This is a genomic window from Spirillospora sp. CA-108201, from assembly GCF_050936235.1.
Lineage (GTDB): Bacteria > Actinomycetota > Actinomycetes > Streptosporangiales > Streptosporangiaceae > Spirillospora.
On sequence record NZ_JBNJNE010000001.1, the window covers coordinates 1,899,499 to 1,956,403 of the forward strand.

At 73.3% G+C, this 56,905-nt stretch carries 48 protein-coding genes and 1 pseudogene (2 of these 49 running past the window's edge); 25 read left to right on the plus strand and 24 right to left on the minus strand.

What is annotated here, in order from left to right; translation table 11 throughout:
- Together ACQEU6_RS09480 and ACQEU6_RS09485 are read left to right on the plus strand one after the other, a co-directional pair.
- Positions 1-1,969, plus strand: the 3' portion of a protein-coding gene (locus tag ACQEU6_RS09480) for a molybdopterin-containing oxidoreductase family protein (RefSeq protein ID WP_499330718.1). 143 nt of this gene lie to the left of the window's left edge; only the last 1,969 of its 2,112 coding nucleotides appear in the window; its start codon lies off the left edge, out of view; it ends in the stop codon at positions 1,967-1,969.
- 533 nt (positions 1,970-2,502) lie between these two features.
- On the plus strand, positions 2,503-3,021 hold the full coding sequence (locus tag ACQEU6_RS09485; protein ID WP_499330723.1) for a DinB family protein: 519 nt from the start codon (positions 2,503-2,505) through the stop codon (positions 3,019-3,021).
- A gap of 84 nt (positions 3,022-3,105) precedes the next feature.
- Here ACQEU6_RS09485 and ACQEU6_RS09490 read toward each other — a convergent pair whose 3' ends face one another.
- Positions 3,106-3,507, minus strand: coding sequence for an NUDIX hydrolase (locus tag ACQEU6_RS09490; protein ID WP_499330727.1), 402 nt, complete (start codon positions 3,505-3,507; stop codon positions 3,106-3,108).
- Positions 3,508-3,584: 77 nt separating this feature from the next.
- On the opposite strand from ACQEU6_RS09490, the gene ACQEU6_RS09495 reads away from it, so the two are divergent.
- The gene (locus ACQEU6_RS09495) at positions 3,585-4,838 is read left to right on the plus strand and encodes a DUF1266 domain-containing protein (RefSeq protein WP_499330730.1); all 1,254 of its coding nucleotides are present in this window, start codon (positions 3,585-3,587) and stop codon (positions 4,836-4,838) included.
- An 8-nt stretch (positions 4,839-4,846) separates the two neighbouring features.
- On the opposite strand, the gene add is transcribed toward ACQEU6_RS09495, so the two are convergent.
- Positions 4,847-5,872, minus strand: coding sequence for an adenosine deaminase (gene add, locus ACQEU6_RS09500; protein WP_499330731.1), 1,026 nt, complete (start codon positions 5,870-5,872; stop codon positions 4,847-4,849).
- A 99-nt stretch (positions 5,873-5,971) separates the two neighbouring features.
- Here add and ACQEU6_RS09505 point away from each other — a divergent pair, with 99 nt between their 5' ends.
- Positions 5,972-6,979, plus strand: a complete 1,008-nt coding sequence (locus tag ACQEU6_RS09505) for a helix-turn-helix transcriptional regulator (protein ID WP_499330733.1) — start codon at positions 5,972-5,974, stop codon at positions 6,977-6,979.
- Here the strand turns inward: ACQEU6_RS09505 and ACQEU6_RS09510 are convergent.
- From ACQEU6_RS09510 to ACQEU6_RS09520, 3 genes are all read right to left on the minus strand, one after another.
- Positions 6,963-7,877 carry an SDR family oxidoreductase gene (locus ACQEU6_RS09510; RefSeq protein WP_499330734.1) on the minus strand — a complete coding sequence of 305 codons (915 nt, stop codon included), beginning with the start codon at positions 7,875-7,877 and terminating at the stop codon, positions 6,963-6,965. The genes ACQEU6_RS09505 and ACQEU6_RS09510 overlap by 17 nt on opposite strands.
- Positions 7,878-7,946: 69 nt before the next feature.
- Positions 7,947-8,093, minus strand: a complete 147-nt coding sequence (locus ACQEU6_RS09515) for a GPGG-motif small membrane protein (RefSeq protein ID WP_165959128.1) — start codon at positions 8,091-8,093, stop codon at positions 7,947-7,949.
- A gap of 179 nt (positions 8,094-8,272) precedes the next feature.
- Entirely contained in the window at positions 8,273-10,435 is a 2,163-nt protein-coding gene (locus ACQEU6_RS09520) for an anthranilate synthase component I (RefSeq protein ID WP_499330736.1), read from the minus strand.
- A 336-nt stretch (positions 10,436-10,771) separates the two neighbouring features.
- Between ACQEU6_RS09520 and ACQEU6_RS09525 the strand changes: the two genes are divergently transcribed.
- The 12 genes and pseudogenes from ACQEU6_RS09525 to ACQEU6_RS09580 all read left to right on the plus strand — a co-directional run.
- The gene (locus ACQEU6_RS09525; RefSeq protein ID WP_499330737.1) at positions 10,772-11,023 is read left to right on the plus strand and encodes a DUF3311 domain-containing protein; all 252 of its coding nucleotides are present in this window, start codon (positions 10,772-10,774) and stop codon (positions 11,021-11,023) included.
- Between the two features lie 4 nt (positions 11,024-11,027).
- Entirely contained in the window at positions 11,028-12,638 is a 1,611-nt protein-coding gene (mctP, locus tag ACQEU6_RS09530; RefSeq protein ID WP_499330740.1) for a monocarboxylate uptake permease MctP, read from the plus strand.
- Positions 12,639-13,355: 717 nt separating this feature from the next.
- Positions 13,356-15,575 (plus strand): family 20 glycosylhydrolase, encoded by a 2,220-nt coding sequence (locus ACQEU6_RS09535; protein ID WP_499330741.1) that lies wholly within the window; start codon positions 13,356-13,358, stop codon positions 15,573-15,575.
- 167 nt (positions 15,576-15,742) lie between these two features.
- Positions 15,743-16,855: an exonuclease/endonuclease/phosphatase family protein gene (locus ACQEU6_RS09540; protein WP_499330743.1), complete on the plus strand. Its 1,113-nt coding sequence runs from the start codon at positions 15,743-15,745 to the stop codon at positions 16,853-16,855.
- Complete coding sequence (locus ACQEU6_RS09545) at positions 16,852-17,802, plus strand: DUF6772 family protein (RefSeq protein WP_499330745.1); 951 nt, start codon at positions 16,852-16,854, stop codon at positions 17,800-17,802. The genes ACQEU6_RS09540 and ACQEU6_RS09545 overlap by 4 nt, the downstream gene beginning before the upstream one ends.
- A 14-nt stretch (positions 17,803-17,816) precedes the next feature.
- Complete coding sequence (locus tag ACQEU6_RS09550; protein WP_499330746.1) at positions 17,817-18,155, plus strand: hypothetical protein; 339 nt, start codon at positions 17,817-17,819, stop codon at positions 18,153-18,155.
- 11 nt (positions 18,156-18,166) lie between these two features.
- A complete protein-coding gene (locus tag ACQEU6_RS09555; RefSeq protein ID WP_499330747.1) occupies positions 18,167-19,681 on the plus strand; it encodes an ABC transporter substrate-binding protein in 1,515 nt (504 codons plus the stop codon).
- Entirely contained in the window at positions 19,678-20,739 is a 1,062-nt protein-coding gene (locus ACQEU6_RS09560; protein ID WP_499330749.1) for a LacI family DNA-binding transcriptional regulator, read from the plus strand. Before ACQEU6_RS09555 ends, ACQEU6_RS09560 begins: the two co-directional genes overlap by 4 nt.
- Positions 20,739-21,665: an ABC transporter permease gene (locus ACQEU6_RS09565; RefSeq protein WP_499330751.1), complete on the plus strand. Its 927-nt coding sequence runs from the start codon at positions 20,739-20,741 to the stop codon at positions 21,663-21,665. Before ACQEU6_RS09560 ends, ACQEU6_RS09565 begins: the two co-directional genes overlap by 1 nt.
- Complete coding sequence (locus tag ACQEU6_RS09570) at positions 21,662-22,540, plus strand: ABC transporter permease (protein ID WP_499330752.1); 879 nt, start codon at positions 21,662-21,664, stop codon at positions 22,538-22,540. The genes ACQEU6_RS09565 and ACQEU6_RS09570 overlap by 4 nt, the downstream gene beginning before the upstream one ends.
- A gap of 25 nt (positions 22,541-22,565) precedes the next feature.
- Positions 22,566-23,600 (plus strand): ABC transporter ATP-binding protein, encoded by a 1,035-nt coding sequence (locus ACQEU6_RS09575; RefSeq protein WP_499330754.1) that lies wholly within the window; start codon positions 22,566-22,568, stop codon positions 23,598-23,600.
- A pseudogene (locus ACQEU6_RS09580) lies at positions 23,597-24,523 on the plus strand (ABC transporter ATP-binding protein); the annotation flags it as partial. The gene ACQEU6_RS09575 and the pseudogene ACQEU6_RS09580, both read left to right, overlap by 4 nt.
- A 205-nt stretch (positions 24,524-24,728) precedes the next feature.
- Here the strand turns inward: ACQEU6_RS09580 and ACQEU6_RS09585 are convergent.
- From ACQEU6_RS09585 to ACQEU6_RS09595, 3 genes are all read right to left on the minus strand, one after another.
- The gene (locus ACQEU6_RS09585; protein ID WP_499330755.1) at positions 24,729-25,385 is read right to left on the minus strand and encodes a TetR family transcriptional regulator; all 657 of its coding nucleotides are present in this window, start codon (positions 25,383-25,385) and stop codon (positions 24,729-24,731) included.
- Positions 25,386-25,480: 95 nt separating this feature from the next.
- Entirely contained in the window at positions 25,481-26,074 is a 594-nt protein-coding gene (locus tag ACQEU6_RS09590; RefSeq protein ID WP_499330757.1) for a lytic polysaccharide monooxygenase auxiliary activity family 9 protein, read from the minus strand.
- 229 nt (positions 26,075-26,303) lie between these two features.
- A complete protein-coding gene (locus ACQEU6_RS09595; RefSeq protein ID WP_499330759.1) occupies positions 26,304-29,171 on the minus strand; it encodes a M36 family metallopeptidase in 2,868 nt (955 codons plus the stop codon).
- Positions 29,172-29,615: 444 nt separating this feature from the next.
- On the opposite strand from ACQEU6_RS09595, the gene ACQEU6_RS09600 reads away from it, so the two are divergent.
- Positions 29,616-30,287: a hypothetical protein gene (locus ACQEU6_RS09600; protein WP_499330760.1), complete on the plus strand. Its 672-nt coding sequence runs from the start codon at positions 29,616-29,618 to the stop codon at positions 30,285-30,287.
- 31 nt (positions 30,288-30,318) lie between these two features.
- On the opposite strand, the gene ACQEU6_RS09605 is transcribed toward ACQEU6_RS09600, so the two are convergent.
- From ACQEU6_RS09605 to ACQEU6_RS09630, 6 genes are read right to left on the minus strand one after another with little or no spacing between them, the layout of a single operon-like run.
- Positions 30,319-31,191, minus strand: a complete 873-nt coding sequence (locus ACQEU6_RS09605; RefSeq protein WP_499330762.1) for a class I SAM-dependent methyltransferase — start codon at positions 31,189-31,191, stop codon at positions 30,319-30,321.
- On the minus strand, positions 31,188-32,186 hold the full coding sequence (gene rfbB / locus ACQEU6_RS09610; RefSeq protein WP_499330763.1) for a dTDP-glucose 4,6-dehydratase: 999 nt from the start codon (positions 32,184-32,186) through the stop codon (positions 31,188-31,190). Before rfbB ends, ACQEU6_RS09605 begins: the two co-directional genes overlap by 4 nt.
- A 37-nt stretch (positions 32,187-32,223) precedes the next feature.
- Positions 32,224-33,168 (minus strand): homocysteine S-methyltransferase family protein, encoded by a 945-nt coding sequence (locus tag ACQEU6_RS09615; RefSeq protein WP_499330764.1) that lies wholly within the window; start codon positions 33,166-33,168, stop codon positions 32,224-32,226.
- A 19-nt stretch (positions 33,169-33,187) separates the two neighbouring features.
- Positions 33,188-34,306, minus strand: coding sequence for a trans-sulfuration enzyme family protein (locus ACQEU6_RS09620; protein ID WP_499330766.1), 1,119 nt, complete (start codon positions 34,304-34,306; stop codon positions 33,188-33,190).
- A gap of 1 nt (position 34,307) precedes the next feature.
- Complete coding sequence (locus ACQEU6_RS09625; RefSeq protein WP_499330767.1) at positions 34,308-35,615, minus strand: aminotransferase class V-fold PLP-dependent enzyme; 1,308 nt, start codon at positions 35,613-35,615, stop codon at positions 34,308-34,310.
- A complete protein-coding gene (locus tag ACQEU6_RS09630; RefSeq protein ID WP_499330768.1) occupies positions 35,608-36,405 on the minus strand; it encodes a hypothetical protein in 798 nt (265 codons plus the stop codon). Before ACQEU6_RS09630 ends, ACQEU6_RS09625 begins: the two co-directional genes overlap by 8 nt.
- Before the next feature lie 276 nt (positions 36,406-36,681).
- Between ACQEU6_RS09630 and ACQEU6_RS09635 the strand changes: the two genes are divergently transcribed.
- From ACQEU6_RS09635 to ACQEU6_RS09645, 3 genes are all read left to right on the plus strand, one after another.
- The gene (locus ACQEU6_RS09635) at positions 36,682-38,034 is read left to right on the plus strand and encodes a nucleotide sugar dehydrogenase (protein WP_499330769.1); all 1,353 of its coding nucleotides are present in this window, start codon (positions 36,682-36,684) and stop codon (positions 38,032-38,034) included.
- Between the two features lie 81 nt (positions 38,035-38,115).
- Entirely contained in the window at positions 38,116-39,024 is a 909-nt protein-coding gene (locus tag ACQEU6_RS09640; protein ID WP_499330771.1) for a formylglycine-generating enzyme family protein, read from the plus strand.
- A gap of 9 nt (positions 39,025-39,033) precedes the next feature.
- The gene (locus tag ACQEU6_RS09645; RefSeq protein ID WP_499330772.1) at positions 39,034-39,309 is read left to right on the plus strand and encodes a MoaD/ThiS family protein; all 276 of its coding nucleotides are present in this window, start codon (positions 39,034-39,036) and stop codon (positions 39,307-39,309) included.
- A 39-nt stretch (positions 39,310-39,348) separates the two neighbouring features.
- Here the strand turns inward: ACQEU6_RS09645 and ACQEU6_RS09650 are convergent, their stop codons facing one another.
- The 3 genes from ACQEU6_RS09650 to ACQEU6_RS09660 all read right to left on the minus strand — a co-directional run bounded on the left by ACQEU6_RS09650 (position 39,349) and on the right by ACQEU6_RS09660 (position 42,562).
- A complete protein-coding gene (locus tag ACQEU6_RS09650; RefSeq protein ID WP_499330774.1) occupies positions 39,349-40,491 on the minus strand; it encodes a DegT/DnrJ/EryC1/StrS family aminotransferase in 1,143 nt (380 codons plus the stop codon).
- 80 nt (positions 40,492-40,571) lie between these two features.
- Entirely contained in the window at positions 40,572-41,771 is a 1,200-nt protein-coding gene (locus tag ACQEU6_RS09655; RefSeq protein ID WP_499330775.1) for a macrolide family glycosyltransferase, read from the minus strand.
- A 50-nt stretch (positions 41,772-41,821) separates the two neighbouring features.
- A complete protein-coding gene (locus tag ACQEU6_RS09660; protein WP_499330777.1) occupies positions 41,822-42,562 on the minus strand; it encodes a class I SAM-dependent methyltransferase in 741 nt (246 codons plus the stop codon).
- Between the two features lie 133 nt (positions 42,563-42,695).
- On the opposite strand from ACQEU6_RS09660, the gene ACQEU6_RS09665 reads away from it, so the two are divergent.
- Complete coding sequence (locus ACQEU6_RS09665; protein WP_499330779.1) at positions 42,696-43,700, plus strand: methyltransferase; 1,005 nt, start codon at positions 42,696-42,698, stop codon at positions 43,698-43,700.
- Positions 43,701-43,715: 15 nt separating this feature from the next.
- Here ACQEU6_RS09665 and ACQEU6_RS09670 read toward each other — a convergent pair whose 3' ends face one another.
- A complete protein-coding gene (locus ACQEU6_RS09670) occupies positions 43,716-45,410 on the minus strand; it encodes an ABC transporter substrate-binding protein (protein ID WP_499330780.1) in 1,695 nt (564 codons plus the stop codon).
- Between the two features lie 345 nt (positions 45,411-45,755).
- On the opposite strand from ACQEU6_RS09670, the gene ACQEU6_RS09675 reads away from it, so the two are divergent.
- The 3 genes from ACQEU6_RS09675 to ACQEU6_RS09685 all read left to right on the plus strand — a co-directional run bounded on the left by ACQEU6_RS09675 (position 45,756) and on the right by ACQEU6_RS09685 (position 50,172).
- A complete protein-coding gene (locus tag ACQEU6_RS09675) occupies positions 45,756-47,093 on the plus strand; it encodes an aminotransferase class V-fold PLP-dependent enzyme (protein WP_499330781.1) in 1,338 nt (445 codons plus the stop codon).
- Entirely contained in the window at positions 47,090-48,850 is a 1,761-nt protein-coding gene (locus ACQEU6_RS09680) for an ABC transporter substrate-binding protein (protein WP_499330783.1), read from the plus strand. The genes ACQEU6_RS09675 and ACQEU6_RS09680 overlap by 4 nt, the downstream gene beginning before the upstream one ends.
- Positions 48,851-48,933: 83 nt before the next feature.
- Positions 48,934-50,172 carry a hypothetical protein gene (locus ACQEU6_RS09685; protein WP_499330785.1) on the plus strand — a complete coding sequence of 413 codons (1,239 nt, stop codon included), beginning with the start codon at positions 48,934-48,936 and terminating at the stop codon, positions 50,170-50,172.
- Here the strand turns inward: ACQEU6_RS09685 and ACQEU6_RS09690 are convergent.
- The 3 genes from ACQEU6_RS09690 to ACQEU6_RS09700 all read right to left on the minus strand — a co-directional run bounded on the left by ACQEU6_RS09690 (position 50,153) and on the right by ACQEU6_RS09700 (position 53,460).
- A complete protein-coding gene (locus ACQEU6_RS09690) occupies positions 50,153-51,286 on the minus strand; it encodes a nucleotide disphospho-sugar-binding domain-containing protein (RefSeq protein ID WP_499330787.1) in 1,134 nt (377 codons plus the stop codon). The two genes, ACQEU6_RS09685 and ACQEU6_RS09690, sit on opposite strands and share 20 nt — an antisense overlap.
- 153 nt (positions 51,287-51,439) lie before the next feature.
- On the minus strand, positions 51,440-52,663 hold the full coding sequence (locus tag ACQEU6_RS09695; protein ID WP_499330789.1) for a cytochrome P450: 1,224 nt from the start codon (positions 52,661-52,663) through the stop codon (positions 51,440-51,442).
- A 95-nt stretch (positions 52,664-52,758) separates the two neighbouring features.
- Positions 52,759-53,460 (minus strand): DUF899 family protein, encoded by a 702-nt coding sequence (locus tag ACQEU6_RS09700; protein ID WP_499330790.1) that lies wholly within the window; start codon positions 53,458-53,460, stop codon positions 52,759-52,761.
- Between the two features lie 342 nt (positions 53,461-53,802).
- On the opposite strand from ACQEU6_RS09700, the gene ACQEU6_RS09705 reads away from it, so the two are divergent.
- The gene (locus ACQEU6_RS09705) at positions 53,803-54,474 is read left to right on the plus strand and encodes a DNA alkylation repair protein (RefSeq protein ID WP_499330792.1); all 672 of its coding nucleotides are present in this window, start codon (positions 53,803-53,805) and stop codon (positions 54,472-54,474) included.
- A 26-nt stretch (positions 54,475-54,500) separates the two neighbouring features.
- Here ACQEU6_RS09705 and ACQEU6_RS09710 read toward each other — a convergent pair whose 3' ends face one another.
- The 3 genes in view from ACQEU6_RS09710 to ACQEU6_RS09720 are tightly spaced (at most 55 nt apart) and all read right to left on the minus strand, a layout consistent with a single transcriptional unit that may run on beyond the window.
- Complete coding sequence (locus ACQEU6_RS09710; RefSeq protein ID WP_499330793.1) at positions 54,501-55,157, minus strand: NHL repeat-containing protein; 657 nt, start codon at positions 55,155-55,157, stop codon at positions 54,501-54,503.
- Positions 55,144-56,196, minus strand: coding sequence for an NAD-dependent epimerase/dehydratase family protein (locus tag ACQEU6_RS09715; RefSeq protein WP_499330794.1), 1,053 nt, complete (start codon positions 56,194-56,196; stop codon positions 55,144-55,146). Before ACQEU6_RS09715 ends, ACQEU6_RS09710 begins: the two co-directional genes overlap by 14 nt.
- Before the next feature lie 55 nt (positions 56,197-56,251).
- Positions 56,252-56,905, minus strand: partial view of a macrolide family glycosyltransferase gene (locus tag ACQEU6_RS09720; protein WP_499330795.1) — the 3' portion only. It continues 588 nt past the right edge of the window; only the last 654 of its 1,242 coding nucleotides appear in the window; its start codon lies beyond the right edge, outside the window; its stop codon occupies positions 56,252-56,254.

Genomic DNA, 56,905 nt, shown 5'->3' on the forward strand with positions numbered 1-56,905 from the left:
GAAGGTGAACCGGTGGCTGGAGCGCGCCGCCCAGCCGGACCGGATCCTGTACCCGCTGCGCCGGGTGGGGGCCAAGGGCGAGGGGCGGTTCGAGCGGATCGGGTGGGACGAGGCGCTCGGCGAGATCGCCGCGCGGCTGGAGGACGTCGTCGGGGAGCACGGCGGCGAGGCCGTCTGGCCCTACTGGGGGACGGGCACGCTCGGTTACCTGCAGGGCCTCGAAGGGTATTCCGGCCGGCGGTTCTTCAACGCGCTCGGAGCCTCGGCCCACGACGCGAACATCTGCTCGGCGGCGGGCAGCGCCGGGATGGCCGAGGCGGTCGGCTCGCCGGGCGGCATGGACCCCGAGGACCTCGCGCACGCCCGGCTCGTCCTGCTGTGGGGCACGAACCCCCTGACCAGCGGCCACCACGTGTGGAAGTTCGTCCAGGACGCGCGGAAGGCGGGCGCGCACCTGGTCGCGATCGACCCGGTGCGGACGCGGACGGCGCGGCAGGCCGACGAGCACCTGGCGCCCCTGCCCGGGACGGACGGGGCGCTCGCGCTCGGGCTGCTCCACGTCATCGCGGGCCTCGGTGCGCAGGACGCGGGCTTCCTGGCCCGCGCCACGCTCGGGTGGGAGGAGTTCCGGCACCGGATCGCCGAGTATCCACCGGAACGGGCCGCGCGGATCACCGGCGTCCCGGCGGACCGCATCGTCGCGCTCGGCGAGCGGATCGCCCGCACCCGCCCCACCGCGATCCGCGCGACGCAGGGGCTCCAGCGGCACTCCGGCGGCGGGGCCGCCCTCCGGTTGATCTCCGCCATCCCCGCCGTGACCGGCGACTGGGGGCGGCGCGGCGGCGGGCTCGCGTTCTCCACGTCCGGCCACGTGAAGCTCGACAAGGCCGCGCTCTGGCGGGACGACCTGCGCCCCCGCCCGGTGCGGACACTGTCGATGAGCCGCCTCGGCGAGGGCCTGCTGGACGTCCGGGATCCGCCCGTCAAGGCCCTCTTCGTCATCGCGGCGAACCCCGCGGGCAGCACGCCCCACCAGAACAAGGTGCGCCGGGGGCTGGCCCGCGACGACCTGTTCACCGTCGTCCTGGAGCAGTTCCCGACCGACACCGTGGACTACGCCGACATCGTGCTGCCCGCGACGGCGCAGCACGAGCACGCCGATCTCCACGAGGGCTACGGCCACCTGTACCTCACGTGGAACGAGCCCGCCGTGGCGCCGCCCGGCGAGTGCCTGCCGACGACGGAGACCTTCCGCCGCCTGGCGAGCCGGATGGGCCTGCGGGAGCCGGCGCTCTACGACTCCGACGAGCGCCTCGCCGAACAGCTGCTGGCGTCGGACCACCCGTGGATGGCCGGGGTCACCCTGGACCGGCTCCGCAAGGAGGGGTTCGTGCGCATGTCGGTCCCGGACCCGTTCCTGCCGTACGCCGACGGCTTCCCCACCCCGTCGGGACGGTTCGAGTTCCGCTCCCCCGGCGCCGGTCTCGCCGGGTACGTCCCGCCCGCGGAGGTCGCCGACGGGGAGCGGGCCGTGAGGTACCCGCTCGCCCTGGTATCGGCGGCGTCGCACGAGTTCCTCAACACCCAGTTCGCCAACAACCCCGAGCTGCGGCGCCGCTCCGGCGGACTCACCGTCCGCCTCCACGAGGACGACGCGACCGCGCGGGGCCTGAGCGACGGGCAGCGGGTCGCGGTCGGCAACGACCGGGGCTCCTTCGAGGCCGTCCTGAGGATCACCGACGAGGTGCGCCCCGGCGTCGCGGCGACCACCAAGGGCCACTGGGCCAAGCTCTCCGGCGGCTCCAACGCCAACGCCGTGGTCGACGAGCGCGACACCGACCTCGGCGGCGGCCCCGTCTTCCACGACACCCGCGTGGAGGTCACCGCCCTACCGGCGCCACCGCGCCTGGCCGGGCCCCTTGCAGGTGTAGACCCGGCCGTTGGCGGTGCCGACCGCCCCGGCGGGTGAGCAGAACGCGCCCGGGTGCACGGTGCGCGCCGGCGGGCGCGCGCCGGTCCGCGTCGGCCGGGGCGTCCTGGGCCGCGACGGCCTCGGCTTGACCTTGCGAACGGTGGGCCTGCCGGTCGGACCGTTCCCGCGCTTCGGGGCGACGGTGGACGGGGACGGCGCCGGAGCGGAAGGCGGCGGAGCGGACGACGCCGGCGAGGAAGGCGTCGCGCGACCGGACGCCGGCTTCCCCGTGGAGGCCACGGGAGTGGGCGGAGCGGTCGGCCCCGCGGCGCTGCCGATCCCCATGCCGACCGCGCAGCCGCCGAGCCCGCCGAAGAGCAGGCACGCTCCGGCGATGACCGCCACGACGGCGCCTGGTAAACCACCGCGCGGTGCGGGCGGGCGGGGAGATCGAGGCGGGACTGGCTGCGAGTACATCGGCGGCTCCTGGTCAAGCATGTACCGATGGGACGTGTCCCCCTCCGTGGGAGTTGACCGCCGGAGGCGATATCCCGTGGATCCCCGGATGCCCGTCGGCGAGGATTCGCTCCATGACATGGACTGCGCCCGCCGTGGATCGCGGCGACTTCCCTTTCGGAGACGACGAGCGCGCCTCCCTGGAGGCGTATCTGGACTTCCACCGCGCTACGTTGCTGCTCAAGTGCAGCGGGTTGACCGGGGAGCAGCTCGCGTCACGACCGCTGCCGAGCACGGGCCTGTCGCTGCTCGGCCTTGTGCGCCATCTTGCGGAGAACGAGCGATGGTGGTTCCGCCGCCGTTTCGACAGGCAGGACGCCCTCGGTGACCTGTACTGCTCGCAGGAGCATCCCGACGGGGACTTCGACCTCGGCGACGCGGACGGCGCCCGAGAGGACTTCACCGTCTACACGAGAGAGGTCGAGCTGGCACGGCGGACCGCGCAGGGCCGGTCACTGGACGAGGAGTTCCCAGGCAGAACCCGCAAGCTGACCCTGCGCTGGGTCTACCTCCACATGCTCGAAGAATACGCACGCCACAACGGCCACGCCGACCTCCTGCGTGAGGCCGTCGACGGCCGGACCGGAGAATGAGGCCAAGGCACCCGGAACGCGGCCAGACGCCCTGGGGCGGGCGGGTGATGTGAGGACGGGCCGGGCGCCCGCTCTCGCGGAGCCTCAGAGGAGAAGGCCGGCGGCATGCAGGTGGTCGAAGATGATCTGGTCGACGGGTGAGACGCGGGCGCGGTCGCCGTAGGCCGGCCAGGCGACCTCCTCGATCTCGCCGCTCGGGGCCGGCTCTCCCTGGTGGCCGGCGGTGTAGCGGGTCATCCGCACGGTGACGCCCTCGGTGTGGCCGTGCGCCTGCGCCTGGAAGGTGCCCAGGTGCGCGGCGGTGGCGGGGTCGATCGCGACGGCGAGTTCCTCGCCGATCTCCCTGACCAGGGTGTCGATGTCGGTCTCGCCGGGTTCGCGCTTGCCGCCGGGAAGGTAGTAGGCGTCCTTGCCCCGCGACCGGGTGCTGAGGATCCTGCCGTCCTTCAGGTGGATCCAGGCGATCTTGTCGATGAAGGTGCTCACCGCTCCATCCTGTCGGCTTTCGGTGCGGGCGGGCGTCAAGATCTTTGCGGGCGGTACGGTGTGGCCTGGAGGAATCGATGACGTTTCAGGCCGATACCGGCGCCGTGCTCGACCGCGCCAGGAGGTACGAGCGGCAGGGCCGGAACGCGGAGGCCGCGGCCGCCTACGCCGACGCCGCCGAGGCCATGGCGGCGCGCGGCGACCGAGCGTCCGCCGCGGCGGCGCGGGCGCGGTACGCGCGGGCGCTCGCCGCCGCGGGGAGGACCGGCGAGGCCCAGCGCGTCCTCGACGTCCTCGACCGGGAGGCGGCGGCGATGCCGGCCGCGGTCCGGGCGGGGCTGGACGCGCAGGCGGCGCACGTGCTGGCCGCCGCGGGCCGGACGGGCGAGGCGGCGCGGCGCGCGTGGGCCGCGATGTCGGGGTTCGGGTCGCTGCAGGATGCCGGGCGCGCCGGCGCCGCGGGCGTGCACGCCGCGCGGCTGATCCTGAAGGACGCGGGCCCGCGCGGCGCGCTGCGGCCGCTGCGCGAGCTGCTGGCGCAGATGCCGCCCGGCGGCGAGGCGCACCGGCAGGTCGCGGGGCTGCTCGCGGACGCCGAGCGGCGCCCTGACCGCGACCACGACGTCCTCGTCACCGACCCCGACAGCGCCGCGTGGGGACGGCTCGCCGCGGCGCTCGCCGTGGGCGCGCACCTGGCCGTCGGGAACGGCGTCGCCTGGAACGCGCTCACCGACCACGAGAGCGCCCGCGACGACCGGGTGCTGCTGGAGCGCGACTGGGGCGTCACCGACTCCGAGAGCTGGCGCGGGCAGATGGACGCGCTGCTCGACGCGCGCAACAGCGACCCGGCGGTCCAGATGGTGCTCGACCGGCGCGGCAGGGGCACCGGCAAGCCGGCCTGGCAGGAGGCGATCGTCGCCTGGTGCGGCGAGCGCGACATCTCCGAGCAGACCGTCAGGGAGGTCGTGGAGCTGTCGGAGGCGGTCCTGCGCTACGAGGCGCGGTTCCGGGCGGACGGCCTGCTCCCGCCCGACGGCCGTGTCGAGAGCGTCTACGGCTACGACTTCGGGCGGGCGGTGAACATGGCCCGCTGGGGCCTGAACGCCGGGTACTGCGACGCCGATGAGGCCGAGGAGTGCGTCCTGACCGCGGGGCACCGCGCCCACCAGGTGTACGCGTCGTGGCAGGAGTTCTCGGCCGGGTACGTCCTCGGCCGGATGCTGCGGTTCGACGAGGGGGAGTTCGGCGAGTGGTACGAGCGCTCCCTCACCGGCCACCGCGTCCTGGCCGAGGACCCGGGCAGCCCGTGGCGGCGCATGGCCTGGGGCTGAGGCCCGGCTCAGCCCAGCGCGTCGATGTCGGCGATGATCGCCTTGCGTCCCTCCTCGTCCAGCGACGAGGCCGTCACGGCGTTGCGGGCCAGGGAGGCCAGCTCGGCGCGGCCGAGACCGAATGCCTCGGCGGCGACGCGGTACTCGCCGGTGAGGGTCGTGTTGAACATCGGCGGGTCGTCGCTGTTCAGGGTGACGAACAGCCCCTCCTCCAGCATCCGCGGCAGGGGGTGGGAGGCGAGGTCCGCGACCTGCCCGGTGCAGACGTTGGAGGTCGGGCACACCTCCAGCGGCAGCTGCGTCTCGCGCAGGTGGGCGACGAGGCGCGGGTCGGCCAGGCAGTTGGTTCCGTGGCCGATGCGCTCGGCGCCGAGCCCCTCGACGGCCTCCCAGATCGTCTCCGGGCCGGTCATCTCCCCCGCGTGCGGGACGCTGCGCAGGCCGGCGGCGCGGGCGGCGGCGAACGCGTCGCGGAACGCGTCCCGGAACGGCGCGCGGCTCTGCTCGATGCCGCCGATCCCGAACCCGACGAGCGTCTCCGGCGGGTGCCGCAGCGCGTGGTCGAGGGTGCCGCGGGCGCCCTCGGCGCCGAACTCGCCGGGGATGTCGAAGATGTAGGACATGCGGATGCCGAGCCGGTCGCGGGCCTCGCGGGCGGCGATGTCGAGCGCCTCGGTGACCGCGGGCATCGGCATCCCGGCCCGCTGGTGGGTGTAGGGCGTGACGGTCAGCTCGACGTACCGGACGTTCTGCGCGGCGAGGTCGCGGGCGATGCCGGAGACGAGGGTGCCGACGTCCTCCGGGGTCCGGACGAGGCTGGACACCGACTCGTACACGTCGGCGAAGTGCGGGAAGTCGCGGAACTCGTAGAAGGCGCGCAGTTCGCGCTCGTCGACGGGGACGGGCCCGTCCGGGTGGCGGCGGGCGAGTTCGAGGACGGTCGGGACGGAGGCGGAGCCCACGAGGTGGACGTGGAGCTCGACCTTCGGGAGGGCGTCGATGAACGCCGCGATGCTGGTGTCGTCGGTAGGCACGCCGCGAAATTAACAGCCACCCGACCTGCCGGGACAGGTGAACGCGGCGAACCTCCCACGAAATTGTCAGGAACCCTCCCGTTCGGCAGGATGGTCGCCGTGCGCGCCGCCCGACTGATCTCCGCCGTGCTCCTGCTGCAGTCGCGGGAGGCGATGACCGCCGCCGAGCTGGCGCGCGAGCTGGAGGTGTCCGAGCGCACCGTGTACCGGGACATGGAGGCGCTCTCGGCGGCCGGGGTGCCGGTGTACGCCGACCAGGGGCGGGGCGGCGGATACCGGCTCGTCGGCGGCTACCGGACGCGGCTCACGGGCCTCACCCGCGAGGAGGCCGAGGCGCTGTTCCTGTCCGGGCTGCCCGGCCCCGCCGGGGACATGGGGCGCGCCGACGTGCTGGCGGCCGCCGAGCTGAAGGTCCTCGCCGCGCTGCCGCGGACGCTGCGCGACGCGCCCGCCCGCGCGAACCAGCGCTTCCACCTCGACGCGCCCGGCTGGTTCGGCCAGAGCGGGCCGCCGCCGCTGCTGCGCGACCTCGCCCGCGCGGTGTGGGACGACGAGACCGTGGAGCTGCGCTACCGCCGCAAGGACTCCGAGGTCACCCGGACGGCCGAGCCGTACGGGCTCGTCCTGAAGAACGGCACCTGGTACCTGGTCGCGCGGGCCGGCGGCGGGCACCGCACCTACCGGGTGGACCGCGTCGCCGCCGTCCGCCCCACCGGCGTCTTCTTCGAGCGCGACGAGCACTTCGACCTCGCCGCGCACTGGCGCGGGCAGGCCGCCTCCTTCGTGCGGTCGGTGCTGCGCGACGAGGCGACGGTGCGCCTGTCCCCCCTCGGCATGCGGATCCTGCGGCACGCCGTCGAGCCGTACGCGGCCCGGCAGGCGGCCGCCGCCGCCGGCGAGCCCGACGAGCGCGGGTGGGTGGCGACCACGCTGCCCGTGGAGTCGACGGCCGTCGCGGCGGCCGAGCTGATGCGGCTCGGCCCCGAGGTGGAGGTCCTCGCCCCGCCGGAGCTGCGGGCGCGGATGGCGGGCGCCGCCGCCCGGCTCGCGGAGCTGTACCGGACGGCGGACCGGCCCTCGGGGCCTCCGGCTACCGGTAGCCGGTGACGTCGGCGGGACCCGCCTGATCCACCTCGACGATGTACCGCCAGGCGTCGGGGCGGCTGCCGTCCGCGTCGGTGAACCCGTAGACCTGGGCGAGGCCGCCGCTGGACAGCGACGCCCCGTTCCAGCGCGCGCGGTCCGGGTCGGCGGCGAGGGCCGCGACGGCGCGTCCCACGAACGCGGGCGACTCGGAGATCGCGAAGTGGGGGGCCGCCTTCGTGGCGTCGCGCCAGGTGTCCTCGGTGACGCCGTAGTTGTCGAGCATCGCCTCCGAGCGCAGCCATCCCGGCGTCAGCGAGAGGGCCGTCGCGCCGTAGGGCGCGATCTCCTCGGACTGGGCGAGGGCCATCCGGATGACCGCGCTCTTGGCGAGGTCGTAGAAGTAGCCGCATTCCCGGCGGTAGGCCGCGTTGTACTCGGCGGTCCCGTCGGTGACCTCCACGACCAGGCCGCCGGGCTCGCGGATCAGCAGCGGAAGGGCGCAGTGGCTGGTGATGGCGTGGGTGTCGACGGCCAGCCTGAGCATGCGCAGCCCGTCGTCCAGGGACTGCTCCCAGAGCGGCCTGCCGAACTCGAAGAGGCGGTCGGCGCCCCAGACGTCGTTGACGAGGACGTCCAGCCGGCCGCGCTCCTCGTCGACGCGGCGCACGAGGGCGGCGACCCGCGCCGGATCGAGGTGGTCGACCTGGACGGCGATGCCCTCGCCGCCCGCGGCCGTGACCAGCTCGGCGGTCTCCTCGATGGTCTCGGGACGGTCCATTTCCGACCGGCGGGTCCGGGTGGACCGTCCCGTCACGTAGACGGTCGCGCCCGCGGCGCCGAGCTGGACGGCGATTCCCCGTCCCGCTCCGCGCGTGGCGCCCGCGACCAGTGCGGTCTTACCTGTCAGTGCACGGCTCATGGGGACGATGCTGGCACCGAAACCTGACAGGTTCCGTCAGTGTTCCGCCCCGGCCGGCCGAGTTTTCGGTCAGGTGAAGATGCTCACCCCGCCCGGGCCGACGAGAAGCCCGACGACGATGAGGACGATGCCCCAGAGGAGGTCGCGCCGCGCGAGGATCACGTAGATGCCGGCGATCACCAGGATGACCGCGATGAGCCACAGGATTGTCATCATGGCCCCCGACGTCCCCCCAGGGATGCCCAAGAAACCACAATCTCGTTGCGGATGACCGAATTACCCGTTTTGTTGCGGAGGGGGGAGGACGGACCTCCCCCCTCCGCGGGACGACGGCGGTCACCGGCGCCCCGGCTCCTCCTGCTTCGGAACTACGGACGCCTCCGCCCGGGGGACGGTCAGCCCCGGGCGCGGCACAGCCGCAGGACGTTGGCGACGATGCGGTGCCCGGCGCCGCCCGCCGCGGTGAGGATCGACTCCGGGTGGAACTGCACGGCCCAGCGCCGCCGCACCGGGTCCTCGATCGCCATGACGACGTCCCCGGTCAGCGCCGTGACCTGGAACCCCTTCACCCGGTCGGGGGTGGAGTGCAGCGAGTGGTAGCGGGCGGCGGTGAACTCCTCCGGCAGGCCCTCGAACAGCTCGCCCCCCCTGACCTTCACCCGGCCGGGCTTGCCGTGGGACGGCTCGGGCAGCAGCGACAGCTCGCCGCCGGCGTGCTCGACCATCGCCTGCAGCCCGAGGCAGACGCCGAAGACCGGCAGCCCGCGGGCGTCCAGTTCGTCCAGGAGCGCGCGGGTGCCGAAGTCCTCCGGACGCCCGGGGCCGGGCGACAGCACCACCAGGTCGGGCGCGTGCTCGTCCAGCATCCGCACCGGGAACCCGTGCCGCAGCGTCACCACGGAGGCGCCGTGCTGCCGGAAGTAGTCGGAGAGGGTGTTGACGAACGAGTCCTCGTGGTCGACGAGCAGCACCCTGACGCCCTCGCCCGGCTGCGCGGGCAGCGGCGCCTCCTGCGGGACCGCCCCGGTGCCCTTGCGCGCGGCGGCGAGCGCGCTCAGCAGGGCGCTGGCCTTGAGGTGCGTCTCGCGCTCCTCCTCGTCGGGGTCGGAGTCGTAGAGCAGCGTCGCCCCGGCCCGGACGGTCGCCACGCCGTCGCGGATCTGCGCGGTCCGCAGCGTCAGGCCGGTGTTCATCGAGCCGTCGAAGCCCACGCAGCCGACCGCGCCGCCGTACCAGCGGCGGGGCGAGTCCTCGTGGTCCTCGATGAACTGCATCGCCCACGCCTTGGGGGCGCCCGTGACGGTCACCGCCCACATGTGGGTGAGGAACGCGTCGAGCGCGTCGAAGCCCGGGCGCAGCCGCCCCTCGATGTGGTCGACCGTGTGGATGAGCCGGGAGTAGATCTCGATCTGCCGGCGGCCGAGGACGCGCACGCTGCCGGGCACGCAGATCCGGGACTTGTCGTTGCGGTCCACGTCGGTGCACATGGTCAGCTCGGACTCGTCCTTCGTCGAGGACAGGATCGTGCGGATCTGCTCGGCGTCCTCCAGCGGGTCGGCGCCGCGCCTGATCGTCCCCGCGATCGGGCAGGTCTCGACGCGGTCGCCGCTGACCCGCACGAACATCTCGGGCGACGCGCCGACCAGGAACTCGCCCTCGCCGAGGTTGAACAGGAACTCGTACGGGGCCGGATTGGACTCCCGCAGCCGCTCGAAGAACGCGGCGGGCGCGTCGCAGCGGCCGTGCATCGCGTGCCCCGGCGTGACCTCGAACAGGTCGCCCCTGACGAACTTCTCCTTGGCGTCCCGCACCATCTGCGCGTACACGCCGGGGACGGGCTGCGCCGGGATGCCGGCCCGCCGCCGGACCGGCGTCGTCCCGGTGCCGCGCGGCAGTCCGGCGGTGCCCGCCCCGTCCACCTCGAACTCGTAGGAGATCCGGTGCGAGGTCTCGCGCTTGCGGTCGACGACGACCATCTCGTCGGCCAGGTGCAGGACGAGGTCGCGCTGGTCGTCCGGCCGCTCCAGCCGGGTCCGCAGCGGCTCGAACTGCAGCGACAGGTCGTACCCGAACGCCCCGTACAGGCCGAGGTGCGGGTCGTCGCAGCGGAACAGGTCGACGACCGCGCGCAGCGCGGTGAAGACGGTCGGCTGGCGGCTGCGCTCCTCCTCGGTGAAGAAGCCCTCGGCCGCCGGGACGAAGAGCTCGAACAGGCCGGGCTCGTCGGTCCGCACCTCGCCGACGGCGCGCAGCGCACCCGCCAGCGCGGGCAGGACGACCCGGCCGCGCCCGTTCAGCGGGCGGACGGCGACCGTCCGGCCGCGCGCGACGATCTCCAGGCAGGGATCGACGTAGGCCATGTGCCAGCGGCTGTAGCGGCCCGGGTACTCCATGCCGGAGCTGAGCACGCCGCCGCGCCGCTCCCCCACGGCGGCGACGAGGACGTTCAGCGCGTCGGACTTGCGCTCGGAGTCGACCGGGACGGCGGTACGGGTCACCCGTACGCCCCCAGCCGTGACGAACTCGCTGGTCAGCAGCTGTCGTGAGACGGTCTCCACCGCGGTGGCCCCTCATGTCGGGCCCCCACCGGGCGTCGCGATACACAAAAAACGACCGCCGGGTGAGGGCGGTCGCCTGGTCTGGAACACGCGCGAACCGGCACCGCCTCAGCGGCGCCACCACCACCGGGAGGCTGCGGTTCGCATGCGGCGAGGTTACCACGGAGACCGGTTCCCCACCTGGCCGTTCCCAGGGCAGAGCGATCCACCGAAGTCGTGCCGCGGCCGATATCAGGCTGTGACCAGGGGGTGTGTAGGCTCGCCCGGCCGCACCCCCGGCACGGTCCCGTCGAGCGACCCGGGCGGACCGTGCGCGGGCGAGACGAGGAGGACCCCATGACTCCCGACGACTCCCGGGAACCGACTCCGACCCAGCCCCCGCCACCGGACGCCGAGCGCACCGACCGGAGCCCCTGGAACTGGCTGCTGATCGTCCCGGTCGCGCTCCCGCTGCTCACGTTCCTCTACAACCGCGACGAGCCCCGCCTCGCGGGTTTTCCCGCCTTCTACTGGATCCAGCTGGCCTTCATCCCGCTGGGCGTCGCCTGCACGGTCCTCGTGTACCAGATGACCAAGAAGCGGGGCTGACCCGATGGCACGCGACCACCTCACCGAGATCATCATCTTCGCGGTCCTGTTCCTGCTGGTCAGCGGGATGGGCTTCGTCGCCGCCCGGTGGCGGCGGCCCGACTCCATGCACAGCCTGGACGAGTGGGGCCTCGGCGGCCGCAGCTTCGGCAGCTGGGTCACCTGGTTCCTGATCGGCGGCGACCTCTACACCGCCTACACCTTCGTCGCCGTCCCCGCCCTGGTGTTCGGCGCGGGCGCCGCGGGCTTCTTCGCCGTCCCGTACACGATCGTCGTGTACCCGCTGGTGTTCCTGGTACTGATCAAGCTCTGGTCGGTGTCGCACGTGCACGGCTTCGTGACGCCGGCCGACTTCGTCCGCGCGCGGTTCGGCTCCCCGACGCTCGCGCTCGTCATCGCGATCACCGGCATCGTCGCCACGATGCCCTACATCGCGCTGCAGCTGGTCGGCATCGAGGCGGTGCTGAAGGCGATGGGCGTGAACGGGCACTGGCCGATCGTCATCGCGTTCGTGATCCTCGCCGCCTACACCTACCAGTCGGGGCTGCGCGCGCCCGCGCTGATCGCCTTCGTCAAGGACGTGCTGATCTACCTGGTCATCATCGTCGCGGTGCTGTACATCCCGGCGAAGCTCGGCGGCTGGGGCGACATCTTCGACGCGGCCAAGGCCAAGTTCGACAAGACGCCCGCCCCCGGCGACGGCGTCACGATCGCGGGCAGCGGCCAGCTGAACTACGCGATGCTGGCGCTCGGCTCGGCGATGGCGCTGTTCCTCTACCCGCACAGCATCACCGGCGTGCTGGCCAGCAAGAACCGCAACGTGATCAAACGCAACATGGCGGCGCTGCCCGCCTACAGCTTCGTGCTCGGCCTGATCGCGCTGCTCGGCTACATGGCGATCGCGGCGGGCGTGAAGCCGGTCAGCACCGGCGGCAAGCCCGACACCAACACCGTGGTCCCGCTGCTGTTCGACCACATGTTCCCGGACTGGTTCGCCGGCGTGGCGTTCGCCGCCGTCGGCATCGGCGCACTGGTCCCGGCGGCGATCATGTCGATCGCGGCGGCGAACCTGTTCACCCGCAACATCTACAAGGAGTACATCCGCCGCGACGCCGACGCCAAGGAGGAGGCGACCGTCAGCAAGCTGGTCTCGCTGATCGTCAAGGCCGGCGCGGTGGTGTGCATCCTCGCGCTCGACCCCGAGTTCTCCATCGACCTGCAGCTCATCGGCGGCGTCATCATCCTGCAGACGCTGCCGGCGGTGGGCCTCGGCCTGGTCACCCGCTGGTTCCACCGCGGCGCCCTCATCGCCGGCTGGGCCGCCGGCATGGCCGCCGGGCTGTGGATGCTGTACCGGATCCCGAACCCGGCGAAGGCCAAGGAGCACTTCGGCGGCTCGGCCTACCCGCTGAGCGACCTCGGCCTGGACACCAAGACGACGGTGTACGTCGGCATGCTGGCGCTCGCCGTCAACGTGGTCGTCGCGGTCATCGGAACCCTGGTCTGCAGGGCCGCCAAGCTGGCGGACGGCAAGGACGTGACGCGCGCGGCGGACTACGTCGCCGACGCGGGCGACCCGAAGATCAAGGACCTGGAGCCGAGCGCGAGCACCTGATCCGGCCCGCCGGAGAACGGCGGCGCCGCCGCGTCAAGATCCCCGGGCTGACCGGGAGCGGACGGGCGGCGCCGCCTGCGCCTTCCGCGGTGGCCGGATCAGGCGCGGCCCCGCGGCAAACTATTAGGTTACTTTCCTATTCATGCCGAACCGACGCGCGGCCGTGCTGTCGGCCGCCGCGCTCGCCGCGAGCCTCGCGGCGATCGTCACACCGGGAGCCGCGGCGGCGGCCTGCCGCCCGGACGCGCGCGACCTCATGGTCTCCTACCAGCCGGTGGACCATACCGTCGCCGACGCGCAGTACCACCGCGCGCGGCTGACCATCGACAACGACGACGACCGCTGCGCGCTGGGCTCCGGCGGATGGGCGATGTACTTCAACGCCGTCCGCCGGCCCGCCGCCGTCCTGGAGGGGGCGGCGGGCGACGCCGCCCGCGCGCAGCTCGCGGGCCAGGGCCTCGCGATCACGTATGCGGACGCCGCGCGGAGCGGCGACTTCTACACGCTCAGGCCGGCGGACGGCTTCACGCCCGTCGGGCCCGGCGAGCGGCGCGCGATCGACGTGAACTTCGAGCTCTGGCCGTCCACAAGTCCGACGCCCCCGCCGGATGGACGATCTCCTTCGGCGGCGGGCGGCCCTCGTGGGTCCCGGCCAAGGCGCTGCTGGACCCGGCGGACCCGAAGCAGACCACCGCCTTCTCCGGCGACCACCGGCCGGTGCAGACGGCCGCGTCGCGGTACGCCGGGAACGCGGCGCGCAAGCTCGACCTCACGCTGCGGCAGAGCGTCGTCCCGCAGCCGCTCTCGGCCGCCGCGTCCGGCGGAACGGTGGCGATCGGCGGCGGGTCGCGCGTCTCGGCGCCGGACTCGCTGCGCGGCGAGGCGGGCTACCTGCGCTCCGCGCTGGACGACGTGGCCGGCGGGCGGGGCGCGCCCGTGTCGCTGAGCGTCGACCCGAAGCTGGACGTCGACCGCGACGGCAAGGCCGACGCCGAGGGCTACACGCTGACCGCCGACGGCGCCGGCGTCCGGATCGTCGGCGCCGGCCGGGCCGGGGTCCTCTACGGCGTCCAGACGCTGCGGCAGCTCGTTCCCGCCGGCGCGTACGCGGCGGCGGCGCGGGGACGCCGCGCGTCCGCGGTCGACGTGCCGCGCGCGCGGATCTCCGACGCGCCGCTGTTCGGCTACCGGGGCCTGCAGATCGACGTGGGCCGCCACTTCGAGACCGAGCAGACCATCGAGAAGTTCCTCGACCTGATGAGCTTCACCAAGCTCAACCGGCTGCACCTCGGCCTGACCAACGACGAGGGCTGGCGACTGCAGATCCCGGGGCTGCCCGAGCTGACCGGGTTCGGCGCGGAACGCGCGTTCGACCTCGGGGAGGCGGGAGCGCTGCACCAGGGCATGGGGTCGGTGAACGACCTCGGCGCCGGCGACGGCGTCTCCGGCAAGGCGGCGGGCGAGACCGAGGCCAACCTCGGCCGCGAGCCCGCCTACCAGGGCTTCGAGCAGGGCACGCTCAACTTCGTCGGCAAGGGGAGCGGCCTCTACTCCGTCCGGGACTTCGAGGAGATCCTCAGGTACGCGGCGGAGCGGCACATCGAGGTCGTCCCCGAGCTGAACTTCCCGGCGCACGCGAGGGCCGCGGTCCAGTCGATGGAGCGCCGCCACCAGCGGACGCACGACTCCGCGTACCGGCTGCTGGACCCGGCCGACACGAGCCGGCACACCAGCGTCCAGAACTACACCGACAACCTCGCGAACCCGTGCCTGCCCAGCACCTACGCCTTCCTCGACAAGGTCGCGTCCGAGGTGGCGAAGATGTACGAGCGCGCGGGCGCGCCGCTCAACCGGCTCAACCTCGGCGGCGACGAGCCGCCGGGCCCGCCCGAAGGCTGGTGGTCCGGGTCCCCGGCGTGCCGGAAGGCGCCCGACGCCGCCGGAAAGTCCGGCGAGGAGCTGAAGGAGCTGTTCTTCACCCGCTGGAACGGCATCGCGCACAAGTACGCCCCCGCGACCTCCGGCTGGGAGGACATCACCGACCCGACGCGCTCGTTCCGCCTCAAGGGGTTCACCCCGCTGCCCTGGCAGAACGTCTGGGGCTGGGGGCGCGAGGACTGGGCCTACCGGTTCGCCAACGAGGGCACGCCGGTGATCCTCGCGCACGCCGCGAACCTGTACATGGACCTCGCCTACAACAAGGACCCGGACGAGCCCGGCTACTACTGGGCCGCCTACGTGGACGAGAAGAGCACCTTCACCTACCAGCCGTTCGACGTGTACGCCAACGCCACCGAGGACCGCTGGGGCAACCCGGTGACGCCGAACCCGGCCTGGACGAAGCTGACCCCCGAGGGCCGCGAGAACATCCTCGGCCTGGAGGCGCAGCTGTGGGCCGAGAACGGCAAGGCGCCGGGGATCCGCGAGTACCAGGCGTTCCCGAAGCTGCTCGGCGCCGCCGAGCGGGCCTGGAACCGCGACACCCCCGCACCGGACGAGATGGAGGCGGCCTGGAACGTCTTCAGCAACACGCTCGGCCAGAAGACGTTCCCGCTGCTGTCGTTCTACAAGCCGGTCGGCCTGCGCGGAACCGGGGTGAACTACCGCATCCCGCTGCCCGGCGCGAAGATCTCCGACGGGACGCTGTCGGCGAACGTCCGTGACCCGGGCCTGGCGATCGAGTACTCGACCGACGGTGCGAACTGGCGGCCGTACACGGCGCCGGTGCGGGCCGGCGCGTACGCGCTCACCCGGACCCGCGGCGCGGACGGCCGCACCAGCCGCGTCTCGCCGGTCGGCGTCCCCGCGTGGCAGGGCGGCGCGGACTACAGGACGGGCGCGCTGGTCCTCCACCAGGGCGAACTCTTCCGGGCGATCCGCGACGGCTCCGGCGGGGAACCCGGCCGCGATCCCCGCCGCTGGGCCCCTCTCCAGTAACCCGGCCACCCCCCGACCGGCACGCCGACGGCCCGGTCGTCCGCTCACGCGGACGGCCGGGTCGTTTTCTTTTCGGCTCTTGACAGGCGGATGGGTGAACATCCAAGGTGTGTGAACGATCACGTTAACGTTAATGTGACATCCCGGAAACAGGAAGGCCCCCTCGGATGAGGACCACGCGTCCCCCCGCCCGTCCCCCAGCCCGCCCCTTCGCGGTCCTGACCGCAGCCCTCGCCGCCGCGGCGCTGCTCGTCCCCGCCGCGGGCGCCCAGGCCGCGCAGGGCCCGAGCCGCAAGATCGACCTGCGGATCGCGACCTACAACACCTGCGGGCACGGATGCCTGCCGACCGAGAAGGACTGCGTCGACACGATCGGGCGCGACTGCGCCACCAAGCTCGAACCCTGGGCCGACGGGCGCGCCGCGCGCGTCGCCGACGACATCGTCCGCGCCCGGGCCGGAGTCGTCGTCACCCAGGAGATCGGCAACAACGCCACGCCGACGCAGCCGGGCGTGGACGTGGAGTCGTTCCGCGCCCCGCTGACCAAGGCGATGAGCGCCCGCGGCTACGCCGAGGCTCCCGCCGACTACGCCGGGACCAGGCACCCGCAGGAGGGCTACCCGCTGCAGTCCGGCGCCGGGCGGTTCACCTACTACGACGCCCGCAGGTTCTCCCACCTCGACGAGCGCGGCCGCGCGCTCCCCCACGACCTGCTGTGGCTGCCGGACTCCACCGAGATCTACGGCAAGACGATGACCTGGAACACCCTGCGCGACCTGCGCTCCGGGCTGCGGTTCGTGGTCGTCGACATGCACCTGGAGTACCGCAAGAACGGCGCCACCGACCCCAACGGCTGGACCAAGAACTGGGACGAGGTCCGCTACCTCGACGCGCGCCGGACGGCCGAGTACCTCACCCGGGACAACGCCTACACCCGGCGGCTGCCGATCGTGTTCGCCGGGGACATGAACTCGGCGTCGGAGGTGGACGGCCACAGCGCCTACGACGCTTTCTCCGACGTCGGCTACGCCGACTCGTTCGAGGCCGCGCCCGCGAACCGCCGCACCGGCGCCGAGTACGCCTCGTTCAACGGCGGCAAGATCCCGCTGCCGCGGTCCGAGGACAAGATCGACCACATCTTCGTCCGCAACGGCACGCGCGTCCTGCAGTGGACGCTCGTCCCGCAGACCGCCGCGCAGGCCGGCGAGCCCCGCGACCTGCTGCGGTCCGACCACAACATGGTGCACGCCACCGTCAGGATTCAGGAGCCCACCCGATGACCGACCCCGCGAGCGACCCGTCGCTGGTCGCGCAACTGCGCCGGGCCGACCCCGCGCTGTCCCGCTTCAACCCGCTGGACCGGATCCTCGTCCACGACGAGTTCAACACCGGCACCCACGGCTGGATCGAACTGCTCGGCAACTACGACGGGCACGGGAACCTCGACACCGTCGACGACCACATGCGCGACTTCCGGCCGCCGCAGCTCAGCTCCTGCAACTTCTTCGACGTCGGGACGCACGGCGCGATGTCCGGGACGTACGCGCTGAAGGTCGCGACGCGCCCCGTCGCCGGGCACACCGGCGTCGCGATCCGGCGGCTCACGATGGCCGGACGCGGGCGGGTGCAGTTCGAGGCGTACCTGACCTTCAAGACCGAGGCGGCCTCGCAGGAGAACCAGGCGGCGCACAAGGCGGGCGCCGGCGAGTGGGACGCGAACCTGCACCCGTCCGAGCAGCAGTTCGGCGCGTTCACCATCGCCACCGACATCTGCGACGGCGTCCGCTACCACTGCGTCGCCCGCTACCTCAACACCGACCTGGAGAACCGGCTGCGGCGCGAGTGGGTGTACCCGACGGTGCCCGAGCCGACCCCGCGCGAGCACTTCGAAGGCAAGATCAAGCTGCCGCCGACCGCCGACTTCACCGCCCCGGAGCCGGACGACTGGAAGCCGTTCGGCGGCCCGCAGGAACTCTGCTACAACGAAGTGCCCACCAAGGTGAACTGGCACTACGTGCGCTGGGTGATCGACACCAGCACGCGCTCGAACATCGAACTGCAGGTCAACGACACCGTCTACGACATGCGCGACGTTCCGGTGCCGCCGTACGAGGAGGAGTACGGCTCCCTCGGGAACCTGCTGAACTTCTACGTCTCGGTCAGGACGCACACCGACGTGCGCAACTTCCTGTACCTGGACTCCGTCCTGATCTCGGTCGACTGGTGAGGAGCCCCCAGAGCATGCGCGAGTCGTTCACGGCGGTACTGGAGCGCAACCGCACCCTCGCGGGCGGTTTCGCGACGGAACCGTACGAGGTGGCGTGGGCCGCGGAGGCCCGCTGGTTCGTCCGGACGCTGGAGCGCACCGGGACCGGCACCCTGATGCGGGTCACCACGCAGGTCTCCCCCGACGGCCTGCACTGGTGCGACCTCGACCCCGAGCGGGAGGTGACCGGCGACCTCGTCACCTGGGAGTCGTCCGGCTTCGGCGGCTGGCTGCGGCTGAAGGGCGCCGTCGAGGGCGAGGCCGGCGGCGAGGCGTCGGCGAAGGTCATGATCTACCTCGCGCTGAAGAGCTGAGAGGAGCCGTCATGGACGTGCGCAGGCGCGAGTTCCTCGCCCTGACCGGCCTGGCCGCCTCCGCCGTGGCCCTCGGCGGCTGCGCGGTGCCGGGGGCGGCGGCCGCGCCGGACGGGTCGCTGCGCGCCGCGTTCGGGCAGCCGGTCACCGACCTCGACCCCTACAACGCGGGGACGGCGGTCGACGAGGCGTCGCTGATCGTCAAGCGGCTGGTGTTCGACACGCTCGTCCGCTACGAGGGCGGGCGCCTCGCGCCCGGCCTGGCGACGTCGTGGCGGCGGACGGACGACACGACGTGGGTCTTCGACCTGCGTCCCGGCGTCCGCTTCCACGACGGGAGCCCGCTCACCGCGCGGGACGTCGTCGCCTGCGTGGAGCGCACCAAGGCCGTGAAGTCGGCGCAGTCCGCGCTGTGGGCCACGGTGAAGTCCGCGCGGGCGGACGGCGACCACCGGGTCACGTTCGTGACGGACGGCCCGATGGGCACGCTGCCGGTGAACCTGACACTGCTGTTCATCGTGCCGGCCCGGCGCGTGGCCGACCCGGCGCAGAAGCGCCGCCCGGTGGGCTCGGGCCCGTTCCGCGTCACGGGGTTCACCCCGTCGACCAACGTGGAGCTGGCCCGGTTCGACGGGTACTGGGGAGGCCGCGCCGGGCTGCCCGGCATCTCGATGCCGTTCATCGCCGAGACCTCCAGCGCGATCACGGCGCTGCGCAACGGGGACCTGGACCTGCTGTGGCCCGTCCCCTCCGACCAGCTCGGCGAGGTGCGGGGGCGGCGCGGGGTCAGGGTCGAGACCGTGCCGAGCTGGACCTACTACCTCACGTGGTTCAACTGCGGCCGCAAGCCGTTCACCGACCCGCGGGTCCGGCGGGCGATGTGGCAGGCGCTCGACATGGAGGAGATCGTCGGGAAGCTGTTCGGCGCGGGCGCCGAGCGGATGCGCGCGCCGATCCCCTCGACCGTCTTCGGCTACGCCGAGCAGGCGCCGTACCGGTACGACCCCGGCGCGGCCCGCGCGGCGCTGCGCGCCGCCGGCCACGGGGACGGCTTCGAGACCACGATGATGTGGTTCGACGCCACCGGTCCCCTCGCCCGGGAACTGGCGCAGTCGATGATCTCGGCGTGGGCGCGGATCGGGGTCGAGGTCAAACCGCAGAGCATCGAGAAGGCGCAGTGGCTGCAGCGCCTCAACTCCCTCGACTGGGACATGGAGCTGCAGACCAACACCGTGACGACCGGCGACGCCGCGTTCACCCTCGGGCGGCTCTACACCTCCAAGGCCGACCGGATGGGCTACCGCAACCCCGGGCTCGACGCGGTGCTCGCCGAGGCCGGCGCGGCCGCCGACTCCGGGCGGCGCGAGGAGCTGTACGCGCGTGCCTGCAAGACGATCTGGGACGACGCGGTCGGGATCTTCCCCGCCGCGCTCACCACCGCCTACGGGCTGCGGACCGGGCTCACCGGATTCACCCCGGCCGCGAACAACCAGCCGGACCTGTCCACGGTCAGGAGGACCCCATGACACCCCGCCGCAGGGCCACCCTGCGGGACATCGCCGCCGCCCTCGACCTGTCGGTGAACACGGTGTCCCGCGCCCTGGCCGGCAAGGACGCGGTCAGCCCCGAGACCCGCGAGCGGGTGCGTGCCGAGGCCGAACGCCTCGGGTACGTGCCGAACACCATGGCGCGGTCCCTCGTGCAGGGCAACGCGATGACCCTCGGGCTGGTCATCACCAACCCGTCCAACCCCTTCTACACGCGTCTGATCAGCGCGATCGAGGAGCGCGGCCGGGTCCACGGCTACTCGCTGATGCTGATGGTCACCGAGGACAGCGTGGACAACGAGCGGCGCGTCGTGGACGAGCTGATGCGCTGGGGCGTGGACGGCGTCCTCGCGGTGCCCGTCCAGCACGGGATCGACCACTGGGACCGGCTCCGCAAGTCCGGGACGCCCGTCGTCCTGGTCAACCGCGACCTGCCGGGGCTCGACACCGACCTCGTCGGCGTCGACTACTACGACAGCGCGCGGCGCGCCACCGAGCACCTCGTCGCCGGGGGCGCCCGCGACCTGTACCTGGTCGAGGAGGACCTGGACATCTCGCCCGTGGCGGAACGCGTCCGGGGGTTCCGGTCGGTGCTCGACGAGCACGGCATCGCGGTCCGCGACGACCACATGGTGAAGGTGCCGACCCGGCGCCGCGAGGCCAGCTCGCAGCCGTGGGACCCGGTGGACTCCTACGAGATAGGGCGCGACCTCGCCGCCCGCGTCGGGCCGGGGGCCGCCGTCCTGGCCGGCAACGACTACTTCGCGCTCGGCGTGTACCGGGCGCTCACCGAGCACGGGCTGAGCGTCCCCGGCGACGTCCGCGTCGCCGGGCACGGCGACCACCCCTTCGCCGCCTACCTCGCGCCGCCGCTCACCACGGTGCGGCTGCCGGCCGCGGGCGTCGGCGCCGCCGCGGTGGACCGGCTCCTCGAACGGATGTCGGGCGAGTCCGGCGCGGGCTCCCCGCGGCAGACCCTGCTGCCCGCGGAACTGGTCGTCCGCGACTCGTCGCGGACCGCGAACGGAGACGGCTGATGGGACGGTTCCTGCTGAGGCGCGCCGGTCAGGCGCTCATCGTGGCGTGGGGCGCCATCACGGTCGTGTTCCTCGTCGTGCGCGTCGTCCCCGGCGACCCCGCGACGCTGATCCTCGGGCCGGACGCCAGCCCCGCGCAGCTCGCCTCCGTCCGCGCCGACTTCGGGCTGGACGCGCCGCTGTGGCGGCAGTACCTCGCGCACATGGGCGAGGTGCTGCGCGGCGACTTCGGCGACTCGTGGCGGCTCGGCGGCGGCGCGATGGGCGCCGTCCTGGACCGGTTCCCGGCCACCCTGACGCTCGCCGTGCTCGCGCTGGTCATCACCCTCGCCGCCGGCTACCCGCTCGGCATGCTCTGCGCGCGGCGGCCCGGCAAGATCCTCGACCTGCTGGTCTCCACGGGCTCGCTGGTCGGGCAGGCGGTGCCGTCGTTCTGGCTCGGCATCGTGCTGATCCTGCTGTTCGCCCGGCAGCTGAACTGGCTGCCGAGCACGGCGGGCGGCGGCCCGGAGGCGGTGATCCTGCCCTCGGTGACGCTGGCGCTGCCGTTCGTCGGATGGCTGGCCCGGCTCGTCCGCAACGGCGCCCTGGAGGAGAGCGGCAAGGACTACGTCCGCACCGCCCGCGCGAAGGGGACCGGCGAGGGCGCCGTGATGTACGTGCACGTGGCGCGCAACATCGCGCTGCCCGTCGTCACCGTCCTCGGGCTGCTGATGGGCAACTTCATCGCCAACGCGGTGATCATCGAGGTCGTGTTCTCCTGGCCGGGCATCGGCTCGCTGATGGTGGACGCGATCACCAACCGCGACTACGCCGTCGTCGAGGCCGCGATCGTCACGATCACGGTCTCCTACATCGCGCTGAACCTCCTCGTGGACGTCCTGTGCGTCGCTCTTGATCCACGACTCACCCCGGAGAACGCATGAGTGCCATCGCTCCCGCCGCGATCCCGGTCCCCGCGGCCCGGCGGCGCAGGAGGCTGCCCGCCCGGGCGTGGGCGGGCCTCGGAATCGTCGGGCTGTTCGTCCTGGCGGCCGTGTTCGGGCCGATGCTGATGCCCTACGACCCGGCCGCGACCGACCTGCCGCACCGGCTGCTGTCCCCCGGGTCCCGGCTCGGGGACGGATCGATCGCGTGGCTCGGCACCGACCAGGTCGGGCGCGACATGCTGACCGCGCTGCTCGCCGGAAGCCGCGTGTCGCTGCTGGTCGGCGCCGCCACCGTGCTCGTCGGCGGCGCCGTGGGCCTGGTGGCGGGGCTCGTGTCCGGCTACTTCGGCGGCTGGACCGACAGCGTCCTGTCCCGGTTCGGGGACGTGCAGCTGGCGTTCCCGTCGATCCTCCTCGCCATCCTCATCGCGGGCGTGCTCGGCCCGAGCGTCACCAACATCGTCATCACGCTGGCGGTGACCCGCTGGGTGATCTTCGCCCGGGTGGTGCGGGCGTCCGCGCTCGCGACCCGGGACCTGGAGTTCGTCGACTCGGCGCGGGTGCTCGGCGCGGGGCACGCGCGGATCCTGTTCCGGCACGTGCTGCCGTCCTGCTGGCAGCCGCTGCTGGTCGCCGCGACCGTGCAGATCGGCCTGGTGATGGTGGCGGAGGCGTCGCTGAGCTTCCTCGGCCTCGGCATCCCGCCGGACCAGGCCTCGTGGGGCGCGACCGTCTCGGCGGGCCGCGACTACCTCGGCTCGGCCTGGTGGATCTCCACGATGCCGGCGATCGCCCTGGCCGCCGTCGTCACCGGCGTCGGCCTCGTGGGCGACGCGTTCCGCGACCTGACCGACCCGCGCTCGCAGATCTGATGGCGCACATCCCATGGAGGCGCACATGACCGTTCCAGCCGTCGATCACGCGCACGCCCCGGCCTCCGGGGACGTCGCCGCGGAGCTGCGCGACGTGCACATCGGGTTCCGCTCCGGCCGGCGGGTCACGCCGGTCGTGCGGGGGGTCGACCTGCGGCTGCGGCGCGGCCGCGTCCTCGCCCTGGTGGGCGAGTCGGGCAGCGGCAAGAGCCTGACCTCGCTCGCGCTCATCGGGCTGCTGCCGCCCGGCGCCCAGGTCACCTCGGGCTCCGTCGTCCTGGACGGCGAGGACACGGGCGGGTTCTCCGCCCGCCGCTGGCGCGAGACCCGCGGCAGCCGCGTCGCGATGATCTTCCAGGATCCGATGGCGGCGCTGAACCCCGGCTTCGCCGTCGGGCCCCAGATCGCCGAGCCCTTCCGGCGGCGCCTCGGCCTCGGCCGGCGGGAGGCGCGGGAGCGGGCGGTCGCGCTGATGCGCGAGGTCGGCATCGCCGCCGCCGAGTCCCGCTACGGCGACCATCCGCACGAGTTCTCCGGCGGCATGCGGCAGCGCGCGGTGATCGCGATGGCGCTGGCGCTCGGGCCGTCGGTGCTGCTCGCCGACGAGCCCACCACCGCGCTCGACGTCACCGTGCAGGCGCAGATCCTGCGGCTGCTCGCGCGGCGGCAGCGCGAGGCGGACCTCGCGACGCTGCTGGTCTCGCACGACCTCGGCGTGGTGGCGCGGGTCGCGCAGGACGTCGCGGTCATGTACGCCGGGCGGATCGTGGAGCGGGGCCCGCTGGACGCCGTCTACACGCGTCCCGCCCACCCCTACACGCTCGGCCTGCTGGAGGCCATGCCGGACGCCGGGTCCGGCGGGCGCCTCAAGCCGATCGACGGCGTCCCGCCGGACCCGCGCGACCGCCCCGGCGGCTGCGCGTTCCACCCGCGCTGCCCCTTCGCGACCGACCGGTGCCGCACCGAGGACCCGCCGCTCACCGGGGACGGCGACCGCGCCGTCGCCTGCCATCACTCCGCGGAGGTCGTCGCCTCCCAGCACAGCGAGGAGCCCCGATGACGGCCACCGCGCAGGACACCGAGGTCGTGCTCAAGGTCAGCGGCCTGGAGGCGGGGTACGAGCGTCCCGGCCGCCACGGCTTCGGGCGGCGGCGGGTGCCCGTCGTCGCCGGGCTCGACCTGACCGTGCGGGCCGGGCGGACGCTCGGCGTCGTCGGCGAGTCGGGCTGCGGCAAGTCGACGCTGGCGCGGGCCGTGGTGGGGCTGCGCCCCGCGTTCGCCGGGTCGATCGAGTTCGCGGGCGCGGACCTGGCGTCCGTCCCGCCGCGGCGGCGGCGCCGGATGAGCCGCGACCTGCAGATGGTCTTCCAGGACCCCTACACGTCGCTGAACCCGAGGATGACCGTCGCCGAGGTCGTCGCCGAGGGCTGGCGGGTCCACTCGGGGATCGTGCCGCGCGACCGGGAGGACGCCGAGGTCGCCCGGCTCCTCGATCTCGTGGGCCTGAGCCCCGAGCACGGCCCCCGGCACCTGCACCAGCTGTCGGGCGGCCAGTGCCAGCGCGTCGCCATCGCCCGCGCCCTGGCGCTGCGGCCGAAGCTCCTGGTGTGCGACGAGGCGGTGTCCGCGCTGGACGTGTCGGTCCGCGCGCAGATCCTCAACCTGCTGGCCGACCTGCAGTCCGAGCTGGGCGTGGCGTACCTGTTCATCTCCCACGACCTCGACGTCGTCCGACACATCGCCCACGACGTCGCCGTGATGTACCTCGGGACGATCGTGGAGCAGGGTCCGGCCGACGAGGTGTTCGGCGACCCCCAGCACCCCTACACGCGGGCGCTGCTGTCGGCGGCGCCGTCCGTCCGCGACCGGCCGGACGACGAGGCGAGTGAGATCGTGCTGCGCGGGGAGGTGCCGTCGGCGGCCGAGCCGCCCAGCGGGTGCCGGTTCCGGACCCGCTGCTACATGGCCGCGGACGTCTGCGAGCGGGAGGCGCCCGCGCTCGTCCCGCGGGGCGGGCTGCCCCAGGCGGTGGCCTGCCACTTCGCCGACGGCGCCGGCGCGACGGCCCCGCCCGCGGGGGCCGGGCGCCGGAGGACGGGGGCGGGCACGGCCGTAGGCGCGTCCCCTCCCCGCGTCCGTGGGGATGCGGCGCCCGGCCGCCCCGGACACCGCGCCCGGGCGGGCACGGTCACCTCGGGGGGCGCGGATCGCCGGGCGGCCGGGGGGCGCGGGCTTCGGAGGCGGCGGCGGGCAGCCCGCCGAGGACGAGGTCGACGAGGCCGTCCACGACGGCCTCGCGCGGCACGTCGCCGGCGTGGTCGAGCCACCAGTCGCCGGCCGTCTGCACCATGCCGACGATCGCGTGCCCCCACACGTAGGCGCGGGTCCGGTCCGCCATCTCCCCCTCGGCGATCATCACCTCGGCCAGCTCCCGGCTCACGTCCCGGATCATGGTGCTCATGGCGCTGTGCGTGGCCGTGTCCTCGGCGCTCGCCCGGTGCATGAGGAACCGGTAGAGGTTGAGGTTCTTGGAGATCGTCGCCAGGTAGGTGTCGATGGTGGAGCGGGTGCGGTCGCGGATCGGGTCGCCGCGGGAGAACTCGTCCCGGATCCCCTCGATCAGCTTGCGCGTGTGCCGCTCGGCGAGCGCCTGGTAGAGGCCGCTCTTGTCGCCGAAGTGGCGGTACAGGATCGGCTTGCTGATCCCCGCCTCGGCGGCGATCGCGGCCATGGACGCCTCGGGGCCCTCGCGCTGGATGACCCGGTCGGCCGCCTCCAGCAGGGCGCGGCGGCGGCCGGGGTCGCGCCGTGGTCCGGGCCCCGGCCGGCCCGCCGCACTCGTCATGGCAGCACGGTATCCGGGGGTGTTACCCGGTGACAACACCGGCGGGCCCGCGGCGGGGAGGCGCGCCCGCCGCGGGCCTGCCGGCTTCGCGCGGATCAGCCGAAGTCGAGGTCAGAGCACTGGTAGAAGGCGTTGCCGGTGTCGGCGATGTCCCACACGGCGAGCAGCAGGTGCCGGCCGTGCCGCTGCGGGAGCGTCCCGGTGTGGACGGTCTGGCCGGACGGCGGCCGCCCGTTGTAGTTCTGCTGGAGGAACGGGGTGAGGTCGAGGGCGTCGCGGGTCAGCGGCCTGGTGGCGTCCCAGCCGTCCTTGGTGAGGAAGTAGCGGAAGGACGTGGTGGCGTGCGCGGCGGTGAACTGCCAGCTGATGCTGAACGACTGGCCGGCCGTCACCCCGGTCGCGGACCACCCGGTCCCGCCGCGCTGGTCGTCGAGCGGCGCCCAGCGCCCGTCGGCGCCCGCGCAGATCTTCCCGTCGCCCGGGCCGCGCTGCGGGAACCCCTTCGGCCCCTCGACGCCGTCCGGGTCCCACTGGATCTGGCCGCAGTTGCGGACCTGGTGCGTCCCGCACAGGTAGCTGCGGCTCGGGGGCGAGGTGGTGTACCCGTGGGACCACGCCGGCACGGCGAGCGCCAGCGGCAGCCCGGCGGTCACGGCGGCGGCCACGGCGAGGCTGGTCTTCCTCGGCATCCTGCTTCTCCTTGGCGGGGGAGGTACGGCGTACCTGGAGGGGGCGGGCCCGGAGGCCAACTATAAGGAAACTTTTCTTTTTAAGGTCGCGCCGCCGTCCCGCGCCGTCAACCGGACCACCCGGGGCCCGGCACGCGGAGACAAGCCCCTGGCAGGCATTGCCAACCCCCGGCCCCCGCGCATGGCGAAGCGGGGGCGGATGCTCTCCGCCCCCGCCCGGCCGTGCCGCCTACCGGGCGAACGCCTGGAGCTCGGCGGTCCGGACGATGCCGGCGCTCGGGCTCGCGGTGCCGCAGTCGGTGGCCGACCGCGGATCGGCGTCCTGCTCGCCCGCGTAGGCCGGGGCTCCGGTGCACTGGCTGGAGACCACTTCGAGCCGCAGGTGCGTCGCGGCGACGTCCCGCACGTCGAACGAGCGCAGGATCAGGTCGGGCGCCGTGGGCCGCGGCCGGTCCGCCGGGAAGGCGTCGGACGGGCTGGTGTAGACGGTGCGGTACGAGGCCGCCTGGCCGCAGTCGGCCTTGGACGCGTCGCAGGCCAGCAGCCGGAAGGCGCGCAGCGCCGTGAACCGGTTCTGGGTGCCGCCCGGGCCTTCCGGGTCGCCCGCCGCCGACGGCCGCAGCATCGCGCTGACCTGCACCCGGCCGACCCTGACCGGGCGGTCCCCGGCCAGGTCGACGGTCACCTGGCGCCCGGCGACCGGCGCCGTCACCGACTGCCAGTCGGTCGTCTCCGTCTCGTCCAGAAGCGCGGCCTGGGAGACGCCGTCACCGGTCGCCGTCGCGCCGTTGGCGCCCGCGGCCTGGTTGCGGGACATGGCGACCGGCAGGGTCCGCTGCGACGCGCCGATCGCGGCGGTGAACCTCCGGTGCCCGAAGCCCGCGCCCACCGCGACGAAGGAGTACCGGCCGGGGGTGAGCGCGACGGTGTCGCCGAGCGGGGTCGCCGGGTCGGTGTCGGCGACGGGGACCGCGCGGGCCTCGTAGTCGCCCACGTACAGGCGCACCTTGCCGCCCCTGGCGTCCCCGAGGGGCGTCAGCCGGACGCGGGCGTTGCGCGACAGGGGCGAGGCGAAGCTCGGCGCCGGGTCGGCGTCGGCGGGGCCGTTGCTCGCCGCGTCCTCTCCGAGGCCGTGCTCGGCGAAGACCTTCCACATCATCTCGTGGTCCCTGCCGCCGAAGCGGAGGGTGTCGGCCGCCAGCAGGGCGTCGCGGTGGTCGACGTAGCTCACCGCGCCGCTGGCCATGAGCAGCAGCGCGTCGAACGACACCTGCGCCCACCGCCGGTTGCCCGGGCACTTCGCCACCGGCACCGCCCCGTCGGCGCACGTGCGCTGCGACGCCGCACTGCCGTCGCCGTACCGCCGGACGAACGCCTCCCGGAGGTCGAACTGGGTGGCGGTCCAGATCTCGCCGTCGGCGTGGACCTGCGTGCCGACGAGGTCGTACCCGAGGTCGGCGTAGTTCAGGGGGCTCCGGCTCATGTCGTAGTTGCGGATCCCGGCGCGCCGGTCGCCGGTCACGTACCCGCCGATGACGTACGGCGTGCGGCCGGGCTGGCGCAGCCCGTACTCGTTGAGGTACTCCATGGCGAGCAGGTCGGAGGTGCTCTCGTTCATGGCGCCCGCCTGCGGCCCGCTCCACCCGGCGTCCGGACCGGCGATCATGCGGCCGGAGATGGCGTGGGTGTACTCGTGCCCGATGACGCTCATGTCGAAGTCGCCGTCGACGCACGGCGGGTAGAACGAGCCCGCGATCGGCTGCCACAGGTACATGTTGGTGATGGCGGGCGTCCCGTCGGGCGGGGTGATCTGGTTGGCGTTGTCGCGGACGGTCGGGAACCGCGCCCCGGCCTGCGCGTTGCCCTGCTCGGGGTCGCCGCCGAGGCCGCCGCGCTCACCGTTGTCGGCCTGCATGTTCCAGGCCGACTCGGTGAAGCCGAGCCGGTAGGACCAGTCGTGCATCCGGTTGTGCTGGACGAACAGGTTGGACATGGCCGCTTCCAGGTCCGCTTCCTGCGGGCTGTCCAGCGTCGCGGGGTCGCACTTGCCCGTGTACCACTGGTTGGTCCACGGATAGGTGTAGTTCCGGTCGGGCTTCGGCGCGCCGGTGCGGGTCCCGACCGTGAAGGGGTCGCTGCTCGCGCGGTTCTCGTGCGCCCTCGCCGCGTTGCCCACGGTCGTCGTGCTCGGCGCGCCGGTCGCCGGGTCGAGGTCCCAGGGCCGCCCGCTGGAGGGGTCGCCGCCGACGGGGCGGCACCCCGCCGCGGGCGCGAAGCACCAGGTCTCCCGGGTGTCGCGGGAGGAGTAGTCGCCGGACGGGGTCGCCGGGAACACCGCCCAGCGCGGGTCGTCGCTGTCGTGGTCGACGAGGTTCTCCCGCACGAGCACCGAGCCGGTCCGGGCGTCGACGTAGGACGTGACGGCCTTCGGCTCCGCCCCGGAGGCGTCCATGAGCGTGACCTGGTACGCGCTGCGGACGCCCTCGGCCGTGGGCACCGCGACGAGCCGCGCCTTGCCGGGTTCGCCGGCCGACGCGGAGATGCCCGCGTCCCGCCCGGCCGCGGCGACCGCGTCCCCGCGGGAGAGCGTGGCGGGCGCCGGGGCGGCGCCGTCCCGGGAGAGGGTGGAGGTGACCGAGACGACCTTGCCGTCCGCAACGCCGACCGCCACCAGCCCGTCGTAGCCGGCTGGCAGGGCGCCGAACCGCTGGCGCAGCAGCACGGCCGCGCCGTCGCCGACCGGGTTGACGGCCACCTTCTCCAGGGCGCCGACCGCGGCGGCGTCGAGTCCGAACAGGTCCCGGTGCCCGGCCAGGTAAGCGCGGGCGGCCTTCTCCGGATCCCCGGGCAGCCCGCCGGCCAGAGGCCCGGCATCGGTCACCGTGGCGGGGGTGCCGAGCTTGTTCCACCGCACGGTCACGCCGCGGGCGGCGCCCACCTGCCTGCTCGTCGGGGCCAGCCGCCCCGGTCGCGCGTCCTTGTCGGCCGGTTCGGTCCGCTCCCCCGGCGGCCGCGGGCGGGGAGGGGGCGGCTCGGCCCGTCCGGGAACCGCGAGGCCGGCGGCGAGGAGAGTTCCGGTGGCCGCCGCAGCGGTCACGGTGGTCCAGCGTTTCCTGGGCACCATTGCCTCCTGGAGGCGGGCCGGAGGGCCCGGTCTCGGGGGGATCGGCCGGAGGGGACGCCCGGCCGATCTAGAGACAAGCAGTGCTTACACCACTCAACTATGGCGAATAACTACATTTACGAAGTACCGCCGAGCGGCGGTCTTCGCCCTTGACACGGCCTTTTCCTCTCGGGCCCCACGTCAGGAACCCGGCCGCCCCTCGGCGGCCGCTCCCCCGGCGGCCCCTCCGGGTTCCGCCCGGCTGACCGGGCCCGGCCACCGGTGAGGGCCCGGCGCCGGCCGCGGCCTCACCGGGACGAGAACAGACCCTGACCTGCCTGTGGTCTTCGCCCTTCCGGCGCCGGGGAGGAGCAAGATGATCGCCGCGTTCGAGACGCCGCGCCGGAACCCGCGCGCGACGCGGCGCCCGGGAGAGTCATGAACTGGACACGTGCGCGCCGGACGGCCGCGCTGGGGGCGCTCGCCGGATCGATCGTCGTGGTCCCGGCGGCTCTTGAGCCTGCTCACGCCGCCTCTCCGGCCGGTCCCCGCCCACCCCAGCTCCCGCGGAACTTCCACGGGACCGGGAAATGGATCGTCCGGGATCTCGGCATCACCGTCCCCTTCACCTGGACGGGGAGAGACGGGGACAGCCAGATGGTCGCGGGCGGCCCGCAGTACCCGATCTGGTTCACGAACCTCATCTACAAGAACTCCCTCTACACCCTGACCTACAAATGGCCCGGTCTCAGCGACCACCGGTGCTCGCGGATCCCGGGGTTCGACCTCGGCGCCCTCAACCGGAAGCTGAGGACGGCGCGGTTCGTCGGGCGGGAGGTCCTGCAGCGCGAACCGCAGCGGTACGTGAACCACTGGCGAGTCGGCGTCGTCCTTCCGCAGCTTCCACCGGGGAAGTACCTCAGGTTCCCGATCGCGCTCGGCGACGTCTACGTCGACCAGCGCGATCCGACGACCTTCTGGCAGGTCCTGCAGTTCGGCCTCCAGAACCTCTACGACCCCGAGCTGGACGAGTGGCTGGTGATGTCGACGTTCGAGCACGCTCCGGGCAGGGTCGTGCTCCCCCGCCGCTGCCCGCCGCCCGCACCCTGACGGCGCCGCCCCCGGCGCGAGGACCGGCGGCCTAGGGCCGGGCGGGGACGACGGCCCGGACGATCAGCGCCGTCGACGGCAGGGTGAACGGCCCGCCGCCGGAACGGTAGGGCTCGGTGGCGTCCGCGAAGGCCTGCCACGTGCCGGGGTCGTCCTCGGACCCGAAGCGCTCCGCGACCTTCCGCAGCAGCATCGGCGGCGTCACGGCCCTGGTGAAGGCGACGCACTGCTCGACGGAGTCGAACGGGAACCGCACGACGAACTCGGTCACCGACACGTCGGCGAACCCCGCCGCGGCGACCTCGGCCGCGAGCCGCTCCGGGTCGGCCATGCTGAACGGGCCCGGCATGCCCGGCGGCGGGGGCGGCAGTTCGAGCCGCTCGCTCAGCACCCGGAAGCCCAGCGAGATCGTCGGCGCGCTGGGCGCCTCGCCCCAGACCGCCGCGGCGAGCACGCCCCCCGGGACCAGGAGCCGGGCGAGGCCGCGGAACGCGGCGACCCGGTCCACCGCGAACATCAGCCCCCAGCGGCTGAGCACGACGTCGAACGAGGCCGCCGGCAGGTCGATGGACTCCACGTCCGCCTCGGCGAACCCGACGTTGGGCATGCCCCCGGCCCGGCGCCGGGCCAGGTCGAGCATCGACGGGGAGATGTCCACGCCGGTCACCCGCCCGGCGGGCCCCACCCGCCGGGCCGCCGTCAGGGCGGGCTCCCCGTGGCCGGTCCCCACGTCGAGGACCGCGTGGCCCTCCCGCACGCCGCCGAGGTCGAGCAGCCGCTCCGTCACCGCGGCCGCGCCCAGCTCGAACCTCTCCCGCACCGCCTCCCAGTTCGAGCTGAGGGCGTCCCAGGAGGCCCGCTGCCCCTGCTTGACGGCGGCCGGGTCGATGTCCGCGGCCGTCACCGGTTCACCTCCACGTCCCGTGACACGTGCATCCTGAGCGGCTCCCACCAGTCGCGGTTGTCGCGGTACCAGGCGACGGTCTCCGCGAGACCGGCCATCAGGTCCCGGCGCGGCCGCCACCCGAGCTCGGCGGCGGCCTTCGCGCAGTCCATCGCGTACCGCCGGTCGTGCCCCTTGCGGTCCTCCACGTACGACACCGTGTTCCAGCCCGCGCCGCACTGGGCGAGCAGCCGGCCGGTCAGCTCGCGGTTGGCCAGCGGCACGCCGCCGACGTTGTAGACCTCGCCCGCCCTCCCCCTGGTCAGCGCCAGGTGCACCGCGCGGCAGTGGTCGTCGACGTGGAGCCACTCGCGGACGTGCAGGCCGTCGCCGTACAGCGGCACCTTCCCGCCGTCGAGCAGCTCGGTGACGAACAGCGGAACGATCTTCTCGGGGAACTGGTACGGGCCGTAGGTGTTGGAGCCCCGGGTGATCCGGACGTCCATCCCGAACGTCCGGTGGCAGGCGAGCACGATGAGGTCGGCCGCGGCCTTGGACGCCGCGTAGGGGTTGCTCGGCGCCAGCGGGTCCCGCTCGCTCCACCGCCCCCTCCCGATCGGCCCGTACACCTCGTCGGTCGAGACGTGCACGAACGGGGCGGCGCCGTGGCGCCGCGCCGCCTCCAGCAGCGTCTGCGTGCCGAGGACGTTGGTGACGACGAAGTCCTGCGCGCACCGGATCGACCGGTCGACATGGGACTCCGCGGCGAAGTGGACGATCGCGTCGTGGCCGGCGACGAGCTCGTCGACCACCGCGGCGTCCGCGACGTCCCCGTGGACGAAGGCGAAGCCCGGCGCCCGGCGCACCGGGTCGAGGTTGGCCAGGTTGCCGGCGTAGGTGAGCTTGTCCAGCACGGTGACCTGGTGCGCGCCGCCTCCGGCCCGCTCCGGGTCGAGGAGGCGGCGCACGTAGTGGGACCCGACGAATCCGGCCCCGCCGGTCACGAGGATCCTCATGAGCCGGTCCGCGCCCGGCGCGGGCCGCCGCGGACCCTCATCGCCCGCTCCGGAGCAGCCGGTCGCGGGCCGCGGCCAGGTGGTCCGGCGTCGTTCCGCAGCAGCCGCCGACCACGTCGAGGGAGAACTCCGCGTCCCAGCGGGCGATCAGGTCGGCGAACTCGTCCGGCCCCAGCGCGGCGGGCACGTGCCGGTCGACGTGCGCCGAACGGGGGATGCCGTCGCGGTCCTCGATGTTGGGGTAGGCGCCGATCGGGCCCGAGCAGGCGTCCCGCAGCGCCCGCAGCGCCGCCTCGGTGCCGGCGGGGCCGGTGCAGTTGACGAGGACGGCGCCGGCGCCGTCCCGTTCGACGGCGGCGGCCGCCTCGGCCAGCTTCTCCCCGGACAGCAGCCGGGCGTCGGCGTCGCACACGAAGCCGACCCAGGCGCGGGCGCCCGCCCGCCGCACCTCCTCCAGCGCGATGCGCGCCTCGCGCTCGGAGTTCATCGTCTCGATCAGGACGAGGTCCACGCCCACCCGCATCAGCTCCGTCGCCAGCCACCGGTGCTCGGCCCGCAGCTCGTCGTCCGGGGGGACCAGGTCGGGCCGGTAGCAGTCCTCGACGGGCCCCACCGAGCCCGCGATCCGCGGAGGGTCCGCGTCCTGCGCCCGCTCCTCCTGGCAGGCGCGCACCGCCGACTCGGCCACGCCGACGGCGGCGTGCACCATCCACGCCAGCCCGGCGTCGAACAGGCCGAGGCGGCTCAGCGCCCGCAGGTTGCACCGGAAGGTGTTGGCGGTGATCACCTGTGCTCCGGCGCCCAGGTAGCCCCGGTGGACGTCGCGCAGGCGCGTCCGGTCGGCCTCGGTGTTCATGGCCCGGTTGGTCCACCACGGCCCGTCGACGCTCATGCCGGCGCGCTGCAGTTCGGTCGCGGTCCCGCCGTCCAGCCACAGCGGTCCGCCGCCACCGGACCGGCGTCCTTCGGCCAGGTCGTTCATCTGTCCATCCCTCCGCAGTTCAGAGCGCGTCCATCAGATCCCGCACCAGATCGGCCGGGTCCTCGATGCCCGCCGACACCCGAATGAGGTTGTCCGAGATGCCCAGCCGCCTCCGGACCTCGCGGGGGACGGAGGCGTGGGTCATCATGGCGGGGCACTCGATGAGCGAGCGCACGCCGCCGAGGCTGACCGCGCACGCGTACAGCCGCACCCGGTCCAGGAGCTTCTCCGGATCGCCGAGGTACTCGAAGCTCAGGATCGACCCGGGCGCCGACATCTGCCGGGCCGCCACCTCGTGCTGCGGGTGGTCGGGCAGCCCCGGATAGCGGACGGCGCCGACCCGCCCGCACCCGCGCAGCGCGGCCGCGATCGCCTCCGCGTTGCCGACCTGCCGGGCCGTGCGCAGCGAGAGCGTCTTGAGCCCGCGATGCACCAGGAAGCAGTCGAAGCCGCCGGGCACGCTCCCCGTGGTGGTGCGGTGGGACGACAGCTCGCGGTGCAGGTCCTCGTCGTCGTAGACGAGGGCGCCGCCGATGACGTCGGAGTGGCCGGCGATCGACTTGGTGGTGCTGTACAGGGTGATGTCGGCGCCGAACCGCAGCGGCCGCTGGAGCGCCGGCCCGGCGAGGGTGTTGTCGACCACGACGCGGGCGCCGGCCCGCCGGGCGCGCTCGCACACCGCCGAGAGGTCGGCGACCTTCAGCAGCGGGTTGGTCGGCGCCTCCACCCAGATCATGTCCACGTCGTCGCCGAGCGCCGCGTCGAGCGCGCCCGTGTCGGTGAGGTCGACGTGGTCCACGGTGACGCCGTACCGCCCGAGCAGCGCGAACAGCGACCGGGTGCCGCCGTACACGTCGTCGGAGGCGATCAGCCTGCGTCCGGTGCGCAGCAGGGAGAGCGCGGTCGTCCCCGCCGCCTGCCCGGACCCGAAGGCGAGGGCGAAGCGGGCGTCCTCCAGCCCGGCCAGGCAGCGTTCGAGGGCCTCGCGCGTCGGGTTCTCGCCGCGCGAGTAGAAGTAGCGCAACGGGTCCTGGACCCGCCGCTCGAAGGTCGCGGCGACGTGGACGGGCGGCACCACGTCCCCGGTGACGCCGTCGGGTTCCTGGCCGAGGTGGACCAGCCTGGTGTCGAAGCGCATGTCACAGGAACCGCGTCGTCGGGTGGTCGGCGGTCCACGTGCCGGGCCGCACCGAGCGCAGGGCGCCGGCCACGACGTCGATCTCCTCGGCGGTGTTGTACACGGCGAACGACATCCGCACGGTCCCGAGCAGGCCCAGCTCGTCCAGGAAGGTGCTCGCGCAGTGCACGCCGCTGCGCACGGCCACGCCGTGGCCGTCCAGATGGCCGCCGACGTCGTAGGGGTGGACGCCGTCGACGACGAAGGACACGATCCCGCTGGGCGCGGCGGCGGGGTCGCCGACCACCCGGACGCCGTCGATCCGCCGCAGCGCCTCGACCGCGTGCCGCACCAGCGCCTCGTCATGCCGCCGCACGGCGTCCCAGCCGAGGTCGCGGACGTACCGCAGCGCGGCGGCCAGGCCGACGGCCCCCGCGACGTTCGGGGTGCCCGCCTCGAACCGGGCGGGCCCGGGGACGTAGCGGACGGGCTCGGTGTGGCTCACGCCCTTCACCGTCCCCCCGCCGACCTGGTAGGGCGGCAGCTCCGCGAGCAGCTCCCGCCTGCCGTACAGCGCCCCGATGCCCATGGGGCCGTAGGCCTTGTGCCCCGAGAAGCAGTAGAAGTCGGCGCCGAGCCCGCGCACGTCCACCGGCGCGTGCGGCACCGCCTGGGCGCCGTCCACGACGACCGGGACACCGCGCCGGTGCGCCTCGGCGATCATCGCGCGCACCGGGTTGACGGTGCCGAGCACGTTGGACACGTGGGCGACGGCGGCGAGCCGGACGCGGGGGCCGAGCACGGCGGCGAAGGCCGCGGCGTCGACGGCGCCCCGCTCGTCGACGGGGGCGACCACCAGCTCCGCTCCCGCCCGTTCGCAGAGCCGCCGCCACGGCAGCAGGTTGGAGTTGTGCTCCATGCCGGTGACGACGACCTGGTCCCCCCGGCCGACCGTCCGGGCGCCGAAGCCGTCCGCGATCAGGTTCACCGCGTCCGTGGTGCCCCGGGTGAACACGATCTCGTCGGCGTGCTCGGCGCCGAGCGCCTGCCGCACCGTCTCGCGCGCCTCCTCGTAGCGGTCGGTGGAGGCCATGCTCAGCCGGTAGTACCCGCGGCCCACGTTGCTGTTGGCCGTCGAGTAGTAGTCGACGAGCGCGTCGAGGACCGCCTGCGGCTTCTGCGCCGTCGCGGCGTTGTCGAGGTAGACGAGCGGCTCGCCGCCCCGCCCGGTCGCCAGGATCGGGAAGTCGTCCCTGATGGATCGGGGAAGGAACGCCTGGTCCGCGAGCCGTGCCGGAGATCCCCCTCCTTGCGGCATCACGTCAGTCATCCGGACTCCTCTCAGACTGGAACAGGCTCGTGAACGCGTCGAGGAATCGCACCGGGAACGCGAAGACCTTCTGCTCCGGGTACGGGCGGCGGGCCGGCGGCAGGTGGCCGGGTTCGCCGGCGGTCGGCAGGCCGCCCGCGCCGTCCAGCAGGTGCGGGCCGTAGAAGAACCAGCAGATCTGACCGATCTGCTCGGTGAACAGGATCGGATGCACGTCCCGCGAGTACGTGTGCATGTGGCAGAAGGCCGCGAGGAACTCCCCCATGGGGCCGAATCCGTTGCCGAGCATCACGTGCCCGAAGATGTCGTGCACGGCCCGGAACAGGTCGTTGTGGCAGAACTCCACGCCGTCGACCACGACGCCCGACGGCCCGGCCAGCGGGTGGTCGCCGGACGCCGGCGACGGCCCGTGGCCTGAGCTGGTCAGGTAGACGTGGAGCCGCCCGGTCCGCAGCACGCTCTCGCGAAGGTCCCGCGATCCGCCGTAGGGCTGCCCCTCTCCGAGCCACGGGACGATCTCGATGCCGGCCTCGACGATCGACCGGAACTGGCGGAGGTTCTGCCGCTTCAACCGGTCGTAGCGCCGGTGCAGCCCCGCGTCGCCGCCGCGCAGGGGCGCGCGGTCGTAGTACGCCGCCACGGCCCGGCAGTAGTCCTCGTCCAGCCGGACGGCGGTACGGGCCAGCCGGCCGATCGAGGGGCCGCGTCCGCCCGCGGGGGCCCACTGGTCGACATGGCGCTGCGCCAGCGAGGACAGGTCGACGCCGGCAGGGCGTTCCTCGGTCACCATCTCCCGTTCCGGAGGTCACGAGCGCGAGGTCACTCACTTAACTATCATATAGCAAGTGATCGGACGACTCCAATGACCATGTCCAGGAGATCCCTGAAGACGGGCGGCGAAGCCAGAGGAACCGGTGGCCTCGCAGGCCAGCCGGGGGCATCATCACTTCAGTAATATATTGCAACTAGGTCCGCGATGCCGGAGCCGACCGGCGCCGTCCAGCGGCCGCGCGCACGCCCGCCCGGGCCACCGTCGACGGCGCGGAGAACGACGAGGAAGGCGATCATGGAATTCTTGTCAGATTCTCCCAGCCCGCGGATCGCGATCCTGGGGTTCGGCTACATCGGCTCGTGCCTCGGAGTGGCCCTGGCCGAGCGCGGTATGCGCGTCGTCGGCATCGACAGCGACGCGTCGCTGATCGCCGAGCTGCGCGCCGGACGCTGCCCGATCCCCGAGCCCGGGCTGGCCGAGGCGCTGGCGCCGCTGATGGCGCACGCGCGCCTGGAGTGCACCACCGACTACGGCGCCCTCGGGGACGCCGACGTCGTGCTCATCACGGTGGGCACGCCCGTCGACGGGAACGGCGCCCTGCTGACCGCGCAGCTGGAGGAGGTGTGCCGGCAGCTCGCGCTCCGGCTCCGGGCCGGCCAGCTGGTCATCCTGAAGAGCACCGTCGCCCCCGGGACCACCCGCACCCTGGTCGTCCCGCTGCTGGAGAGCGGCGGTCTGGTGGAGGGCCGGGACTTCGGCCTCGCCTACTGCCCGGAACGGCTGGCGGAGGGGGACGCGCTGGCCCAGCTGCGCGAGCTGGCGGTCGTCGTCGGCGGCTGCGGCCCCGGCAGCACGGCGGCCGCGGCCCGGTTCTGGAGGGCGGCGCTGGGCGTGCCCGTCCGGATCGTGCCCACGGCCGACATCGCCGAGATCGTCAAGCTGGCCAACAACTGGTGGATCGACGCGAACGTCGCGATGGCCAACGAGCTGGCCCGGTTCTGCGCGCTGTTCGAGGTCGACGTCATGGAGGTCATCGCCGCGGCGAACTCGCTGCCCAAGGGGGACGGGCGGGTCAACATCCTGCGGCCCGGCGCGGGCGTCGGCGGGCCGTGCCTGACCAAGGACCCGTGGATGACCTGGCGCACGGCGCGCGACCGCGGCGTCCGGCTGCGGACGGTCGAGACGGCGCGGCACGTCAACGACGCCATGCCCGAGTACGCCTACGAGGTCATCAGGGACGGCCTCGCCAAGATGGGCAAGGACCTGGCTACGGCGAGGATCGCCGTCCTCGGCGCCGCGTTCAAGAACGACACCGGCGACCTGCGCAACACCCCCGCCCGGGGGGTGGTCCGGGCCCTCCAGGCCGCCGGCGCGGAGGTGCGGGTCTTCGACCCCCTCGCGGCGAAGGAGCGGATCCGGTCGGAGGTGGGCGGCTCCCCCGCCGACGACCTCGAACAGGCGGTGGAGGGCGCCGACTCCGTCGCCTTCCTCGCCGGCCACCGGCAGTTCCGCCGCATCGACCTGGAACGGCTGCGGGGGCTGGTCGCGATGCCGTGCCTGGTCTTCGACGGGCGCATGCACTACCCGGCGGAGACCGTCCGGCGGCTGCGCGGACTCGGGTTCGGCTACCGCGGGATCGGGCGGTGAACCGTGGCACGGACGGCCCTACAGTGCTATATGTTTATATAGTTTCTGCTCGATGAGAACCATCGTCTACGGGATGGCGCTGTGGCAGACCACGAGACGGCGACGCGCGGCGGCGTGCAGGCCGGGGAGCCGGTCCTCGTCGAGGGGGCGGCCTTCCGGCTCGGATCGCCGGAGTGGGTGCTGGACTGGCTGGCGGAGCAGGACCAGCCCTTCCCCACGCCCTGGTTCCGCGACGAGACCCCGCAGACCCTCGTGGAGGTCGCGCCGTTCGTGATCGACCGCCACCCGGTCACCGTCGGCCGGTACGCGGCCTTCGTGGAGGGCACCGGCTACCGGACGGTCGCCGAGCGCCGCGGCTGGAGCCTGGTCTACGGGGCGGACTACTGGGAGGGGACCCCCGGCGCGTGCTGGCGCAGTCCGGCCGGGCGGGACACCGGCTACACCCCGCCGGACGACCATCCCGCCGTCCACATCGCGGTCGAGGACGCCGAGGCCTTCGCCGCGTGGGCGGGCGGGCGGCTGCCGACGGAGGCGGAGTGGGAGCTGGCCGCGCGCGGCCCCGAGTACCGGCTGTGGCCGTGGGGCGACGAGTGGTCGCGCGAGCGGACCAACACCACCGAGCTGCGCCTGGGCGACGCCGCCCGGAGCGCCGCCGAATGGCGCGCGTGGTGGAGGTCGCTCCACGGCGACCGGGGCCCGATCCCGTTGACCACCCCGGTCGGCAGTTTCGGGCCGCACGGCGACAGCCCCTACGGGGTGTCGGACATGGCGGGCAACGTCTACGAGTGGACGGCCTCGCCGAGCCGGCTCTACGGCCCCTCGCCCGACTGCGACGCGTCGCTCCTGAGCGTGATGGACCGCTTCCGCGTCATCCGCGGCGGCTCCTGGATGAACCTGCGCTACCAGGCCCGGACCAGCGAGCGCCTGCACGGCGACCCGACCGGATGGGCCTGCTTCGCCAGTGGTTTCCGATGCGTCCGCGACCCGTGAGGATGCCCCATGCCCCATCTCATCGTCCCCGGCAGCTGGCACAACGTGACCTCCGGCAAGGTGCGCTCGGAGATGCCCGCGGCCACCCTGCGCGAGCTCCTGGAGACGTTCGTGCGCTCGCACCCGGAGGCTGGCTACCGGCTGTACTCCCCGGCCGGCGACCTGCTGCCCTACCACCTGTTCCTCGTCGACGGCGAGCAGGTGCCCCGCGCGACGCCGCCGGACGACGTCGCGCTCGCGCCCGGCAGCCGCGTCGAGATCATCCCGCCGCTGGCGGGAGGCTAGGCGTCCCGCCCGGCGGGCGCGGCGGGCGCGCCGCGCCCGTCACCAGCCCGACCTGATCGTGTCCGCGATGCGGCCGCGCTCCTCCTCCGACAGCCACCAGCCGACGGGCACGTACACCACGCGGTCGTGCACGCCGTCCAGGCCCGGGAGCCCGGCCCGCGCCGCGGCCACGCAGCTGTGGGCGTCGTTGCGCCGGGAGATCACGCTCGTCATGATGCCGGCGTCGGCCATCTTCCGCATGAAGGACGTGCGGTCCGACACCTTCAGCGGATAGGCCCAGAACGAGGGCTCCCGGTCGTCCGCCCGCTCGGTGTGCTCGACGCCCGCGATCCCCGACAGCTCCTTGTCGTAGAAGGCGGCGTTCCTGCGCGTCCTGGCGAGCAGGCCGTCGACGATCTCCAGGTTGGACAGTCCGATCGCGGCGGAGATGTCGTTCATCGGGAAGCGGTAGCCCCATTCGGCGACGTCGTAGTCGCCGTGCACCCGGTCGGCCTGCCGCTCGATGCCGAGCCAGCGGCGCAGCCGGGCCCGCCGGTGCAGGTCCTCGTCGGGGAGCACGATCAGGCCGCCGCTGCCGCAGGAGAGGATCTTGATGGCGCCGAAGCTGTACACGCAGACGTTCCCGTGGCTGCCGAGCGGCGCCCCCCGGTAGGTCGCGCCCCACGCCTGCGCGCAGTCCTCGATCACCACGGGGCGGAACCCGTGGGCCTCCTCGGCCCGGTCGACGATCTCGCGCAGCCGGTTCAGGTCCACCGGATATCCCAGCCAGTGGACGACGACGATCGCGCGGGTGGCCGGCGAGATCTTCGCGGCGAGGTCGTCGAGGTCGATCGTCAGCGTGGCGGGATCGACGTCGACCCAGCGCACGCGCAGCCCGTGGGCGAGGATCGGCCAGTTCGTGGCCTCGAAGGTCAGCGGCGTGCTCAGCACCTCGCCCGGACCGGCGGCGGAGGGCTGGGCCGTCGCGGGGAACCGGTCGGGGTCGGCCACCATGCTGAGCGCGAGGTGGAGGCCGGAGGTTCCGCAGTTGACCGCGAGGACGCGCGGGTTGCCGAGGCGCAGCGCCACGGCCTTCTCGAACTCGGCCACCTTCGGTCCGTGCTCCAGGCGGCCGCTGTCGAGCACCTCGGAGATCCGGCCGAGCGCGTCCGGCGCCATCGCGACCTTGAACAGCGGAATCATCGCGGACTCCCTCTCGTCAGGACGACACCCGACCCTTTTTAGTACTTGTTTTTAAAGTTACGGCGCGGCCTTCGCCCCGGTCAACGTCCCCGCGCGAGATAGGCTTCGATCACCTCGGCGGCCCGGGCGGCGCCGCCGGCCCGCGCCGTGTGCTCCCGCATGCGGCGCACCCGGTCCAGCGTGGCCCGGTCGCCCGCCACCTCCTCCACCGCCTCGCGCAGCCGCGCGCCGGTGAACTCCGCCGCGGGGACCACGGTCCCCAGCCCCAGCTCGCCCACCCGCCGGGCCATCGGCTTGACGTCGAACGTGAACGGCACGACGACCATGGGCCGGCCCACGATCAGCGCGTCCATCACGGCGCCGATGCCGCCGTGGGTGACGAGCAGCCGCGCGTGTTCGAGCACGGCGGGGAGGGAGACCCACCGGTGCGCCTCGACGTTCGCGGGCAGGGAACCGAGATCGCCCGTTCCGACCCGGTCCCCCAGGGCCATCACCACGTGCCAGGGCGCGCCCTCGAACGCCTCCGCGCACTGCCGGTAGAAGTCGGGATGGTCGTTGAACGTCGTCCCCAGCGAGATCAGCACCACCGGCGCGCCGTCCTCCGGGGGCCGCCACGCGCCGGGCCGGTCCTCGGGCGCGGCCGAGCGCCCGACGAACGCGAACCTCTCGTCGAAGGTGTCCTCCGCGATCTGGAACTTGCGGGGGATGAACACCAGGTTGAGGTTCTCGACCCGGTCCGCGAACTCCCCGGCCCGGTCCCGGAGGCCGTACCCGGCGAGCAGGCCGGCCAGCCTCTCGCCGACGACGGCCTGGGTGCGCTCGTCGACGCCGCCGGTCTCCTCGATCATCTCCCGCGAGTAGGAGTAGGCGTGGTTGGAGGCGAAGCCCGGGTTCATCCGGCACGCGGGGCGCTTCCAGACGGCCGCCAGCGCCTGGCCCGCGATGATCGGCACCTCCCCGTACAGCACCAGGTCCGGCGCGTCCTCGGCGTAGTGCGCGTGCGCGGCCCGCAGGACGGCCTCGTTCTCCGCGAGGTACAGCAGGTGGGGCCGGGCGGGGTCGTCGTCCGCGAAGGCCTCGGCCGCGCCGGAGGCCCCCGACTCGTAGGGGATCGCCGTCGCGCCGGCCCGCTCGACCAGCCCGGCGTACTCCGGCGACGTCACGTAGCCGACGTCGTGCCCGCGCCGGACCAGCTCCGACACCACCGGAAGGGTGGGGAGCACGCTGCCGTGGTTGGCGACGTTGACAAGGGCGATTCGGTGGGCCGCTGCGCTCCGCATGGCGGTAGCATCGAGCCATAACTATATTAAAGTCAAGTGATGATGCCGGCTCAGGCGCCCTCGGCGCGGACGCCGACGAAGAGCCCGGGCCCGTTCGGGCGGCCGCCGGCCAGCGAGAAGCCGGGCACGAACTCGACGGTGCAGCCCGCCCCCGCGAAGGCGGCCTCGTACCGCTCCCGGGGAAGCAGGTACTTGACGATCACGTCGGCGAACTCCCGGAATCCGGACGAGTCCACGACCGTGAACCTGATCTCCACCCGGCTCCTGTCCCCGTGCCTCGCCGAGTGCGTCATCCGCGAGACCACCCGGCCGTCCTCCTGGAACAGGTGCCCGGCGGCATGCCCGTCGAGGAAGTCCTCGGGGAAGTACCACGGTTCGACGATCAGGACCCCGCCCGGGGCCAGGTGCGCCGACATCCTGGCGACCGAACCGGCCATCTGCTCGGGCGACTCCGCTTCGGCGAGCGCGCTGCCCATGCAGATGACCGCGTCGAAGGTCCGGTGGAGTTCGAAGTCCCGCATGTCGCCGGCGTGCACCGCGACGCCGGGCAGCCGCCCCCGCGCGACGTCCCGCATGGCGGGCGAGCGGTCGAGTCCTTCGACGCGGTCGAAGTGCCCGGCGAGGGTCTCCAGATGGGCGCCGGTGCCGCACGCGACGTCGAGCAGGGAGCGCGCTCCCGGGAACCGGGACCGGACCAGCCGGTTCAGCCCCTCGGCCTCCCCCTCGAAGTCCTTCCCGCGGTCGCGGAACACCGGATCGTAGAGTTCGGCGTGCGCCGACCCGTAGCTCATCGGGCGTCCTCCGCGGGGGATCGGGGCGAGGCCGCTCACCGTTGCTTGCGACCCAAGTTACTTTATATTCATAGAGTAAGTAGTCGGTCGGGTCGAGCCACGGCGGGCCGCCGCCGGGAGGGAGCAGGGGCCGATGGACGCGCAGCAGTCCGCGCTCTTCCTCTTCGAGGAGGCGATGGGGTTCACCTACGCGGCCGCGCTGCGCGCCGCGGCGGAACTCGGGGTGGCCGACCACCTGGCCGAGGGGCCGCGCACGACGGCCGAGCTCGCCGCCGCCACCGGAACGGGACCGGGGGCGCTCTACCGGATCCTGCGCCTGCTCGCGGCACGGGACGTGGTGCACGAGGACGGGCCGGGGCGGTTCCGGCTGACCGCCAGGGGCGACGCGCTGCGCGCCGACGCCCCGATGTCCGCCCGCGCGGGGATCCTGATGTTCACCGACCGGATGTTCTGGGACACCGCCCACGCGGCCGCGACCGTCGCGCGGGACGAGACGACGACGTTCGAGCGGCTCTTCGGCACGACGATCGGCGGCTACTTCGCGGAGAACGCCGACACCGAGGCGCTCTTCTACGACGGCATGGCGACGGTCTCCGAGGCCGAGAACGCCCTCGTCGCCGGAAGTTGCGCGTTCCCGCCGACCGGCACGGTCGTCGACGTCGGCGGCGGCAAGGGAGGGTTCCTGCGCGCCGTGCTGCGCGAGAACCCGGGGCTGCACGGCGTCCTCCTCGACGAGGAGGAGCACGTGCTCGGCCACCACCTGCTCGGCGGGGACGACATCGCCGGCCGCTGGCAGATCGCCGGCGGAGACTTCTTCGCCTCCGTCCCCACCGCGGACGTGTACCTGATCAAGCGCATCCTGCACAACTGGGACGACGAGAAGTGCGTGGCGATCCTGCGCAACTGCCGCCGGGCGATGAAGCCGGACGGGCGGGTCATCGCCGTCGACGCGATCGTCCCGGCCGGGAACGAGGCCCACCAGAGCAAGCCGATGGACTTCATGATGCTCGCGGCGCGAACCGGGCAGGAGCGCACCGAGGCGGAACTGCACCCGCTGTTCGAGGCCGCCGGCCTGCGGCTCGCCCGCGTCCTGCCCACCGCCTCGGTCATGTCGATCGCCGAGGGCGTGCCCCTCTGACCGCCGACCCGCGGCTCAGCCGGGCGGGTCGAGCCAGATGCACGCCGCGTCGAGCCAGCGGTCCACCTGCGGCAGCGGCAGGCCGTTGCGCACGCGCGCGCTGGTCATGTGGGGGATGGTCGGCTCGCAGGCCAGCACGGGCACGATCGCGACGTCCTCGATGACCTGCCGGTCGATCCGGTGCCACAGCTCCTCCGCCCGCGCCGGATCCCCTTCGGACAGGGCCTCCTCGATGAGGCGGTCGACCTCGGGGTTGCGGTACCCGCCGTAGTTGCTGGTGCCGGCGGCGAAGTTGGACTGGAACATCGGCTGGACGTAGGCGCGGCCGTTGTTGCCGAACCAGTCGGGCGTCCACGCCGCCGCCGTGATGTCCCACTCGCCGGCCTCGGCCATGGCCGGGTTCTGCAGGAACCGGTAGTACTCGTCGGGCTGGCTGATCAGCCGCAGTTCGACCGCGAACCCCGCCTTCTCCAGGTCGGCGGCGTAGTACCGCGCGATGTCGGCGTGGGGGGCGTCGGCGCGGTACAGGACCTTCACGGCGAGGCCGTCGGGATACCCCGCCTCGGCGAGCAGCGCCCGCGCCCGCGCCGGATCGCCGTGGTCCCCCGGCGTCGGATAGCGGTCGTACTCGCGGTGCCCGAAGTTGCCCGGAGGGATCGCCGTGTGCGCCGTCTGCGTCACCGTCCCCAGGTCCATGTCGTCGAGCAGCCGGACCATGGAGGCCTTGTCGACGGCGTACGCGACGGCTCTGCGCACCCTGACGTCGCGCAGCGCCCCGCCCTCGTTCGGGCTCTTCAGGTTGAACACCAGGTAGGGGTTCATCGCGTACCCGAGATGCCGGTCCGCGTCCGGGGGGCGGCGGTCCTCGCTGATGACCGGCGCGCCCCACGAGAGGTCGGCCTCTCCGCTGCGGATCGCCTCCCGCACCCGGTCGTCGCCGACGCGCGCCATCCGCACGTCCAGGCCGTCGACGTACTGGTGCCGCAGCGGATCGGTGTCCTGCCGCCACACCGGGTTCCGCTCCATGGTCAGGAAACGGCCGTTCTCGTAGCCGGTGAGGCGGTACGGGCCGTTGGAGCGGATGTTCGCTATGAACTCATCACTGTCCGGGACGAACCGGTCGTACTCGCGCGGCGCCGCCGACGCGAACATCATCGACAGCAGGTTCAGCAGGTCGTTGGCGGGCCGCACCAGCTCGACGACCAGGGTGCGGTCGCCGTCGGCCCGCAGGCCGGGGATCTCGTGCGCGTTCTGGTAGCCGGCCAGGTCGGCGGCCGACGGGGTCCGGCCGGCGAACGCGCGCCGGTATCCCTCGGCGAACTCCGCCATCCCCCTGATCGTGCTCGTGTAGTAGGCGATCGCCCCGGCGCCGGCCACCGGGTTGCACATCCGCTTGAAGCCGCGCACGAAGTCCCCGGCCGTCACCTCGCGCGGCGGGTCGGTGTCCCACATGACGCCCGGGCGCAGGCGGATCCGGTACACGAGCCCGTCCGGGCTCATCCCGCCGTTGGCGACCGTCGGCGACTCCGCGGCGACGTCGGGGACCGGGGTCAGCGCGGTCTCGTCCACGGCCGTCGGGTAGCCGAACAGCTGCCGCGCGAACAGCCTGATGATCTGGTGCGAAAAGGCGTAATAGGCGCACGCAGGATCGACATGGTCCATTCCACCCGGTCCGAAGTAGCGGAGAGTGCCGCCGTAACGAGGCTCCACACCGATCACCTTCCGTGCACGCCACCGGGCCCGCGGACACCGCCGGCGACCCGCCTGTCCCCTGCCGGAGATTACCATCGTTTCTTAAAGTCAGATAGGAACGCGAGACCGGCCCGCGGCCTGCGCGCCGCCCGTCCGCCGCCCGTCCGCCGCTCTCCGCGGCACCCCCGGATCGGGCACGCGTCCCGACATCCGCGATGGTCATCGCCAGGACGCCGGGACACGGTGCGCGATCCCGCCGCCGGCGCGCGCAATGCCCTCATCCGGGGTCCATTGGCCAAGTAACTTCAAAAACATATTGTATTGTGAGGGAGACTGGTCATCCGCACGTGGAGGGGGTCACTCGTGACACAGTCCGTGAAGCCCGACGAGCGCAGCGTCCCGGACCCGGGCGCGGCGGCGAACGGCGGATCGCCGCGGCGGCTCCGCGACGCGCCCTGGGAGAGCATCCGCGAACTGTTCGCCCTGGATCCGACCACGATCCATCTCAACACCGGCACCGTCGGGGCGATGCCCTACGAGGTGCTCGACACGATCGACCGGGTGACCCGCGAGTGGACCGGCGGGCTGGCCGACGTCTACAAGCCCTCCGGCTACTACGAGCACCGCGCCGCCATCGGCCGGGCGTTCGGCGTCGACCAGGACGAGATCGTGATCTGCCACAACGCCACCGAGGGCGTCGCCCGCATCATCCAGGGGCTCGACCTCCACGAGGGCGACGAGGTGGTCACCACGAGCCACGAGTGCTACTCGGTGCTGTCGAACTTCAACCTCGTCCGGAACCGGTACGGCCTGACCATCAAGACGCTGACGATGCCGACGGGCTACGACGTCACGGCCGACGAGATCGTCGACCTGTTCGAGGCGGCCATCACCCCCCGCACGAAGGTGCTCGCCTTCGCCGGGATCACCCTGTTCACCGGCACGATGATGCCGATGCGCCGGCTGTGCGAGCTGGCGCAGCGGCACGGCCTGACCACGGTGATCGACGGCGCGCTGCTGCCGGGCCTCGTGAACCTGGACATGCGGGCGCTCGGCGCCGACTTCATCGCGTGCTCGGGGTCGAAGTTCCAGTGCGGCCCGCTGGGGACCGGCATCCTCTACCTGCGCAACAAGGTCTTCCCGGAGTACAACCCGCTGCCGCTGCCGACGTTCTGGCCGGTGATCTCCACCTGGTACCCGATGATCGGCAGTCCTCCGCCGCGGACGAGGACCTCGGTCGAGAGCGACGACACCGCCCTGTACGTGCAGAGCGCTGGCAGCGCGAGCATCGCCCGGGGCGCCGCGCTGGCGCGGGCCTGCGAGATCTGGGACGAGATCGGCCGGGACCGCATCGAGCGGCGCGCGATGGAACTCGGCGACCACGCCCGGCGGCGCCTCGTGGAGGCCTTCGGCAAGGAGGCGATCTTCTCGCCGGGCGAGGACCCGCTGCTGAAGTCCCCCCTCATCGCCTTCAACCCGTTCCGCGACCCCGAGGCCGCCTGGAACATCAAGAAGTTCACCGCGTTCACCGACCGGCTGGAGCGGGAGCACCGCATCTGGATCCGGTGGACCGAGTTCGACGTCCCGGGCTCGCCGCACCAGCACTACGCGGCGCGGGTCTGCACCCACCTGTTCAACACCCGCGAGGAGATCGACCGGGCGATCGGCATCATGGCCCGCCTCGGCGAGGAGATGTCATGACCGTGTCCGAGCGGCCCCAGGCCGCCCGGTGGAGCGAGGACCCGGCGCGGGCCGGCGGGACGCTCCGCCTCCACGGCCCCGCCCCCGTCCACCGCCTCGACCCGTCGGCCTCCCACCAGGAGCCCGCCGGCCAGATCATCCGGCTGTTCGCCCGGCAGCTGTTCGGCTACGCCCCCGCACCGGACCTGCGCGACTGGCGGGCCATCGCCCCGGCGCCCGACCTGGCGACCGACGTCCCGTCCACCTACAACACCGGGATGGGGGCGCGCCACACGAACTACGTGGTGCACCTTCGCCGCGGCGTGTACTGGGACAGCGCGCCCGCGCGGGAGGTCACCGCGCACGACGTCGTGCGCGGGCTGAAGCGTCTGGCCAACCCGCTCACGAGGCCCGCCGCCCTGCCCTACTTCACCAGCACGATCAGAGGCATGGCGCAGTACTGCGAGGACTACGCCGCGGCGATCCGCCGCGACGACCCGAGTGCCGAGGAACTGGCGGCCTTCCAGAACTCCCATGACATCCCCGGCGTCCTCGTCCTGGACGAGGAGTCGCTGGTCATCGAGCTCATGCGGCCGGCCATCGACTTCGCCGCCATCATGGCCCTGCCCTGCGCCTCGCCCGCCCCGGTCGAGTACGACGCGTTCGTGCCGGGCAGCCCGGAGCTGCACCGCAACCTGCGGAGCAACGGGCCGTACCGCCCGGTCCGCCTCGTGCCGGGCCGCGAGCTGCGACTCGAACCCAACCCCGTGTGGCGGCAGGAGTCCGACCCGCTCCGGAACCGGTACCTGGACGGCGTCGAGGTCACGGTCGGGGACGCGGCGCCGGAGCGCGTCGCCGCGCGGATCGCGTCGGGCGCCGCCGACCTGCCATGGGGCGTGCGGGTCGCCGGGCCGCACGCCGCCGAGCCGGCCGATCCGGGCGACGGCCTCGGCCTCTCCCTCGACCCCTACCTCGTCTTCAACGTCCGGAGCCCCGCCGCGGGCGGCGCGCTCGCCGACGCCAGGGTGCGCCGGGCGCTCTCGTACGCGGTCGACAAGGCGGCGATCGCCGGCCTGTACCGGCGGTCCGGCGGCGGCGCGCGCGTGCGGACCGCCGGCTCCGTCGTGCCGCCCGGCAACGACGCGCACCAGGAGCTCGACCTCTACGCGACGCCGGGTAGCCGGGGAGACGCGCGCAAGTGCCGGGCACTGCTCACCGAGGCGGGCCACGAGGACGGCCTGGCGCTCACCGCGGTCCATCTCGACACCGATCTGGACGCCGCGGTCGCGCGGTCGTACGCGGCCGACCTGGAGAAGGCGGGCGTCACCGTCCGGCTGGTGGCGCTCGACCACGACGCCCGGGACGCCCTGCTCGGGGATCCGCGGCGCGCGGCGGCGGGAGAGTGGGACGTCGCGGCCGCGTCATGGTCGCCCGACTGGTACCCCGCCAACGGCCGGGTCTTCCTCCAGCCGATGTTCCAGTCGGGCGACTCCCGCAACTCCGCGAACCGGGGCCGCTACCGCCGTCCGGAGGTCGACCGGCTGATCGAGCGGGCGCTCGCCACGATCGAGGAGCCCGCGCGGTCCACCGCGGCCTGGAACCTGGCCGAACGGGCGGTGCTGGAGGACGCCGCGGTCGTGCCGATCCTGTTCCAGCGGCCCGCCGCCCCCTGCCTGTGCGGCGCGCGGGTGCGGGGCGCGATCCCGATGCCCGCGCTCGGTCACGCGTACGACCTCGCCGGCGTCTGGCTCGACCCGCCGGACGACCCCGCGCGGTGACGGCGGCGGACGGCGCTGCGGCGGACGGCCCTGCGACGAACGACACGGCGGCGAACGACACGGCGGCGAACCAGGGAGCGCGCATGCGTGAAGAGGTGGTGACCGAGTACCTGAGCCTCGGGCTGCGGTTCGGCCGGCTCGCCGACGGGTTCGTCGACTCCTGGTACGGCGACCCGGAGCTGGCCCGCCGGGTGGACGCCGAACCGCGGCCGGGCGCGGCCGGGCTGGCCTCCGAGGCCGCCCGGCTGCGGGCCGCGCTCCCGGACAGCGGCCTGGCCGAGCCGCGGCGCCGGTTCCTGTCCGCGCAGCTCGCGGCGCTGAACTGCGCCGCACGCCGGATGGCCGGGGAGGAGATCGCGTTCGGGGACGAGGTCCGGACGTACTTCGGGGTCGACATCGAGCTCGGCGAGCCCGACCGCTACGCGGAGATCCACGACGCGATCGGCGCGCTGCTGCCGGGCGCCGGGGACCTGCGCGCCCGTACCGCGGCGTTCTACGAGCGCAACGCCGTCCCCCCGGACCGGCTGGCGCGCGCCGTCCAGGCCGTGTCCGGCGAGCTGCGCGCCATGACCCGCACGGTGTTCGGCCTGCCGGAGCGGGAGAGCGTCGAGTACGTGGTGGTGCACGACAAGCCCTGGAACGCCTACAACCGCTACCTCGGCGATTTCCGCTCCAGGGTGGAGCTCAACGCGGAGGCGGGCCGCACGATCGCCGCCCTGCCGCTGCTGGCGATCCACGAGTCCTACCCCGGGCACCACACCGAGCACTGCCGCAAGGAGGCCGGCCTCGTCGACGGCGCCGGCCACGACGAGCACCTGATCTCGCTGGTCAACACCCCGCAGTGCCTCATGGCCGAGGGAACCGCCGAGATGGCCGACGCGGCGGTCCCGGGGCCGGGATGGGGCCGGTGGACCGCCGACGTCCTCGCCGGCGCCGGCGTGCGGGTCGAGGGCGAGCTGGTGGAGGAGGTCCTGCGGCTGATCCGGCTGCTGATGCCCGCGCGCCAGGACGCCGCCGTCATGCTCCACGACCGCGGAGCAGACCCCGACCAGGTCACCGACTATCTGGAGCGGTGGCTCCTGGTGCCTCCCGACCACGCCCGGCGGATGACGCGGTTCCTCACCGACCCGCTCTGGCGCGCCTACTCGGTGACGTACATCGAGGGCCCGCGGCTGGTGGGCGCGTGGCTGAACGCGGGCACGGGCCGGACGTCCCTCGTCGAGCGCTACCGGAGGCTTCTCGACGAGCCGCTGCTGCCGTCCGATCTGCGCGCGGATCTGGAAGCCGCGGACCGCGCGGACCTCAGAACAGGTGCTCGATGATGCGCTGAGCGGTGGCGGCGGGGGTGGGCAGCGTCGCCATCTCCCGCTGCACCTCCGCCGTGGCGGCGCGGACGCCCTCGTCGGTCATCAGCCGGGTGAGCAGGCCGGCGTCGACGTCCTCGCGTTCGCTCACGAACCCGATGCCCCGCTTGCGCACCGCGTCCAGGGTCGTGTGCTGGAACAGGTCCCTCGGGTCGGGTGTGATCAGCTGAGGGATGCCGGCGTCGATCGCGGCCAGGGCGGTTCCCCCGCCGCCGTGATGGACGATGGCGGTGCACGTGCCCAGCAGGAGGTGCAGGGGGATCCAGCCGACGGAGCTGACGTTGCCCGGCAGCGGACCGAGCGAGTCGATGTCGACCCCGCCGAGCGCCAGCACGAACTCCGCGTCCACGTCGGCGGCCGCGTCGATGATCGTGCGCATGGTCCCCGTCCCCAGCATCTGCAACTCGACCGTGCCCATGCTCACGGCGATGCGCGGCCGCCCGGAGGGCTGGGGCAGCCGGTCCCCGACGACCGCTCCCCCGCTGTGCGGCAGCCAGCGCATGAACCAGCCCTCCGGCTGCTCGCCGGCGAGCATGCTGGGCGGGAACTCCTCGATGGTGACGGCCGGCTTGGAGATGGACACGCCGTACCGCTCGCAGACGTCGGGCAGGTGGGCCGCGGCGGCCTCGTGCATGCCGCGGGTACGCCAGGCGCTCACGTTCCGCTGCACGGCGGGCGCTCCTGCGCGCGCCGCCGCGAACAGGCCCGCGGTGGTGCCCTGGTCGTAGACGACCAGGTCCGGGCCCCAGTCGTCGGCCAACGCGATGTTCCCGTCGATCAGGGGCCGGTTGATCGCGGCGAACCCGGGCCCCCACTCGTCGAGATTGATCGCCGGCTGGGTCGCTACCGTCCGGACGAACTCCGGGTGCTCTCGCGCCAGCCGCTCGTTGACGGCCTCCATGCTGAAGCCGGGCGCGGCGTCGACGATCTCCACGCCGGAGCCGGCCGCGCCCTCGGTGGGCCCCGCGATCGTGGCGATCACCTCGTGGCCGGCCGTGCGGAACGCCCAGGCGAGGTGAACGAGCGGGAAGAAGTGACCAAGACCTGGGTGAGAACAGAACATCACGCGCATATCCGGAAGATCCCTTCTTCCCCGTACCCCCGCCCGCGACGGGACCGGACGGCGCCCGGCTCGGACGCCGCGGCACAACGGGCGACACTATATGAACTTAAACTATGATCTTCCCTCGTTCAATGCCCGCGGCGGTGCGGAGGCGCGGGCGGCTCACCAGGTGACCGGGAGCTCGCGCACCCCGTAGATGTTCGCCTTCTCCTTGAACGACAGCGCGCCGAAGGGAACCGCCAGCCGCAGGCCCGGGAGTCTCCGGAAGAGGGCATCGAACACGATCTGCAGTTCCATCCTCGCGAGGCGGTGCCCGAGGCACCGGTGCCGGCCGACGCCGAACGCCAGGTGCCGCCCGCCGCCCCGGCCGACGTCGAACTCGTCCGGGCGCTCGAAGACCTCCGGGTCGCGGTTGGCCGCCGGGCCCAGCACGACCACGCCCTCCCCCGCGCGCACCGTGACGCCGCCCACCTCGACGTCCGCCAGCGCCGTGCGCGCGGTCGAGGCGTTGACGACCGCCAGGTACCGCAGCAGCTCGTCGACGGCGCGCGGCGTCCCGGCCGGGTCGGCGACCATCGCCGCGAGCTGGCCGGGGTGTTCGAGCAGGGTCAGGACGCCGAGCGCGATCATGTCGGCGGTGGTGGAGTGCCCGGCGACGAGCAGGACGAACGCCATGCTCACGACCGCCTCGCGGTCGGCCGCGCCCTCCCGCCGCCCCGCGGCGATGAGCCGGCCGAGGAGGTCGTCGGGCGGGTCGCGCTCCTTGTCGGCCACCAGCCCGGCCAGCAGGGACCGGATCTCGTGCGCGGCCCGGGTGCGTTCCGCGGCCGGGGTGGCGTGGCTGAACATCCGCGCGGTGCGCTCCTCGAAGTGGCCGTGCGCGCGGTAGGGCACGCCGAGGAGCTCGCAGATCACCAGCGACGGCACCGGAGCGGCGAGTTCGCGCACCAGGTCGACCGGGCGCGGGGCGGCCGCCATCAGGTCCAGCCGCCGGTCGACGATCTCCTGGACGCGCGGGCGCAGCGCCTCCGTCCGCCCCGGCGAGAACTCGGCGCGGACGGACCGCCGGGCGGCCGTGTGCTCCGGCGGGTCCATCCAGTTCATCGGCGGCCGGAAGCCGCGGAAGGACGCCTGCCGCTCCTCCTCGGTGACGGGCGCGAACCGGGGGAACCCCTCGCGGCGCCGGTCGACGCTCATCCGCGGATCGCTGAGGACCTTCCGCGCGTCCTCGTGCCGCGCGACCAGCCACGCCCGGTTCCCCCCGGCCATGCGAGCGCGGACCGCGCGCCCCTCCGACCGCAGCCGCTCGTACTCCGGCGGCAGGCTGAACGGGCACGCGCGCGGGAAGGGGAAGACGCCGGCGTCGGCCGCGGGTTGAGTCGTCATCGGTGACCCCCGGTCAGCTCGATACTAAGAAAATATATACCGAATCTGCCCGAGGTCGGGAGTGCGCGCTCGATGCGCCCGGCGGCCGGCGGGGTTCAGCCGCGCCCGGCGTAGGCGTTGCCGGCGTACCAGTCGCCGCGGCCGCCGGGCAGGAGGTCGAGGACGTTCCAGACCGGGGAGAGCAGGTCGATGCCGCGCTGGGCGCCGTCGAGGAAGTCGGCCGGCAGCGTGTAGGAGTGGCGGACCCGCCCGTCCTCCCGGACCAGAACGCTGATCATGGGCCGCTGCGCCCCGTCCGGGCGCTCGGCGTTCATGTCGGCGTTGAACTCCGTGCCGTGACTGGACAGCACGCGCACGTCGCCCCACCCCCTCCGCCGCGACCAGGCGCGCAGCTTCGGCAGCGGCGCCTTGCCGATGACGGCGAAGGCGGTGTGCTGCGCCAGGTGCGCGGCGACCCCGTTGAAGCCGTCCACCCACATCGAGCACATCGGGCAGGCCGCCTCGTCGTCGGGGTGGAACATGAGGTGGTAGACGACCAGGGTCTCGTGGTCGCCGAAAAGGTCGCGAAGAGACACCGCGGCGGTCGGCTCGTCCTTCTCGAGGTCCGCCGGCCCCTCGGTGAAGGAGTAGTCGCCGAGAACGGGGCCCCGGGGCATCCGGCGCCGCGCGGCGGCGACCTCCTCGACCCGGTCGCGCAGCAGCCTTTCGGCCTTCGCCAGTTCGATCCGCGCGTCGATGTACTCCTGGCTCGTCCCCACCGGCCACATCGGCGGGATCTCCGGCTCGTCGTCGCTCATCACTGGCCCCTTCGAGTCCGTCTGCGGCACGGGTCGATTCGACAACGGACTCTACGATAATGAAGGCGCCGACGTGCGGCGTTCGCCCCCGTCCGGCGGCGCGGCGGCCGGAGAAGAAGGCCGGCCTCGGTTACCCCGGCGTCCCCGAATGCGGGAAGAGATCAGCCGATAGGCCACTATCCGCCGCATAGCAACTCGTTCACCTATTCAAGGCGAAAGCCCTCTCGACGGAGACCGGGAGAGTTGAATGGAAACGCCGTGCATGTTAAGCTCGTTATTGCGATAATTGTCAACTAAGCCGATATTCTCAGACGCTTGTGACCGGGAAGACAGGAGGCTGAGATGACCGGGACCGCGGTGGCCGAGGTGATGGCCGAACTGGCCGACCTGGAGGATCCCAAGGCGCGCGAGGTGAACGAGAAGCGCGGCGACGACCACGCCGTGAACCTCGGCAAGCTGCGCGCGCTCGCGAAGCGGCTGAAGACGCAGCAGGACCTCGCCCGAGAACTCTGGAAGACCGGCGACAGCTCGGCGAGGCTGCTGGCGACCCTGGTCTGCCGCCCGAAGGAGTTCGAACGCGACGAGCTGGACTCCATGCTGCGCGGGGCGCGCACCCCCAAGGTGCACGACTGGCTCGTGAACTACGTGGTGAAGAAGAGCCCGCACTCCGAGGAACTGCGGCTGGCGTGGCTCGACGACGCGGACCCGGTGATCGCGAGCGCCGGCTGGGCGCTGACCACGGAGCGCGTGATGCGCAAGCCCGACGGCCTCGACCTCGACAAGCTGCTCGACGTCATCGAGGCGGAGATGAAGGGCGCCCCCGACCGCCTGCAGTGGGCGATGAACGACTGCCTGGGCAACATCGGGATCAAGCACGAGAGGTACCGCGCCCGCGCCCTCGGGATCGGCGAGCGCCTGGAGGTCCTCAAGGACTACCCCACTCCCCCGAACTGCACGTCTCCGTTCGTGCCCATCTGGATCAACGAGGTGGTGGGCAGGAAGAAGGCGAAGTAGGGAGCCCGCGCGCACCGGACGCCCGCTCAGGCGGAGAGGACCGCCGACAGCTCCAGCGGGCGGATGGCCCGCGCGGGGAAGTCGCAGTACCAGAGGCGGCGGCCGTCCCATGTCAGCCCGGTCGGGCGGCCCGGAACGGGCAGGGCCCCCAGATGCTCCCCGGTCTTCGGATCCATGGCGCGCAGCACGGCGTCGTCGAAGTCGCCGTAGACGACGACGCCGTCGGCGTAGGTGAGCCCGGAGGGCGACTCCCCCGCCACCGGGAACTCCCGCAGAACGGTCATGGTGTCGTAGTCCCTGACCTGCACCACGGTCGGACCGCGCAGGCACATGTAGAGGCCCTCCGCCCCGAGCTCGACGCCGGTCAGCCTGCCGCTCGCGGGGAGCACCTCCTTCTCCCCGGTGATCCGGCCGTCGGCGGGGTCGATCAGGACGATCCGCTTCGGGCGGCCGCCGACCTGGCACAGCCGGGCGCCGTCCCAGGCCAGGTCCGCCCGCACCCTGTCGCAGGCGAACGCCCTGGTCACCCCGCCGGTCGCCGGATCGATCGCGAAGATCTTCTCCGCGTCCTGGTCCGAATGCCAGAGGCTGGTCCCGTCCCAGGTCAGCCCGCACATGTAGGCGGCGGGGGCGGGCAGCGCGCCGGTCCCCGCGGCCGCGGCCGCCGTCTCACCCGATGTCATGTCCCCTCGCTTTCCGGCCGTCCGCGGCCGTCGTGACGCCTGTGGGCACCAGCGACCGCTGGGCCGCGTCCGCGACGGCGTCCAGCCACCACGGGCTCTCCCTGGCCCACGCGATCGTCCTGACGAGGCCGGCTCGCAGCGGGGTGCGGCTGCGCCAGCCGAGCAGTTCCCTGATCCTCCTGACATCCGGGACGCGCCGGGGGATGTCCTCGTAGGCGCTGCCCAGCGCCGAGTCCGTGCTCACGCGGATCGGGGCGAACTCCGCTCCGGCCAGCCGGACCGCCAGCCGGACCGCGTCGGCCACGGAGGTCTCCCGGTCGCTGCCGACGTTGAAGCACCGGCCGTCGGCGATCTCGCTGGCGCCGACGCGCAGCGTGGCGTCCACCGCGTCACCGACGAAGGTGAAGCAGCGCGTCTGGGCGCCGTCGTCGTACAGCAGCGGGGGCAGCCCGCGCAGCACCCGGTGCACGGTCTTGCTGATCACGTACGCGGGGCGCTGCCGCGGCCCGTAGACGTTGAAGTACCGCACGACCGAGGCGCGCAGGCCCCGGTGGCGGGCGTAGGCGACGACCATGTGCTCGGCGACGGCCTTGCTCGCGGAGTAGGACCACCGGTCGGCGGCGACGCTGCCCAGCACCCGGTCCGCGTCCTCCGACCAGGGGACGTCGGGGTTCTTGCCGTAGATCTCGCTGGTGCTGGAGACCACGACCTTCACCCCGGCCGCGGACGCCGCGCGCAGCACGTTGCGGGTGCCGGAGACCGCGACGTCGATCACTTCGAGCGGGTCGTCGAGGTACTGGTCGACCCCGACCAGCGCGCTGAGGTGGTAGACGGTGTGCACGTCCGGGCCTAGGGCGCCGGCGAGCGCCCGCTCGTCGCGGATGTCGGCCCTGACGTGGCGGACGGCGGCCCCGCCGGCGTCCAGGTCGGGCGGCATCGCGGCGGGGTCGTAGACGATGACGTCCTCACCCTGGCGCGCGAGGCGCTCGACGAGGTGACTGCCGATGAAGCCACAGCCGCCGGTGACCACGACCGCCATCGATCATCCGCCCTTCCCCGCTACGGTTGCCATGAACGAGGCGACCATCGCCCGGTCAGCGGACGGCGCCGAACGCGCCGCCCTCCGACCGGGTCCCGGCACGCCGCGCGTACGAGTCGATCGCGTCCGCGGCCCGGACGGCGCCGCCGGCCTCGCGGGCCTCCGCCCGCATCCGCGCGATCCGGTCGCGGACGGCGCCGTCGGCGACCAGCGCATCCACCGCCGAGACGAGGCTCGCGCCGTCGACCTGCTCGGGCCGCAGCACATGGCCCAGGCCGAGTTCGGCCGACCGCTCGGCGAACGGCCTGGCCTCGACCGCGTACTCGGTGAAGAAGAGCATCGGGCAGCCCCAGTGGACGGCCTCCATGGTGGCGCCGAGCGTGCCCTGCAGGATGAAGGCCTTCGCGTGGCGCAGGACCTCCATGAACGAGATGTACTGGTGGGCCTCGACGTTGGGCGGCAGCGGCTCCAGCGCTTTCGGGTCGGTGCCGTTCCCGGTCGCTATGACGACATGCCACGGCGTGCCCGCGAATGCCTGCGCGCAGCTGCGGAAGAATTCGGGATGCCCGTTGAAGGTCGAGCCCAGGGAAATGAGGAGCACATTGCCGTCCTCGCTGGGCGGGCGCCATCCCGGCTGGAGCCGCCCTTGCGAGAAGCTCGGCCCGACGAAGACGAAACGGTCGTCGAAGGTGTCGTTCTTCACCTGGAA

Excerpts from the sequence above, each read along its gene's own strand:
- ACQEU6_RS09485 (WP_499330723.1), top strand. The coding sequence starts at position 2,503 with ATGACATGGACTGCGCCCGCCGTGGATCGCGGCGACTTCCCTTTCGGA.
- ACQEU6_RS09495 (WP_499330730.1), top strand. The coding sequence starts at position 3,585 with ATGACGTTTCAGGCCGATACCGGCGCCGTGCTCGACCGCGCCAGGAGG.
- ACQEU6_RS09510 (WP_499330734.1), bottom strand. The coding sequence starts at position 7,877 with ATGAGCCGTGCACTGACAGGTAAGACCGCACTGGTCGCGGGCGCCACG.
- ACQEU6_RS09515 (WP_165959128.1), bottom strand. The coding sequence starts at position 8,093 with ATGATGACAATCCTGTGGCTCATCGCGGTCATCCTGGTGATCGCCGGC.
- ACQEU6_RS09525 (WP_499330737.1), top strand. The coding sequence starts at position 10,772 with ATGACTCCCGACGACTCCCGGGAACCGACTCCGACCCAGCCCCCGCCA.
- mctP (WP_499330740.1), top strand. The coding sequence starts at position 11,028 with ATGGCACGCGACCACCTCACCGAGATCATCATCTTCGCGGTCCTGTTC.
- ACQEU6_RS09540 (WP_499330743.1), top strand. The coding sequence starts at position 15,743 with ATGAGGACCACGCGTCCCCCCGCCCGTCCCCCAGCCCGCCCCTTCGCG.
- ACQEU6_RS09545 (WP_499330745.1), top strand. The coding sequence starts at position 16,852 with ATGACCGACCCCGCGAGCGACCCGTCGCTGGTCGCGCAACTGCGCCGG.
- ACQEU6_RS09550 (WP_499330746.1), top strand. The coding sequence starts at position 17,817 with ATGCGCGAGTCGTTCACGGCGGTACTGGAGCGCAACCGCACCCTCGCG.
- ACQEU6_RS09555 (WP_499330747.1), top strand. The coding sequence starts at position 18,167 with ATGGACGTGCGCAGGCGCGAGTTCCTCGCCCTGACCGGCCTGGCCGCC.
- ACQEU6_RS09560 (WP_499330749.1), top strand. The coding sequence starts at position 19,678 with ATGACACCCCGCCGCAGGGCCACCCTGCGGGACATCGCCGCCGCCCTC.
- ACQEU6_RS09565 (WP_499330751.1), top strand. The coding sequence starts at position 20,739 with ATGGGACGGTTCCTGCTGAGGCGCGCCGGTCAGGCGCTCATCGTGGCG.
- ACQEU6_RS09570 (WP_499330752.1), top strand. The coding sequence starts at position 21,662 with ATGAGTGCCATCGCTCCCGCCGCGATCCCGGTCCCCGCGGCCCGGCGG.
- ACQEU6_RS09575 (WP_499330754.1), top strand. The coding sequence starts at position 22,566 with ATGACCGTTCCAGCCGTCGATCACGCGCACGCCCCGGCCTCCGGGGAC.
- ACQEU6_RS09585 (WP_499330755.1), bottom strand. The coding sequence starts at position 25,385 with ATGACGAGTGCGGCGGGCCGGCCGGGGCCCGGACCACGGCGCGACCCC.
- ACQEU6_RS09590 (WP_499330757.1), bottom strand. The coding sequence starts at position 26,074 with ATGCCGAGGAAGACCAGCCTCGCCGTGGCCGCCGCCGTGACCGCCGGG.
- ACQEU6_RS09600 (WP_499330760.1), top strand. The coding sequence starts at position 29,616 with ATGAACTGGACACGTGCGCGCCGGACGGCCGCGCTGGGGGCGCTCGCC.
- rfbB (WP_499330763.1), bottom strand. The coding sequence starts at position 32,186 with ATGAGGATCCTCGTGACCGGCGGGGCCGGATTCGTCGGGTCCCACTAC.
- ACQEU6_RS09615 (WP_499330764.1), bottom strand. The coding sequence starts at position 33,168 with ATGAACGACCTGGCCGAAGGACGCCGGTCCGGTGGCGGCGGACCGCTG.
- ACQEU6_RS09620 (WP_499330766.1), bottom strand. The coding sequence starts at position 34,306 with ATGCGCTTCGACACCAGGCTGGTCCACCTCGGCCAGGAACCCGACGGC.
- ACQEU6_RS09625 (WP_499330767.1), bottom strand. The coding sequence starts at position 35,615 with ATGACTGACGTGATGCCGCAAGGAGGGGGATCTCCGGCACGGCTCGCG.
- ACQEU6_RS09630 (WP_499330768.1), bottom strand. The coding sequence starts at position 36,405 with ATGGTGACCGAGGAACGCCCTGCCGGCGTCGACCTGTCCTCGCTGGCG.
- ACQEU6_RS09635 (WP_499330769.1), top strand. The coding sequence starts at position 36,682 with ATGGAATTCTTGTCAGATTCTCCCAGCCCGCGGATCGCGATCCTGGGG.
- ACQEU6_RS09645 (WP_499330772.1), top strand. The coding sequence starts at position 39,034 with ATGCCCCATCTCATCGTCCCCGGCAGCTGGCACAACGTGACCTCCGGC.
- ACQEU6_RS09650 (WP_499330774.1), bottom strand. The coding sequence starts at position 40,491 with ATGATTCCGCTGTTCAAGGTCGCGATGGCGCCGGACGCGCTCGGCCGG.
- ACQEU6_RS09655 (WP_499330775.1), bottom strand. The coding sequence starts at position 41,771 with ATGCGGAGCGCAGCGGCCCACCGAATCGCCCTTGTCAACGTCGCCAAC.
- ACQEU6_RS09660 (WP_499330777.1), bottom strand. The coding sequence starts at position 42,562 with ATGAGCTACGGGTCGGCGCACGCCGAACTCTACGATCCGGTGTTCCGC.
- ACQEU6_RS09665 (WP_499330779.1), top strand. The coding sequence starts at position 42,696 with ATGGACGCGCAGCAGTCCGCGCTCTTCCTCTTCGAGGAGGCGATGGGG.
- ACQEU6_RS09680 (WP_499330783.1), top strand. The coding sequence starts at position 47,090 with ATGACCGTGTCCGAGCGGCCCCAGGCCGCCCGGTGGAGCGAGGACCCG.
- ACQEU6_RS09685 (WP_499330785.1), top strand. The coding sequence starts at position 48,934 with ATGCGTGAAGAGGTGGTGACCGAGTACCTGAGCCTCGGGCTGCGGTTC.
- ACQEU6_RS09690 (WP_499330787.1), bottom strand. The coding sequence starts at position 51,286 with ATGCGCGTGATGTTCTGTTCTCACCCAGGTCTTGGTCACTTCTTCCCG.
- ACQEU6_RS09695 (WP_499330789.1), bottom strand. The coding sequence starts at position 52,663 with ATGACGACTCAACCCGCGGCCGACGCCGGCGTCTTCCCCTTCCCGCGC.
- ACQEU6_RS09700 (WP_499330790.1), bottom strand. The coding sequence starts at position 53,460 with ATGAGCGACGACGAGCCGGAGATCCCGCCGATGTGGCCGGTGGGGACG.
- ACQEU6_RS09705 (WP_499330792.1), top strand. The coding sequence starts at position 53,803 with ATGACCGGGACCGCGGTGGCCGAGGTGATGGCCGAACTGGCCGACCTG.
- ACQEU6_RS09710 (WP_499330793.1), bottom strand. The coding sequence starts at position 55,157 with ATGACATCGGGTGAGACGGCGGCCGCGGCCGCGGGGACCGGCGCGCTG.
- ACQEU6_RS09715 (WP_499330794.1), bottom strand. The coding sequence starts at position 56,196 with ATGGCGGTCGTGGTCACCGGCGGCTGTGGCTTCATCGGCAGTCACCTC.